The sequence below is a fragment of the Gemmatimonadota bacterium genome (assembly GCA_039715185.1).
Taxonomy (GTDB): Bacteria; Gemmatimonadota; Gemmatimonadetes; order Longimicrobiales; family RSA9; genus DATHRK01.
Genome location: JBDLIA010000011.1, coordinates 1 through 53182 on the forward strand (window position 1 = coordinate 1; position 53182 = coordinate 53182).

45 protein-coding genes, 1 tRNA gene and 2 rRNA genes are annotated in these 53182 nt (G+C 69.1%); 26 read left to right on the top strand and 22 right to left on the bottom strand.

The annotated features are described in order from the left end of the window. Positions 1 to 268: 268 nt before the first annotated feature. The 8 genes from yihA to ABFS34_03650 form a co-directional block, all read right to left on the bottom strand. Complete coding sequence (gene yihA, locus ABFS34_03615) at positions 269 to 898, bottom strand: ribosome biogenesis GTP-binding protein YihA/YsxC (GenBank protein ID MEN8374514.1); 630 nt, start codon at positions 896 to 898, stop codon at positions 269 to 271. Positions 899 to 944: 46 nt separating this feature from the next. Next, positions 945 to 2183 carry an ATP-dependent Clp protease ATP-binding subunit ClpX gene (gene clpX / locus ABFS34_03620; GenBank protein ID MEN8374515.1) on the bottom strand — a complete coding sequence of 413 codons (1239 nt, stop codon included), beginning with the start codon at positions 2181 to 2183 and terminating at the stop codon, positions 945 to 947. Between the two features lie 5 nt (positions 2184 to 2188). Continuing rightward, positions 2189 to 2815, bottom strand: coding sequence for an ATP-dependent Clp protease proteolytic subunit (locus tag ABFS34_03625; GenBank protein ID MEN8374516.1), 627 nt, complete (start codon positions 2813 to 2815; stop codon positions 2189 to 2191). Between the two features lie 65 nt (positions 2816 to 2880). After that, on the bottom strand, positions 2881 to 4167 hold the full coding sequence (gene tig / locus ABFS34_03630; protein ID MEN8374517.1) for a trigger factor: 1287 nt from the start codon (positions 4165 to 4167) through the stop codon (positions 2881 to 2883). Between the two features lie 82 nt (positions 4168 to 4249). Then, positions 4250 to 4331 (bottom strand) — tRNA-Leu (locus ABFS34_03635). 127 nt (positions 4332 to 4458) lie between these two features. After that, on the bottom strand, positions 4459 to 5994 hold the full coding sequence (locus tag ABFS34_03640) for a trypsin-like peptidase domain-containing protein (GenBank protein ID MEN8374518.1): 1536 nt from the start codon (positions 5992 to 5994) through the stop codon (positions 4459 to 4461). Between the two features lie 147 nt (positions 5995 to 6141). Continuing rightward, positions 6142 to 8073: a molecular chaperone DnaK gene (gene dnaK / locus ABFS34_03645; GenBank protein MEN8374519.1), complete on the bottom strand. Its 1932-nt coding sequence runs from the start codon at positions 8071 to 8073 to the stop codon at positions 6142 to 6144. 175 nt (positions 8074 to 8248) lie between these two features. Then, on the bottom strand, positions 8249 to 10096 hold the full coding sequence (locus ABFS34_03650; GenBank protein MEN8374520.1) for a tetratricopeptide repeat protein: 1848 nt from the start codon (positions 10094 to 10096) through the stop codon (positions 8249 to 8251). A gap of 88 nt (positions 10097 to 10184) precedes the next feature. Here ABFS34_03650 and ABFS34_03655 point away from each other — a divergent pair, with 88 nt between their 5' ends. From ABFS34_03655 to ABFS34_03685, 7 genes are all read left to right on the top strand, one after another. Next, entirely contained in the window at positions 10185 to 11312 is a 1128-nt protein-coding gene (locus tag ABFS34_03655) for a prephenate dehydrogenase/arogenate dehydrogenase family protein (GenBank protein ID MEN8374521.1), read from the top strand. A 24-nt stretch (positions 11313 to 11336) separates the two neighbouring features. After that, a complete protein-coding gene (locus ABFS34_03660) occupies positions 11337 to 12095 on the top strand; it encodes a rhomboid family intramembrane serine protease (protein MEN8374522.1) in 759 nt (252 codons plus the stop codon). A 29-nt stretch (positions 12096 to 12124) separates the two neighbouring features. Further along, on the top strand, positions 12125 to 13282 hold the full coding sequence (deoC, locus tag ABFS34_03665) for a deoxyribose-phosphate aldolase (protein ID MEN8374523.1): 1158 nt from the start codon (positions 12125 to 12127) through the stop codon (positions 13280 to 13282). Then, positions 13282 to 15720 (top strand): aldehyde dehydrogenase family protein, encoded by a 2439-nt coding sequence (locus tag ABFS34_03670; GenBank protein MEN8374524.1) that lies wholly within the window; start codon positions 13282 to 13284, stop codon positions 15718 to 15720. The genes deoC and ABFS34_03670 overlap by 1 nt, the downstream gene beginning before the upstream one ends. Positions 15721 to 16023: 303 nt before the next feature. Next, positions 16024 to 17382, top strand: a complete 1359-nt coding sequence (locus ABFS34_03675; GenBank protein ID MEN8374525.1) for a nucleoside transporter C-terminal domain-containing protein — start codon at positions 16024 to 16026, stop codon at positions 17380 to 17382. After that, on the top strand, positions 17379 to 18212 hold the full coding sequence (locus tag ABFS34_03680) for a purine-nucleoside phosphorylase (protein ID MEN8374526.1): 834 nt from the start codon (positions 17379 to 17381) through the stop codon (positions 18210 to 18212). Before ABFS34_03675 ends, ABFS34_03680 begins: the two co-directional genes overlap by 4 nt. Positions 18213 to 18225: 13 nt before the next feature. Next, positions 18226 to 19914 carry an ABC transporter substrate-binding protein gene (locus tag ABFS34_03685; GenBank protein ID MEN8374527.1) on the top strand — a complete coding sequence of 563 codons (1689 nt, stop codon included), beginning with the start codon at positions 18226 to 18228 and terminating at the stop codon, positions 19912 to 19914. On the opposite strand, the gene thiD is transcribed toward ABFS34_03685, so the two are convergent. Together thiD and ABFS34_03695 are read right to left on the bottom strand one after the other, a co-directional pair. Beyond that, entirely contained in the window at positions 19911 to 20777 is an 867-nt protein-coding gene (gene thiD / locus ABFS34_03690) for a bifunctional hydroxymethylpyrimidine kinase/phosphomethylpyrimidine kinase (GenBank protein MEN8374528.1), read from the bottom strand. The genes ABFS34_03685 and thiD overlap by 4 nt on opposite strands. Before the next feature lie 3 nt (positions 20778 to 20780). Next, positions 20781 to 21620, bottom strand: a complete 840-nt coding sequence (locus ABFS34_03695) for a M48 family metallopeptidase (protein MEN8374529.1) — start codon at positions 21618 to 21620, stop codon at positions 20781 to 20783. A 77-nt stretch (positions 21621 to 21697) separates the two neighbouring features. Here ABFS34_03695 and ABFS34_03700 point away from each other — a divergent pair, with 77 nt between their 5' ends. After that, entirely contained in the window at positions 21698 to 22483 is a 786-nt protein-coding gene (locus ABFS34_03700) for an RNA methyltransferase (protein MEN8374530.1), read from the top strand. Beyond that, the gene (locus ABFS34_03705) at positions 22480 to 23238 is read left to right on the top strand and encodes a prepilin peptidase (protein MEN8374531.1); all 759 of its coding nucleotides are present in this window, start codon (positions 22480 to 22482) and stop codon (positions 23236 to 23238) included. The genes ABFS34_03700 and ABFS34_03705 overlap by 4 nt, the downstream gene beginning before the upstream one ends. A 207-nt stretch (positions 23239 to 23445) precedes the next feature. Here the strand turns inward: ABFS34_03705 and thiO are convergent, their stop codons facing one another. From thiO to ABFS34_03735, 6 genes are all read right to left on the bottom strand, one after another. Further along, entirely contained in the window at positions 23446 to 24597 is a 1152-nt protein-coding gene (thiO, locus tag ABFS34_03710) for a glycine oxidase ThiO (protein ID MEN8374532.1), read from the bottom strand. Continuing rightward, positions 24594 to 25139: a gamma carbonic anhydrase family protein gene (locus ABFS34_03715; protein ID MEN8374533.1), complete on the bottom strand. Its 546-nt coding sequence runs from the start codon at positions 25137 to 25139 to the stop codon at positions 24594 to 24596. Before ABFS34_03715 ends, thiO begins: the two co-directional genes overlap by 4 nt. A gap of 2 nt (positions 25140 to 25141) precedes the next feature. Continuing rightward, on the bottom strand, positions 25142 to 26134 hold the full coding sequence (locus ABFS34_03720; GenBank protein MEN8374534.1) for a pyridoxal-phosphate dependent enzyme: 993 nt from the start codon (positions 26132 to 26134) through the stop codon (positions 25142 to 25144). Next, positions 26131 to 27435, bottom strand: a complete 1305-nt coding sequence (locus ABFS34_03725) for a hemolysin family protein (protein ID MEN8374535.1) — start codon at positions 27433 to 27435, stop codon at positions 26131 to 26133. The genes ABFS34_03720 and ABFS34_03725 overlap by 4 nt, the downstream gene beginning before the upstream one ends. Positions 27436 to 27511: 76 nt before the next feature. Beyond that, positions 27512 to 28534, bottom strand: coding sequence for a MoxR family ATPase (locus tag ABFS34_03730; protein ID MEN8374536.1), 1023 nt, complete (start codon positions 28532 to 28534; stop codon positions 27512 to 27514). A 155-nt stretch (positions 28535 to 28689) separates the two neighbouring features. Beyond that, positions 28690 to 29178 (bottom strand): BsuPI-related putative proteinase inhibitor, encoded by a 489-nt coding sequence (locus ABFS34_03735; GenBank protein ID MEN8374537.1) that lies wholly within the window; start codon positions 29176 to 29178, stop codon positions 28690 to 28692. A gap of 257 nt (positions 29179 to 29435) precedes the next feature. On the opposite strand from ABFS34_03735, the gene ABFS34_03740 reads away from it, so the two are divergent. From ABFS34_03740 to ABFS34_03810, 15 genes are all read left to right on the top strand, one after another. After that, the gene (locus ABFS34_03740; GenBank protein MEN8374538.1) at positions 29436 to 29675 is read left to right on the top strand and encodes an AtpZ/AtpI family protein; all 240 of its coding nucleotides are present in this window, start codon (positions 29436 to 29438) and stop codon (positions 29673 to 29675) included. After that, positions 29672 to 30046: a hypothetical protein gene (locus ABFS34_03745; GenBank protein ID MEN8374539.1), complete on the top strand. Its 375-nt coding sequence runs from the start codon at positions 29672 to 29674 to the stop codon at positions 30044 to 30046. The genes ABFS34_03740 and ABFS34_03745 overlap by 4 nt, the downstream gene beginning before the upstream one ends. Before the next feature lie 164 nt (positions 30047 to 30210). Then, the gene (gene atpB, locus ABFS34_03750; protein ID MEN8374540.1) at positions 30211 to 31092 is read left to right on the top strand and encodes a F0F1 ATP synthase subunit A; all 882 of its coding nucleotides are present in this window, start codon (positions 30211 to 30213) and stop codon (positions 31090 to 31092) included. A gap of 216 nt (positions 31093 to 31308) precedes the next feature. Next, positions 31309 to 31578: an ATP synthase F0 subunit C gene (gene atpE, locus ABFS34_03755; GenBank protein ID MEN8374541.1), complete on the top strand. Its 270-nt coding sequence runs from the start codon at positions 31309 to 31311 to the stop codon at positions 31576 to 31578. 83 nt (positions 31579 to 31661) lie between these two features. Then, the gene (gene atpF, locus ABFS34_03760) at positions 31662 to 32231 is read left to right on the top strand and encodes a F0F1 ATP synthase subunit B (protein MEN8374542.1); all 570 of its coding nucleotides are present in this window, start codon (positions 31662 to 31664) and stop codon (positions 32229 to 32231) included. Between the two features lie 6 nt (positions 32232 to 32237). Then, a complete protein-coding gene (atpH, locus tag ABFS34_03765) occupies positions 32238 to 32789 on the top strand; it encodes an ATP synthase F1 subunit delta (protein MEN8374543.1) in 552 nt (183 codons plus the stop codon). 48 nt (positions 32790 to 32837) lie between these two features. After that, complete coding sequence (atpA, locus tag ABFS34_03770; protein ID MEN8374544.1) at positions 32838 to 34400, top strand: F0F1 ATP synthase subunit alpha; 1563 nt, start codon at positions 32838 to 32840, stop codon at positions 34398 to 34400. A gap of 194 nt (positions 34401 to 34594) precedes the next feature. Beyond that, on the top strand, positions 34595 to 35476 hold the full coding sequence (gene atpG, locus ABFS34_03775) for an ATP synthase F1 subunit gamma (GenBank protein MEN8374545.1): 882 nt from the start codon (positions 34595 to 34597) through the stop codon (positions 35474 to 35476). Positions 35477 to 35574: 98 nt separating this feature from the next. Continuing rightward, positions 35575 to 37002 (top strand): F0F1 ATP synthase subunit beta, encoded by a 1428-nt coding sequence (atpD, locus tag ABFS34_03780; GenBank protein ID MEN8374546.1) that lies wholly within the window; start codon positions 35575 to 35577, stop codon positions 37000 to 37002. Beyond that, a complete protein-coding gene (atpC, locus tag ABFS34_03785) occupies positions 37002 to 37256 on the top strand; it encodes an ATP synthase F1 subunit epsilon (GenBank protein ID MEN8374547.1) in 255 nt (84 codons plus the stop codon). The genes atpD and atpC overlap by 1 nt, the downstream gene beginning before the upstream one ends. A gap of 117 nt (positions 37257 to 37373) precedes the next feature. Further along, positions 37374 to 38204: a PHP domain-containing protein gene (locus ABFS34_03790; protein ID MEN8374548.1), complete on the top strand. Its 831-nt coding sequence runs from the start codon at positions 37374 to 37376 to the stop codon at positions 38202 to 38204. Positions 38205 to 38359: 155 nt separating this feature from the next. Beyond that, positions 38360 to 40453, top strand: a complete 2094-nt coding sequence (locus tag ABFS34_03795; GenBank protein MEN8374549.1) for a hypothetical protein — start codon at positions 38360 to 38362, stop codon at positions 40451 to 40453. A 283-nt stretch (positions 40454 to 40736) separates the two neighbouring features. Continuing rightward, a 23S ribosomal RNA gene (locus ABFS34_03800) occupies positions 40737 to 43727 on the top strand. A 308-nt stretch (positions 43728 to 44035) separates the two neighbouring features. After that, positions 44036 to 44152, top strand: a 5S ribosomal RNA gene (gene rrf / locus ABFS34_03805). A 182-nt stretch (positions 44153 to 44334) separates the two neighbouring features. Next, positions 44335 to 45768: a sigma-54 dependent transcriptional regulator gene (locus tag ABFS34_03810; GenBank protein ID MEN8374550.1), complete on the top strand. Its 1434-nt coding sequence runs from the start codon at positions 44335 to 44337 to the stop codon at positions 45766 to 45768. Here the strand turns inward: ABFS34_03810 and thiE are convergent. The 6 genes from thiE to ABFS34_03840 are packed head-to-tail and all read right to left on the bottom strand — an operon-like array spanning position 45765 to position 51452. Continuing rightward, positions 45765 to 46382, bottom strand: coding sequence for a thiamine phosphate synthase (thiE, locus tag ABFS34_03815; protein ID MEN8374551.1), 618 nt, complete (start codon positions 46380 to 46382; stop codon positions 45765 to 45767). The two genes, ABFS34_03810 and thiE, sit on opposite strands and share 4 nt — an antisense overlap. Then, positions 46379 to 47401 carry an endolytic transglycosylase MltG gene (mltG, locus tag ABFS34_03820; GenBank protein MEN8374552.1) on the bottom strand — a complete coding sequence of 341 codons (1023 nt, stop codon included), beginning with the start codon at positions 47399 to 47401 and terminating at the stop codon, positions 46379 to 46381. Before mltG ends, thiE begins: the two co-directional genes overlap by 4 nt. Then, the gene (gene ruvX / locus ABFS34_03825; GenBank protein MEN8374553.1) at positions 47398 to 47814 is read right to left on the bottom strand and encodes a Holliday junction resolvase RuvX; all 417 of its coding nucleotides are present in this window, start codon (positions 47812 to 47814) and stop codon (positions 47398 to 47400) included. Before ruvX ends, mltG begins: the two co-directional genes overlap by 4 nt. A gap of 32 nt (positions 47815 to 47846) precedes the next feature. After that, on the bottom strand, positions 47847 to 48374 hold the full coding sequence (locus ABFS34_03830; protein MEN8374554.1) for a V4R domain-containing protein: 528 nt from the start codon (positions 48372 to 48374) through the stop codon (positions 47847 to 47849). Between the two features lie 7 nt (positions 48375 to 48381). Next, positions 48382 to 50478, bottom strand: a complete 2097-nt coding sequence (gene ligA, locus ABFS34_03835) for an NAD-dependent DNA ligase LigA (GenBank protein MEN8374555.1) — start codon at positions 50476 to 50478, stop codon at positions 48382 to 48384. After that, on the bottom strand, positions 50475 to 51452 hold the full coding sequence (locus ABFS34_03840; protein ID MEN8374556.1) for a diguanylate cyclase: 978 nt from the start codon (positions 51450 to 51452) through the stop codon (positions 50475 to 50477). Before ABFS34_03840 ends, ligA begins: the two co-directional genes overlap by 4 nt. Before the next feature lie 123 nt (positions 51453 to 51575). On the opposite strand from ABFS34_03840, the gene ABFS34_03845 reads away from it, so the two are divergent. Both ABFS34_03845 and ABFS34_03850 read left to right on the top strand, forming a co-directional pair. Further along, positions 51576 to 51737, top strand: coding sequence for a hypothetical protein (locus tag ABFS34_03845; GenBank protein ID MEN8374557.1), 162 nt, complete (start codon positions 51576 to 51578; stop codon positions 51735 to 51737). Next, complete coding sequence (locus ABFS34_03850) at positions 51734 to 53074, top strand: thymidine phosphorylase (GenBank protein MEN8374558.1); 1341 nt, start codon at positions 51734 to 51736, stop codon at positions 53072 to 53074. The genes ABFS34_03845 and ABFS34_03850 overlap by 4 nt, the downstream gene beginning before the upstream one ends. The last annotated feature ends 108 nt before the right edge of the window (positions 53075 to 53182 follow it).

A 53182-nucleotide genomic window follows, 5' to 3' on the forward strand; every position in this document is an offset into this window, starting at 1 on the left:
CTAGCAGGTCGCTGAAAAAGGGTAGCGAGCCGCGTTGGGAGCGCCACGGGGTCGGCTGCGAGGCGGCGCGACGACGCGATACCGTTGCGTATCGGGGAGGAGCGCTAACGACGTCGGACGACCCCGTGCCGCCCCAACCCGAAGGGAGCAGGGGGGTTGCGGGATCCAGCGTTCGTCTCTCCTCGTCGCCATAGCTTAGGCTATGCCTCCTCGTCGTTCCTGCCCTGGACGCCCGCAAGCCCCCTGCTCGCGGCCGCACTCCCCTTTTTCAGCGACCTGCTAGCAGGTGCGCGAGAGTCGCCAGCAGCTCCTCTCGACCCTCCCCGGTGACGGAAGAGAACCCCAGGACCTGCTCCTCGTCCACCCCGAGCACCCGTGCCGCCGCTTGCTCGGCGTCCTTGCGACTGGCGCGCGGGATCTTGTCCATTTTGGTCGCGACAACCAGCACTGGCACGCCGATCGCGCCCAGGAACTCGGTCATGCGCCGATCGTCCGCGGTGGGAGGCCGCCGGGCGTCGACCAACTGGATGACCCCGCGGAGCAGCCGCGACCCGCCCAGATACCGGTCGATCGCTTCGCCCCAGGCCTCCCGCACCGCGTCCGGGACCTTGGCGTAGCCGAATCCGGGCAGGTCGACGAGGTGAAAGGCGATGGCGCGCTCACCGTCCGGCTCGTCGTCCAGCGCACGCACGCGGTAGAAGTTTATCTCCCTGGTCTTACCCGGACGGGCCGACACGCGTGCCATCTGGGTACGGGTGCGCCCCAACAGGCGATTGATCAGGCTGGATTTGCCGACGTTCGAGCGGCCGGCGAAGGCGACCTGGGACAGCGGCTCGGAGGGTGCGGCTCCACCGGTGGCGGCGATGGCGCCATCGAACTCTACGGACAGGATGCGCATCGGGGGGTGGCCGCGCCGCTCGCGAAGTCGGCGCGGCGAGTCGGCTTCAGGCCTCGCGCTTGGTCTGTTCGGGGTGCAACACCAGCAGCGGCGGAATGGCGTCCGTTACGGCCTCCTGCGTGACGACAACCTCGCGTACGTCTTCGCGCGAAGGCAGGTCGAACATGACGTCGCGCATGAGCTCTTCGAGCACCGCCCGCAGGCCGCGGGCGCCGGTGCCGCGCACGATGGCCTTGCGGGCGATCGCGCGCAGGGCGTCGGCGTCGAAGGTGAGGCCAACGGTCTCCAGCTCGAACATCTTCTGGTACTGCTTCACCAGCGCGTTCTTGGGCTCCTGGAGGATGCGCACGAGGGCGTCCTCGTCGAGAGACTGCAGGTTCACCATCGCGGGCAGCCGCCCAACCAGCTCCGGAATCAGGCCGAAGCGCAGGAGATCCTCGGGCTCGACGCCCACGAACGGATCGTCAGTCTCCGCGCCTTGCTCCACGTCTTCGCCCACGAAGCCGATGCGGCGCTTGCCCACGCGGGAGCCGATGATCTTCTCCAGGCCGTCGAAGGCGCCCCCGCAGATGAACAGGATGTTGCGCGTGTTGATCTGGATGTATTCCTGCTGTGGGTGCTTGCGCCCTCCCTGCGGCGGGACCGAGGCGACCGTGCCCTCCAGGATCTTCAGCAGCGCCTGCTGCACTCCCTCGCCCGAAACGTCACGGGTGATGCTCGGGTTCTCCGACTTCCGCGCGATCTTGTCGATTTCGTCTATGTAGACGATGCCGCGCTCGCATTCGGCGATGTTGAAGTCTCCGGCCTGAAGCAGGCGGACGAGGATGTTCTCCACGTCTTCGCCCACGTAGCCGGCTTCGGTGAGCGTGGTGGCGTCGGCGATCGTGAACGGGACCTGCAGGATGCGAGCGAGCGTCTGCGCCAGCAGGGTCTTGCCGACGCCCGTGGAGCCCAGCAGAAGGATGTTCGACTTCTCGATCTCCACGTCGTCCAGCTGTCCGTGGTGATTGACCCGCTTGTAATGGTTGTAGACCGCAACGGACAACGACTTCTTGGCCTCTTCCTGGCCGATCACATACTCGTCCAGGACGTCCTTGATTTCCTGGGGCACGGGTAGCGTCGGGACGGCCTCGGCCGCCTCGCGCTCCTCTTCCTCCGCCAGGATCTCGTTACAGAGCGAAACGCACTCATTGCAGATGTAGACCGATGGACCGGAGATGAACTTCTTCACCGCGTCCTTGGACTTCCCGCAAAACGAACATCTCAGGTGCTTGTCGCTCGGCATGGCCTCTACTCGCTGTTGCGCTTGCCGTTCTCGATTCCCACCACGTCCGCGCGCTTCGATACGACGTTGTCGATGATCCCGTACTCGAGGGCCTCTTCCGGGCTCATGAAGCGGTCCCGATCCACGTCGTCGGCGATCTTCGCGACGTCCTGGCCGGTGTGCTTGGACAGGATCTGGTTCAGGCGCTCGCGCGCGTACAGGATCTCCTTCGCCTGGATCTCGATGTCCGCCGCCGTCCCCTGGGCGCCAGAAGAAGGCTGGTGGATCATGATGCGCGAGTTGGGCAGCGCGCTGCGCTTGCCCTCCTCTCCCGCCGCGAGCAGGACGGCGCCCATCGACGCCGCGATTCCCACGCACATGGTCGCTACCGGGGCGCTCAGGTACTGGATCGTGTCGTAGATGCCCAGGCCCGCGTAGACGCTACCACCCGGCGAGTTGACGTAAAGATAAATGTCACGCTCGGGATTGTCTGCCTGCAAGAAAAGAAGCTGCGCGATGACGATGTTGGCAACGTTGTCATCGATCGGAGTGCCGAGGAAGATGATCCGGTCCATCAGCAGGCGGCTGAAGATGTCGTAGCTCCGCTCGCCCCTGCTGGTGCGTTCGATCACGTACGGCGGGTAAATCGGCATCTAGCTCCTCGTCTCGTTTTCCGTCACGCGGTCCACTGCCGACGGCGGCATCCCCACCACCTCCGTCACTCCCCAGCGGGCTCGATCTCGACCTCGGACCGGGCCGCAAGCCAGCCGAACACCTTCTCCTCGGTCAGCGCGTCGCCGATGGCGTCGAGCCGTCCGGCCTTCTTCAACTCCCTTCGGACCTGCGCCGAGGTCCGATTGTTCCGCTCGGCGATCTCCGAGAGACGCGCATCGACCTCGACCTCGGACGCCCGCAGGCCCTCGGAATCCGCCAAGCGCTCCAGGATCAGCATGCGCTTGATGGCCCTCTCCGCGGCGGGCCTGGCGGCCTGTCGGATCTGCTCGAGTTGCTCCGGATCAGCGTCATCGGAAGCCGGCACGAGCCCCGCTACGTAGCGGTCGATCATCGTGTTCGGGACGTCGAAGGCGTTGGCCTCGATGATCCGCTCGATGAGCTGCTGATGGACCGCCCTGTCCGCCTCCCGGTCGGCCTCCACGACGAGGTCCTCGCGGACGCGGGCGCGCAGGTCCTCGATCGAGTCGAAGTCGCCCACCGCCTGGGCGAACGCGTCGTCGGCTTCGGGCACGTCCGGCCGGCGGGCCGCGACGAGCTCGAGCCGGATGCGTCGCTCCTCCTTAGCCTGGACGTCCGCCGTGCCCGCGGCGTCACCGGGATCCGCGCCGGCGGCGATGAGAAACTCCCCGCTGCCACCGATCTCCAACGAGCGGATGGCCTCCTCTACGTCCGGCAGCGCTTGCTGGCGCCCCAGGATAACCTCGTAACCCCGCGTTTCGCCTTCGACGCCCTCGTCGTCCAGCGGCGTGATGCGCACGAATGTGACGTCGCCGTCCGCGCCGGAGCCTTCCTCGATCGGTTCCCAAGTGGCCTGCTCGTCGCGCAGACGCTGCAGCACGCGTTCGACCTCTTCCTCGCCCACTCCCACGCTCGGGCGACGCACCGAGAATCCCCCCGATCGGGCGATCTCGATCTCGGGCCGCACGTCGAATTGCACGTCGAAGGTCAGATCGGCGCCCTCGTCGTAGCGCACGTTGCCCACCGCCGCTTCGCTGATCGGCTCCAGCCCATGCTCGGCGAGCGCTTCCCGGTACGCTTTCTCCATCATGCGTTCGACCACGCGCTCCCGAATGGTGGCGCCGTAGTGCCGCTCGACCACGTTGGCCGGTACGTGGCCCTTACGGAAGCCGGGCATCCTGACGGATGCCGTTATGGAACGCGCCACGGCCTTGCGCTCGCGAGAGACGCGCTCGGCGGGCACGGTGATGGTCAGCCGACGAGCCCACGAGCCCGGCTCCTCGACGGCGACCTTCAGTTCAGTCGTGGACACGCATCCTCGAAGCACCACTGCCGCGCGCCCACGCGGGTCGGTGCCTGGTCGATTGAGAGACGGCGCGACGCGCCGAGTGTCATGCGAAAGGGGGGACTCGAACCCCCACGGGCAAGCCCACGAGATCCTAAATCTCGCGCGTCTACCAGTTCCGCCACTTTCGCTCGGGGTCCCAAAATCTACGAGACCGGAAAATCGGGATCAACCGACGATCCCGGCTGGAACGTTGCCGACACGAGCGTCCGCTGCTCCTCGCCCGCTGAATGCCATCGACACTTCTGTTACGGTGCCCTAGGGCATCCGCAGATTGGCGATGCGCAGGATGCCGCCCGGGGCCTCGAGCTCCAACGAGGCGATGTCCCCGGAGGTGACCCGGCGCAGGTTGGCGGTCGCCTCCCGCGCGGTCGCAACCGCGGCGCCGTCGATCGACACGATGCGCATGCCCACGAACACCCCGCGGCGATCGGCTGGTCCGAAACCGATCACCTCCTCCACTATCGCGCTGCGCCGAGGGTAGCCGAACTGATCGGCCTCCTCCGCTGTCGCGTCGCCGATGCGCAAGCCGAGCGCCTCGGCTCCCCTGCGTCGCCCGAGCCCATTCCCGTTTGTGGTGGACGGCTCCGCGGCGACGCTCGGCGCTTCGGTGAGTTTCACGAAGACGGACAGCGGCTCGCCGTAGCGGATGAGGTCGATGCGCACCTCGTCGCCCGGCCGGTTCTGGGCGACCAGCCGCTGCAGCTCGCCGACCCGCTCCACGGGCCGCCCCTCGATGCCGATGATCACGTCGTGGGGCCTCACCCCCGCCGCATCGGCCGGGGAGTCTTCCGACAGTTGACTCACCACCACGCCGCGGATGTCCGGCAGACCGTAAACCTCCGCGTCTTCGGGCGTGACCTCCTGGACGTTGATCCCGAGCAGCGCGCGGCGCACGCGCCCGTGCTCGACCAGGTCGCGCATGACGCGGCGCGCCAGGTTGATCGGAATCGCGAAGCCGTAGCCCTCGTAGCGGCCGGTCGAGCTGGAGATGGCGGTATTGATGCCCACGACCTCTCCGCGGAGGTTGATGAGCGGCCCGCCGGAGTTGCCGGGGTTGATGACCGCGTCGGTCTGCAGGAAGTCCTCGATCGCGAAGCCCGCGTCGTCCTGGAGGCTGGCTCGCAGGATGGACAGCGGGCGGCCCTTCGCGCTGATGATACCGCTGGTAACGGTGAAGTCGAGGCTCGAGCTGCCTATTCCAGGGTTGCCGAACGCCAGCACCCACTCGCCCACGCGGGCCGCGTCGGAGTCTCCGAGCGGCGCCGCCGGGACGTCGTCGACGTCGATCTTCACCAAGGCGATGTCGGTCGTCGGGTCGGTGCCGACGATGACGCCATCGTACTCACGCTTGTTGCTCAGGATCACCAGCAACGCGTCGGCGCCCTGGACCACGTGGTTGTTGGTGAGAATGAAGCCGTCCGAGGAGACGATGAAGCCGGTGCCCCCCGCTACTTCGAGCCGCGGCTCTTCTTCATTCTGGGAGCGGAACAGCGTGCGCTGAGGGCGGCTTACCCCGCGCTCGGCGCGTATGCGGACCACGGCGGGGGTGATCCTGTCCGCGATCGACGGGAAGGCCGCTCCCAGCTCGCTGGCCCGGCGCACTGCGTCGGGATTCATCTCCTCGGGCGCGGGCGCCGTGAATGTCGTGTCCAGGGCTTCGGCCAACGACGCGCTGCGGCGCAGGTCCGGGATGTCTCGGGCGCGCCCGAGCAACCCGTTCGCGAACAGCAGGCCCAGCGCGAACGCGCCCACGAGGAGCGCCAGGGCCAGCCAGCGGTTACGTATCACCATGCTCCGAATCTAGCGGATAGGTCCTGCCTTCGGCACCGCCGAATACGGCAAGAGCCGGTCCGAAAACCTCCGGACCGGCTCGATCTCGCCGCGTCTGCACGGCCCGACGCTCCCGACCCTCCCAGACGGGCGGGCGGGCGGGCGGAATTAACTCTCCTCTTCGACGATTTCGTAGTCGGCTTCGACCACGTCTTCCTCCTCGCCGCCGGAGGGCTCCTCGGCGCCCTCTTCCACCGGCGCCTCGGCCTCGGCCTCCGCGGACTCCGCCTCCGCGGCCTGCGCCTGGTAGACCTGCTGGCCGGCCGCGCTGAAGGCCTGCATCAGCTCGTCGCGAGCCGCCGCGAGCTCGCCGGCCTCGTCCTGCTTGAGCGCCTTCTTGGCCCTCTCCACCGCGGCGTCCAGCTTCTCCTTGATGTCGCCGTCCAGCTTCTCGCCCCACTCGCCCAGGTCCTTTTCCACCTGATAGACCAACGAGTCGAGCTGGTTGCGCGTCTCCACGCGCTCCTTGAACTGCCGATCCTCATCGGCGTGCGATTCGGCCTCGGACACCATGCGGTCGATCTCGTTGTCGGAAAGGCCGCTCGACGCCTCGATGCGGATCTTCTGCTCCTTGCCCGTGGCGCGGTCCTTGGCGGTCACGTGCAGGATGCCGTTGGCGTCGATGTCGAAGGTCACCTCTACCTGGGGCATCCCCCTCGGTGCCGGCGGAATCCCGGTCAGCTGGAACTTGCCGATGGTCTTGTTCTGCATGGCCATCGGCCGCTCGCCCTGCAGCACGTGGATCTCCACGGTCGTCTGATTGTCCTCGGCCGTGGAGAACGTCTCCGCCTTCTTGGTCGGGATGGTGGTGTTGCGCGTGATCAGCGCCGTCATCACGCCGCCCAGCGTCTCGATCCCCAGAGACAGCGGCGTGACGTCCAGAAGCAGGACGTCCTTCACGTCGCCCGCCAGGACGCCGCCCTGGATCGCCGCGCCGACGCCCACCACCTCGTCGGGGTTGACGCCTTTGTGCGGCTCCTTGCCGAAGAACTCTTTCACCACCTCCTGGACCTTCGGCATGCGCGTGGATCCGCCCACCAGGATCACCTCGTCCACCTGGTCGGGCTTCAGACCCGCGTCCTCCAGCGCCTTCTTCATCGGCTCGATGGTGCGCTGCACCAGGTCTTCGACCAGCTGCTCGAACCTGGCGCGCGATAGAGACACGTTGAGGTGCTTGGGGCCCTCCTGGGTGGCCGTGATGAACGGCAGGTTGATATCCGTCGACATGGTGGTCGACAGCTCCATCTTGGCCTTCTCCGAGGCCTCCTTGAGGCGCTGCAGGGCCATGGGATCCTTGGACAGGTCTATGCCCTGGTCCTTCTTGAATTCCTCCACCAGCCAGTCGATCACGCGCTGGTCGAAGTCGTCCCCGCCCAGGTGGGTGTCTCCGTTGGTGGCCTTCACCTCGAAGACGCCGTCACCCAACTCCAGGATCGAGATGTCGTAGGTTCCGCCGCCCAGGTCGTAGACGGCGATCAACTCGTCCTTCTTCTTGTCGAGTCCGTACGCCAGCGCGGCCGCGGTGGGCTCGTTGATGATCCTGAGCACGTCCAGGCCCGCGATCTTGCCCGCGTCCTTTGTGGCCTGCCGCTGCGAATCATCGAAGTACGCCGGCACGGTGATGACCGCCTGCGTGACGTCGTGCCCCAGATAGTCTTCCGCCGTCTGCTTCATCTTCTGCAGAGTCATCGCAGAAATCTCCGGCGGCGAAAACGTCTTGTCGGCGTTGGGAACGTGCACCTCGACGCGCCCCTGGCTGTCGGTGCGCACGTCGTAGGGCACCTTGCCTATTTCGTCGCGCACCTCCGAGCCGCGCCGACCCATGAACCGCTTGATCGAGAAGATCGTGTTGGTGGGGTTGGTGATCGCCTGACGCCGGGCTACCTGGCCTACGAGGCGCTCTCCGTCCTTGGTGAACGCGACCACCGACGGAGTCGTACGGCCGCCCTCGGAGTTCGGGATCACCACCGGATCCCCGCCCTCCATGACCGCCACCACCGAGTTCGTGGTGCCCAGGTCTATGCCGATCACCTTCGCCATGTGCTTTCCCCTGTGTCAGTCGAAAACCGCCGCGACAAGCGACGGTCGTAAGCATCCGGAGCCGCCTTCGCGAAGTGCAACGCCCATGCCAGGGTTTGCCCCCCGTTTCGCGCCAATCCGGCGCATGCGACGGAACCTGCCCTGCCGGATTGGCGGGCTTGGCGGCGCGTCGGGCTCAGTCGAGGCCGCACGTAAAGCTTGCGTCTTGCGACGGACTACAGAGCTCGGGCCAGCCCCGCGCCCGCCACAGGTCTTCGAGGCCGGCGTCCCGGATGGTCCCAATGGTGCGTGGGTCGGAGAGCACGGCGGGGTCGCGCGTGGCCAGCAGGTCGAACGCGGCGTATGTCTTGATCGGCTGTCGACCCACCCATTGCATGAATTCTTCCAGGCCATGCGTCGCCAGCAGGATCTCCCCGCTGAAGGCCACGACCGACGGATCGGCAACGGGCGAAGGCGCGCCAGCAACCGCATCCTCCAGCAGTTCCGCCAACCCCCGGAAGGCGCTGCGCTGCTTGGCCGTCAGCTCCGCGAAGGCCGGCGCTCCTTGAACGTCTCGAAGGAATGTGCTTGCTCGCTCCGGGCCGCTCGCCGCCACCATGAACTGCGCAGCCCGGAAGATGGCGTAGGTGAATGTGGGGTCGGCCTCGTGTACGGCGAGCGCAACCCGGATGGCGTCCTCTAGATCCCCGCTCGCGGCAATGGCTTCGGCGGATTCGGTCCGGTAGAGGAGGTTGTCGGGCGCGATTTCCACGAGTCGCTCGAAAAGGCGTCTCGCCCGCTCTACGTAACCGGCCATCATAGTGAATTGGGCCAGATCCTCGAGCAGCACATCGTTGTTCGGGTCGGCGGCCGCGGCCTCCTCCATGAGGGCGAGGGCTCGAACGTAGTCCCCGGCGAACGCCCGTCGCTGTCCCTGGCGTAGCATCGCGTTGGGGCTGCGCGGCGACAAGTCGTACGCTCGATCCGCGGCGTATGCCGCCCTCCCGTGCGCCCCCGCGGCAGGGATGTCGTCGTTCCACTCGTCCAGGAACGCGGGTGCCACGATGTATGCCGCGGCGAGTGTAGACCAGGCCGGCTCGTAAGCGGGGTCGGCCTCGACCACGCCCTCCAGGAGGTGCAGCGCCTCCCGCAGGTTCTCTCCTCGGGCGCGGTAGAGTTCGACGGCCCTCAAGTAGGTTTCGTACAGGTCCGCGTCCGTACGGCTCTCGATCAGCGCCTCGTCCGCGCCTAGCTCCAGCGACAGTTGGAGCTCGGCGGCGATGGTCCGGGCGATCTCCTCCTGCACCGCGAAGATGTCCGCCAGGTCGCGGTCGTAGGTGTCCGACCAGAGGTGCCGGTCGCTCGCGCCATCGATGAGTTGGGCCGTGATGCGCACGCGGCCGCCCGCGTCGTCGCGCCTGACGCTGCCCTCCAGCAGGTAGCCCACGTCCAGCGCGCCCGCGATTTCGGGAGCGCTCAGCTCGGGGTTCTTGAAGGTGAAGGACGAAGTGCGGCTCGCCACGCTCAGGCCGGGCACCCGCACCAGCGCGTTCAGGATCTCCTCCGTGATGCCGTCTGAGAAGTACTCGTTGTCCCGAGAGCCGGACATGTTCTGGAACGGCAGGACGGCGATCGAACGCAGCGCGACGGCTTGGGCGGCGGCTCCCGGGCCCGGGGGAGAGTCAGCCCGATCGGGGCCACCCGCGAATCGGCTCTCCCATACGAAGTAGCCGAGGCCCAGGACTAGGCCGGTGATGGTGATGACGGTAAGAGGCGAACCGCGTCGGGGTGGCGTCGCCTGTTGCGCTCCCGCCGGCACGGCGCGCTTGACCCCTGCGGGCGTGAGGTCGAAGGCCCAGGCCAGTATAACCGCCAGCGGGAAGCCCACGCCCATCATGACGATAACCCCCGTCGGGAACCACCCCGGCAGCCCGAGGGGCTCCGCGATCTCGTTGACGACCTGGATGAGCAGCCACCCGACGACCGCGTAGGCGGCGGCGACTCTGAATACGCTTCGTCGCTTGAGTTCTTCGATGAGGTTCATGGCGATCGCCCAAGTTGCTCGGGCGCTCCGTGCCCGGCAACACCTTGTAGGGCTTGCTCCCGAAGCCGCCCGCTGTGACGATGCGCCGATGGACGATCCGACGCGCCCCCCCGAAGACGCGCTCGCCGAACTTCGAGCGAGGCTCGCCGATGTGGACAGGGAGCTAATCGACCTCATCGCCCGCCGGGCTCGGCTGTCCTCTCGGATGGCGGACGCGAAGCATCGTGCGGGTCTGACGACGCGCGACTTCAGGCAGGAGCGCGACGTGCTGGAGAGGGCCCGAGCCGAGGCACGCGCGCGCGGCGCCGACCCGGACCTGGCCGAGGCCGCCGTCCTGCTGCTCATCCGCGACTCGCTGACCGTGCAGGAGCGGGCCAGGGTCGCGGCCGCGGCGGAGGGCGATGGACGTACCGCGCTGGTGATCGGCGGGCACGGGCGCATGGGGCTGTGGTTCACGCGCTTCCTGGCCTCGCAGGGGTTCGCGGTCGAGGTCGCCGACCCCGCCGCGGCGCCGCCCGACGACGCCTGGCCCCACCGCGCCGGCTGGGCGGAGGGCTCGACGGACCACGACGTGGTGGTGGTCGCGGCGCCCCTCGCTCGCTCGGCCGAGGTGCTCTCCGGGCTCGCCGCCCGGCGGCCGCGTGGCCTGGTGTTCGACATCGGCTCGCTCAAGACCCCGCTGCGGGCGGCGCTCGCCGAGCTGCGCGACGCCGGCGCGCGGGTGGCGTCCGTGCACCCGATGTTCGGCCCCGACACGCGCCTGCTCTCCGGTCGGCACGTGATCTTCGTGGACGCGGGAGACCCCGAGGCGACGCGCGAGGCGCGCGGTCTCTTCGACGCGACGATGGTCCTGCAAGTGGAGATGGGCCTCGAGGAGCACGATCGCCTGGTCGCCTACGTGCTGGGCCTGTCGCACGCCCTCAACATCGCGTTCTTCACGGTGCTTCAGGAGAGCGGGGAGGCCGCGCCCCGTCTCGCCGCGCTGTCCAGCACGACCTTCGACGCGCAGCTGGACGTGGCGTCGCTCGTGGCCGGAGACAACCCGGCGATGTATTTCGAGATTCAGCGCCTGAACGACTACGGAGGGGAGCCGCTCGCAGCGCTGGCCGACGCCGTCGAGCGCATCCGCGCCGCGGTGCAGGCCGGGGACCAGGCGGGGTTCGGGTCGTTGATGGAACGGGGTAAGGCCTACCTGAGCAGCCGGCGGAGCCGCTGAGACCCACTCGCCCCGGAGGGCGCCATGTTCCCCCTGCGAGACGACAACCCGACCGAGCTGACGCCGTTCGTCACAATGGCGCTGATCGCGGCCAACTTCGTGATCTGGCTCGTGGTGCAGGGCGGCGGCGCGGACCCCCAGGCGCTGCAGGCGTCGGTGTGCGCCTTCGGCACGATCCCGGGCGAGCTGACGGGCTCTGCGGTGCCACCCGGGGCGGGGCAAGGGCTCCCGTGCGTGCCCGGAGGGCTCACCTGGTCCACCCTGGGGACCAGCATGTTCTTCCACGGCAGCTGGATGCACCTCATCGGCAACATGTGGTTCCTGTGGATCTTCGGGAACAACATCGAGGACTCGATGGGGCACCTCAGGTACCTCGGGTTCTACCTGCTGACGGGCGCCGCGGCGGCGCTGGCGCACATCTACAGCGGCCCCGGCTCCTGGATCCCCACGGTGGGCGCCTCGGGGGCCATCAGCGCGGTCATGGGGGCCTACCTGCTGCTCTACCCGCGGGTGCGCATACACACGCTGTTCATCTTTGTGATCATCGTGCGGGTGTTTCCCATTCCGGCGTGGATCATCCTCGGCCAGTGGATCGCCATCCAGGTTCTGGCCGGCGCGACCACCACCGCCGGCGGGGCGGGAGTGGCCTTCTGGGCGCACATCGGCGGCTTCGTCGCGGGTCTGCTGCTCGTGAGGCCGTTCCGCATGCGCCGGCTGGTCGAAGCCAAGCGCGCCCGAGTGAAGCTGCGTCCGGAGGAGATTCCGCATCGCGGATGGTGGTAATGGGTGCGCGCCTCAGGTAGATTCTCGGGATGAGCGACACTACGGAAACTCCGCGCGCTTCGGGCGCTTCCGTGCGCGGCGGTCCGGCCGAGAGCCGCACCACGACCGCGACGGGGACCACGGATCTGCGCGCCGCGGGTGTGTCCGCGCCGCCGGCGCGGGCCCAGACCCCTCCGCCAACGGCGCGGACGGCGGATGGCGGCGCGCCCGCGCCGGCCGCCGCCCCCGAGCCGATCGAATTCGAGCGCAACGCCGGCGTGCCGTTCGAATCGGAGTGGATCCGCGACGTGCGGGTCAACCGCAGCGCGGTCGAGCGGCGCACCGCGACGCTCACGCGTCGGCGCAGCATCAAGAAGGACTGGCAGGCGGCCTGGCTGCTGCGGGCGATCAGCCTGATGGACCTGACCACCCTTGCGGGCGACGACACGGAGGGACGCGTGCGTCGTCTGTGCGCGAAGGCGCGCAACCCCGTGCGCGAGGACATTCTGGACGCGCTCGGGGCGGGCGACCTGGGGCTGACCACCGCCGCCGTTTGCGTCTACCACGTGTTCGTGCCCGCCGCGGTGGACGCGCTGCGCGGGTCGGGCATCCCGGTCGCGGCGGTGTCCACCGGCTTTCCGGCGGGCCTATCCCCGCTGCCGCAGAGGCTGGCTGAGATCAGGGCGTCGGTGGAGGCGGGGGCGCGCGAGATCGACGTCGTCATCACACGCGCGCACGTCCTCACCGGCGCGTGGCAGGCACTGTACGACGAGGTGCGCGAATTCCGCGCGGCCTGCGGGGAGGCCCACCTGAAGACCATTCTCGCCACCGGCGAGCTGGGTACGCTGCGCAACGTCGCGCGCGCGAGCCACGTGTGCATGATGGCCGGCGCCGATTTCATCAAGACCTCCACCGGCAAGGAGTCCGAGAACGCGACGCTGCCCGTGGGCCTGGTCATGACCCGGGCCATCCGCGAGTACCGCGAGCGCAGCGGGCACATCGTCGGCTTCAAGCCGGCGGGGGGCATTCGCAAGGCCCGAGAGGCGCTCGACTGGCTGATCCTGATCAAGGAGGAGCTCGGCGACCGCTGGCTCAGGCCCGACCTGTTCCGCTTCGGCGCGAGCTCGCTGCTGGCCGACATCGAGCGGCAGCTGGAGCACCACGTCACGGGCCGCTATTCCGCCTCCTACCGCCACCCGGTGGCATGATGAGCACGCACATCGCCGAAGTGTTCGAGACCATGGAGTACGGGCCGGCGCCCGAGAGCAGAGCCTTCGTGGACGAGTGGCTGGAGGCGCGGGCCGGTGGCTTCCAGCACGTGGTCGATGGGGCGCTGAGGCCTCCCGCCGGGGGCGAGTACCTGGACGTCATGAACCCCGCCACCGGAACCTTGCTCGCGCGCGTGGCGCAGGGCGACGAGGCGGACGTGAACGCGGCGGTGGCCGCCGCCCGGCGCGCGCAGCCGGGCTGGGCCGCTCTGGGAGGGCACGTCAGGGCGCGGCACCTGTACGCCATCGCCCGGCGCATCCAGAAGATGTCGCGCTTCTTCGCGGTTCTGGAGACGCTGGACAACGGCAAGCCGATCCGCGAATCGCGCGACATCGACATCCCCCTGGTCGCCCGACACTTCTACCACCACGCGGGCTGGGCGCAGCTCATGGACAGCGAGCTGCCGGACGCGGAACCGGTCGGGGTCGTGGGTCAGATCATCCCGTGGAATTTCCCGCTGCTGATGCTGGCCTGGAAGATCGCGCCGGCCATCGCCATGGGGAACACGGTGGTGCTTAAGCCCGCCGAGTACACGCCGCTCACGGCGCTGTACTTCGGCGAGCTGTGTCTGGAGGCGGGGCTGCCCCCGGGCGTGGTGAACGTGCTCGCGGGCGACGGTCGCACGGGCGCGGCGCTGGTGGACCACGCCGACGTCGACAAGATCGCCTTCACCGGCTCCACCGAGGTCGGCCGGATCATCCGGCGGGCCACCGCCGGGACCGGCAAGAAGCTCTCGCTGGAGCTCGGCGGGAAGTCTCCTTTCATCGTCTTCGACGACGCCGACCTGGACAGCGTCGTGGAGGGCGTGGTGGACGCCATCTGGTTCAACCAGGGTCAGGTCTGCTGCGCCGGGAGCCGGATCCTGGCTCACGAAGGCATCGCCGACCGCCTCGTCGCCAGGCTGCGCGCGCGCATGGAGAAGCTGCGCGTGGGCGATCCGCTGGACAAAGGCGTCGACATCGGCGCGATCGTCGCGCCGGTGCAGCTCGAGCGGATCCGCACGCTCGTCGAGAAGGGCGAGCAAGAGGGCGCGACTCTGTGGCAGCCCTCGTGGAGTTGCCCGACCGAGGGCTGGTTCTACCCTCCCACCCTGCTTACCGACGTGGCGCCGGCGGCCACCGTTGCGCAGGTGGAGATTTTCGGCCCCGTGGTGGTGCTGATGACCTTCCGCACGCCCAAGGAGGCGGTGCAGTTGGCCAACAACACCCGCTACGGGCTCGCCGCCAGCGTGTGGACGGAAAACATCAATTTGGCGTTGGACATCGCCCCCAAGGTGAAGGCCGGGACCGTCTGGGTGAACTGCACCAACCTGTTCGACGCGGCGTCGGGGTTCGGCGGCTACCGCGAGAGCGGCTTCGGCCGCGAGGGCGGCAAGGAGGGGCTCTGGGAGTACGTCCGGTCGCGCCGTGAGCCCAAGGGCGCGCCGGCGCGCGGCGCCGGGTCGGCCGGCGGAGACGGTGCCGCTGGCAACGGCGCCGGTCCCGAGGCGGACGCAGACCGCGAGCCCCCCGCGGTCCCGGAGGCCGGCGTGCCCCCGATCGACCGCACCGCCAAGCTCTACATCGGCGGCAAGCAGGCGCGCCCCGACCAGGGCTACAGTCTGGACGTGTACGGGCCCGGCGACGCGCTCGTGGGCCAGGTCTCGCGCGGCAACCGCAAGGACATCCGCAACGCGGTAGAGGCGGCGCACCGGGCCGTGGACTGGGGCCGCGGCGTGGCCCACACGCGCGCACAGGTGCTCTACTACCTGGCCGAGAACCTGCAGGCTCGCGCCGCCGAATTCGCCGAGCGCCTGCGCGCGCTGGGCGCCACCGAGGCCGAGGCCTCGCGCGAGGTAGAGGCGTCGGTGCGGCGCGTGTTCACCTACGCCGCCTGGGCGGACAAGTGGGAGGGCGTCGTCCACCACACGCCCATGCGCAACGTGACTATCGCCATGCCCGAGCCGATTGGGGTGTTCGGGGTGCTGTGCCCGGACGAGGCGCCGCTGTTGGGGTTCCTGTCCACCGCGCTGCCGCCGCTCGCGGTGGGCAACGCCGTGGTCGCGGTGCCGTCCGCACGAGCGCCGCTCGCGGCGACGGATCTCTACCAGGTGCTGGAGACTTCGGATGTGCCGGCGGGCGCGCTGAACATCGTCACGGGCCTGCACGACGAGCTGGCTCCCACTTTGGCCGCCCACGACGACGTAGACGCGCTCTGGTATTTCGGCTCTCCGGCGGGCTCCGCCGACGTGGAGGAGCGGTCCGCGGACAACATGAAGCGCACGTGGGTGAGCCACGGAGCGCGCCGCGACTGGTACGACGACAACGTCGCCGAGGGGAGGGCGTTCCTGCGCCGCGCCACCGAGGTCAAGAATATCTGGATTCCATACGGCGAGTGAGTCTCGCCGCCGCGCGCGCGTCCGGGCCTACGCGGCCAGGGCGCGCGGCCGGCGACTGATCCTGTGACGGAGCGGGGGCGCGTGAGAGCAACCTTACGGGTGCTTCGAACGCTGTGTGTGGTGGGTTGGGCGACGGGATTGGCGCCGGCGGGCGCGGCGGCCGCCGACTCCGGCGCCGTTCTTCCGGTAGCCTACCAGGCGCAAGAAGTCGCGGCTGTGCCGGCGGCGACGGACGCGCAGGAACCGGGCGCCCAGGAGGCCGCTGGTGACATCGGCCAGGCCGCGCGAGAAGCCCGCGCGGAGCTGGCCACGACGCCGCTGCAGCGGCTGCAGTCGGTGCTGGGACTGGCCGTCCTGCTGCTCATCGCCTGGGGCCTCTCGAACAACCGCTCGCGCATCCCCTGGCGCGTGGTGGGCTGGGGCCTCGGACTACAACTCGTCTTCGCCCTCTTCATCCTGAAGACCCCGGCGGGCGAGGCGATCTTCGCCTTCCTCAACCGCGTTGTCGTCAAGCTGCTCGGTTTCACCGCGGACGGCGCGCGCTTCCTTTTCGGCAACCTGGTCTACAACAACATCCCGGTCGGCACCGGGGTGGTCGGCACCAACATTCCACCGAGCGCCGATCCCGGCATGGTGGCGAACGCGGGCGCGTTCTTCGCCTTCAACGTCCTGCCCACGATCATCTTCTTCTCCTCGCTGATGGCGGTGCTCTACCACCTGGGCGTCATGCAGCTGGTGGTGAGGGGCGTGGCGTGGGTGATGATGCGCACCATGCGCACGTCCGGGGCGGAGACGCTGTCGGCGGCCGGCAACATCTTCGTGGGACAGACGGAGGCGCCGCTGCTGATCAAGCCGTTCGTCGAGAAGATGACGATGTCGGAGCTGAACGCCGTCATGACGGCCGGCTTCGCCACCGTCGCGGGCGGGGTGCTCGCGGCCTACGTGGGCATGCTGGTCGGGTTCTTCCCCGACATCGCGGGCCACCTCATCGCCGCCAGCGTGATGTCGGCGCCCGCCGCGCTGGTGGTGGCCAAGATCATCGTGCCCGAGGACGGCACCCCGGAGACCCAGGACTCGCTGCTGGTCCACGCCGAGTCGGCGGACGCGAACGTCATCGACGCGGCGGCGCGAGGGGCCGGAGACGGTCTGCGCCTGGCGGCGAACGTGGGCGCGATGCTGCTCGCGTTCGTGGCGCTGGTGTTCATGCTGAACGAGCTCATGGCCTGGGCCGCGGGGGTGCTCGGGATCACGGGGTTGTTGCAGTCTTCGGGCGCCCTCGCGGCCGACGCGCCGCTCACGCTGCAGGTGCTGCTCGGCTGGATCTTCGCGCCGCTGGCGTGGGTCATGGGGGTGCCCTGGGGGGACGCCACGCAGATCGGCTCGCTCATGGGCATCAAGACCGTGCTGAACGAGTTCTTCGCGTTCCTGGACCTGTCCACGCTGCTGTCCACGGGCGCCGACCTGTCGCCGCGTTCGATAGTGATAGCCACGTACGCGCTCGCCGGGTTCGCGAACTTCAGCTCGATCGCCATCCAGATCGGCGGCATCGGCGGGATCGCGCCGTCGCGCAAGAGCGACCTGGCGGTGCTCGGCCTGCGCGCGATGATAGGCGGGACGATAGCCGCGTTCCTGACCGCCACGGTCGCCGGGATGGTGCTGTGACCGACGTCTCCCCCAAGGCGGCGGTGCGGGCCGCGGTGCAGATGCTCGAGGAGCACCTGCCGGAGCGTCCGCGGCTTCTCCTCATCCTCGGATCGGGACTGGGCGGGCTCGCCGACGCGGTCGACGTCACCGCGTCGTTCCCGTACGACGAGATCCCGGGCTTCGCCGCGTCGGCGGTGCAAGGCCACGCCGGCCGTCTCCTCCTCGGCGAGTTGGAGGGTGTTTCGGCGCTGGTGATGGCGGGTCGCTACCACCTCTACGAGGGACACGAGCCCTCGGTGATCGCCCACCCCGTACGCGTGGCGGCGGCGGTGGGAGCGGACACGCTGTTCGTCACCAACGCCGCCGGCGGCATCGCGCCCGGGCTCGATCCGGGCAGCCTCATGCTGATCGAGGATCACATCAACATGATGGCCGCCAATCCGCTGCGCGGTCCCGTGTTCGGTGACGAGGAGCGCTTCCAGGACATGACGCGGGCCTACGATCCCGACCTGCTGGAGCTATTCTCGGACTGCGCAGCGGAGGTCGGCGAGACGGTGGCACGGGGCGTGTATTGCGCTGTGCTCGGGCCCAGCTTCGAAACCCCCGCCGAGGTCCGCATGCTGGAGCGTCTGGGCGCGGACGCGGTCGGCATGAGCACGGTGCCGGAGGTCATCGCGGCGCGCTCGGCGGGGCTGCGCGTGGCAGGCATGTCGCTGATCACCAACCACGCCGCGGGGTTGACGGGCGCGGAGCTGGATCACACCGAGGTGCAGGAGGTCGGCCGCGCCGCGGCCGGCAGGCTGGAGAAGCTTGCGCGGGCTTTCGTCCGCGCGCTGGGTGAGCACTGACGACGAGGGTGAAATGGGGACGCGGACGGGGTTGGGCAGGGTGACGACGGGGCTTTTCGGGTGGCGTTGGCCGGTAGTTGTGATCGGCTTGGTCGTGACCTCCGGGTGCGCCGAGGTGGGCGACGCGGACGCGGGAGAGGATGAGGTGGCGATCGGCGGGACCGCGGTGATCGCGGGTCCGGTCGACCTGGGAAACCTGAACCCGCTGGTGGCGGTCGAGGCCACCACGCAGGAGTTCGTGCGCGACGCGCTCTTCTTGCCGCTCCTGCGCATGGGTCCGGACATGCGGCCCGAGCCCGGCCTGGCGGAGAGCTGGGAGTTGGCCGGCGATACGCTCGTCACGTTCACCTTGCGCGACGACGTCCTCTGGCACGACAGCACGCCCACCACGGCGGCGGACGTCGCGTTCACGTTCCGCGCTGTGAAGGATCCCGAGACGGGATTCCCGGACCCGGTGCGCTTCGCGGCCTGGGACAGCGTGGAGGTCGTCGACACGCGCACCGTGCGTTTCCACGTGCGTCCGGGCCCCGACCCGCTGTTCGGCTGGACGCTTACCGCCATCGCCCCGGTGCACCTGCTCGCCGACGTGCCGCCGGCCGACATGGCGCAGGCGGCATTCAACAGGGATCCCGTGGGCAACGGCCCGTTCCGCTTCGTGTCCTGGAGCGCGAACGACCGCGTCGTGCTGGAGGCGAACCAGGATTACCCCGTCGCGCTGGGAGGTCGCCCCAACGTGGACCGCCTGGTCTATCGCGTGATCCCGGAGTCCACCGCTCGGGTCGCCGAGCTGGTGTCGGGCGGCGTCGACCTGGCCTTCGGCTACCCTGTTTCGGACCTCGCCCAGCTCAGCGGCGGCCTGAGCGCGGTGGAGACCGACGCCCGGCAGGTGTCGTTCGTCGCCTGGAACGCGCGCCGACCCCCGCTGGACGACCAGCGCGTGCGGCGGGCGCTGTCCATGGCCATCGACCGGCGCGAGATCGTCACGCTGCTGCGCGCCGGACACGGCAGCGTGGCCGTATCCACGGTGCCGCCGAGCCACTGGGCGTTCAACGCCGACCTCCGGCCCGTGCCGTTCGACACCGCCGGCGCGCGCGCCCTCCTGGAGGAAGCCGGCCTGGCGGACAGCGATGGGGACGGCGTCCTCGAGCTAGCCGACGGCGAGCCGTTCAGCATCGAGATCAAGTTCCCCGGCCAGGACACCAACTTCCGGTCTTCTTCCGAGATGGTGCGCTCCGACTTGGCGGCGATCGGCGTGGACGCGCGCCCGCTGGGGCTGGAAGGGGGCACGCTGATCGGCGACGTCACCAGCCCCGAGCGACGCTTCGACGGGGTCATGCTGTCGCTCGAGATAGAGATGCGGCCCAACCTGAGGGACCTCTTCCACTCAGGCAGCATGGATGGCCCCCTTCAGCTGTCCGGGTACGCCGACCCGGACCTGGACGCGGCCATCGACGCCCTCGCGCAGGCTACGGACCGGGACGCGGAGCGCGGCCACTGGCTGCGCGCGCAGGAGCTCCTGGCCCGCGACCAGCCCTGGACTTTCCTGTACTACTTCCCGAATCTCGCGGGCGTCAGTCAGCGGCTCCGGGGGGTAGAGATGGACCTGCGCGGGCGGCTCGTCAGCGTCGCCGATTGGTGGCTGGAAGGTGGCGCCGCGGAATCGGCCGAAGTGGACGGGGCGGACGCGGATGCCGCCGGCTAGTCGCTCGGCGCCGAAGGCCCCGCAACGAGGTGGTTGAGCGGACCGTGTCCGGCGCCGAGCCCGGGCGCCGTTTCGATGGCTCGCGTAACGTAGTCGAGGGCGTCGCCGACGGCGTCCTCCGGCGCGCGCCCGTGCGCGAGCCCCGCGGCGATGGCGGCCGACAGAGTGCAGCCGGTGCCGTGCGTGCTGGAGGTTGCGATGCGGGGGCGCCGGAAGATCACCGGGCTGGGGCCGCCCGCGAGCACGTCGACCACTTCTTCGCCCCCGCCATGACCGCCCTTCACCAGCGCGGCGCCGGCGCCCATCTCCACCAAACGCTCGGCCGCCCGAATCATGCCTGCCTCACCGCGGACCTCGCGCCCGGTGAGGATCGCGGCTTCGGGGAGGTTGGGTGTGACCAGCGCGCACAGCGGCAGAAGGCGCGTCGCGAGTATCTGCTCCGCGTCCCGGTCCAGGAGGCGGTCGCCGCTGGTGGCGACCATGACCGGATCGAGCACGTAGTTCGGCAGCGGCAGCTGGACCATCCCTTCCGCCAGCGTGTCGACTATCTCGGCCGTGGCCAGCATGCCGCTCTTGGTCGCGGCCGGGGGCAGATCCTCGGCCACGGCCAGGAGCTGCTGGCGGATGTTGTCGATGGGGACGACGTGCACCGCGCGGACGCTGAGCGTGTTCTGCGCGGTCACCGCCGTCAGGACCGACGTGCCGAACACTCCGAACGCGTGGAAGGTCTTGAGGTCGGCCTGGATGCCGGCGCCTCCCCCGCTGTCGCTGCCCGCGATGGTGAGGGCTACGGGAGGGCGCGCCGGCGCGGCGGCGGGGGCCGGACCGGCGCTGTGTGGTGCGTCGATGGACTTTTCCCCCACGCCCTACTTCCGGTCTTCGCTCCGAAATTCCGGCGGCGGCTCGGGCATCGTGCGCAGCCGCTCCTGCATGCGCTGGAAATTGTCGGTTTGCATCAGCAGGCCTTCGAGCGAGGCCTGGGGGAGCTGCGCGATGCGCGCCTCCGCGGCGGCGATGCGATCCTCGGTCAACGGGTGCGTGGAGAACCATTGTTCCAGCGCGCCGGGCGTCCGCTCGCGCTCGGCGAGCAGCTCTCCGAAGAACGTGGTGAGTCCTTGCGGGTGAATGCCCGATTCGACCAACAGGGGCACGGCTATGGCGTCCGCCTCGTGCTCGGCCTGCCGGCTGTTCTTCGCGAAGTAGAGACCGGCTCCTACGTTGACCGCGGCGGCCGTGGCACCCTGCGGCGGACCGAGCAGGATGCTGCCCAGCGCGACCCCCAGCTGCGCCCGTTGCATGCGCTCCATCTGTTCGACGCCGTGGCGCAGCTCCACGTGACCGATCTCGTGGCCGATGACCCCGGCCAGCTCGGAGAGGTTGTCGGCTCGCTCGATCAGGCCCCTGTTCAGGTAGATGTATCCGCCCGGGATCGCGAAGGCGTTGATGACGTCCGCGTTCACCACGTAAAAGGTGTAGTCGAGATTACGTCCACCGGCCTGCGCGATGCGGTCGCCGAGGAGGTTGACGTACCGGACGATCTCGGCGTCTTCGATGAGCGGGAGCTGCTCGTTGATCTCGGTCGAGTACTGCTGGCCGAGCGCCAGCTCCTGCTGCGTGCTGATGGCGCAGGCGCTCGCCCCCGCGGAGGCGACGGCGAGCGAGCCGATCGCGGCGTATCGATTGATTCCCTTGGTAAGTCCGCGCATGGCGTCCTCGTCCCGTGTGCAGGTGCGTCAAGACTCGAAGACCCTGGGGAGCAAGACGTGTTCCATACCGGTGCCGTATGCTGACCCGCAAGCAGCGAAGCCTGCTGCACACGCTGCACAGGCGGCGCGTACGGGAGCGCGAGGGGCTGTTCCTGGCCGAAGGGCCTCGCGTGGTGCGCGACCTGGTGGCGTCCTCGCTGGAGTGCCTGTTCGTGGTGTCGTCGTCCTCTTTTGCGGACAGCGAGGGAGGGGTGGCTCTGTCCGAGGCCCTCGAGGGGCGCGCGCCGTTGGTGCGGGTCGAAGACGAAGCGTTCGCGGACGTGAGCCGGACGGAGACGCCCCAGGGAATTCTGGCGGTGGCCCGGATACCCGCTGTGGCTCTCGACGGCCTGGCTCTGGCGACCGGCGACGTGGCGTTGGCGCTGGACGGGGTCCAGGACCCGGGCAACGTCGGCACCCTGGCGCGCACCGCGGAGGCCCTGGGCGCCTCGGTGCTGATCGTGCTCGAGGGCACGGCGGACCCGTGGGGGCCCAAGGTGGTGCGCGCGGCGGCCGGGGCTCTGTTTCGACTGCCGACGCCGCGCGCGCCCTCGGCCGACTGCGTAGCCTGGTGTCGACGCGAGAACGCGCGGATACTGGTCGCGGACCGCTCGGGCGGGCCGATTCGGTCGCTGCGACGCGACGCTCTGCGGCCCACCTTGCTGGTGCTCGGCAACGAAGCCGCCGGCGGTGGCCCGACCATGGCCGCCGCCGCGGACGCCAAGGTCGCCGTGCCCCAGTGCTCGGTGGCCGATTCACTGAATGTAGCGGCCGCGGGGGCGATCCTGCTCTGGGAGCTGCTCGCGGGCGAGGAGCCGGAATGATCGGTTGGGCGTGGGTGGTGGCGGCGCCGCTCGGAGCGGCGCTCGGGTCGTTCCTGAACGTGTGCGTTCACCGGTGGCCGATCGACCAGTCGGTCGTGTCTCCGCGTTCAAGTTGCCCGGTCTGCGAGCGTTCCATCGCGTGGTACGACAACCTCCCCGTGCTGAGCTGGCTTCTGTTGCGGGGACGCTGCCGCGGGTGCGCCGAACCCATTTCCGTCCAGTACCCGTTGGTGGAGCTCGCGGTGGCCGGGATCTGGGGAGGCGTGGTCGCGTGGTCGGGGCCGTCCGTGGAAGCGGTCCGGATCGCGGTGTTCCTGACGATCCTGCTGGGCATCGCCCTGACCGACGCGCGCCACTACATCATCCCGGACGAGTTCTCCATGGGGGGCCTGGCCATCGGGCTGGGGTTCGCGGCGATCCCGGGCGACACCCCGCTGACCACCGCGCTGCTCGGAGCGGCCGTGGGCTTCGGTCTCCTGTGGGCGATGGCGGTGCTCGGGGAGAGGGCGTTCAAGAAGCCCGCGATGGGCGGCGGCGATATCAAGATGATGGCCATGGTGGGGGCGTTCCTGGGCACGCCGGGCGTCTTTCTGACGGTCTTCCTCGGCGCCCTGCTGGGCGCGCTGATCTTCGGCCCCATTTCCATGAAGACCGGCAAGCTGGTGCCGTTCGGGATCTTTCTGGCGCTGGGCGCGGCGGTGGCGGCGCTGTGGGGGCCGGCGGTTATCGAATGGTACGTAGGCGCGTTTCTGTAGCCGGAGCCCGGCGCCCGAGCGGGCGCGGTCAGGGATCCGAGCAGTCGCGCTGAAATCCGCAGTTGAGGCACAGTATCTTGCAGTGACGCTCCAGCACCGGGCCGCCGCACAGCTCGCACACGGACGTCGGGGCGGTCGCCGGATCCTCTTCGGGTCGCTGCGCCGGACGCGGGCGGGAGGGAACGTCGGCCGGGTCGGGGCTCCGAGTCACCTCGTCGGGCCTCCGGACACGGGCGGCGCGACCGCCTCGAGGGGGTGCTGCCGGGCGCCGAACCGGGCGGGCGAGAAAGCCACCGGCGCGGGCACGCCCGCCGCGATGCCGTCCGCGCACACGCGTCCCGTTTCGGGCGCGAGCAGGATGCCGCTGCGGTAGTGTCCCGTCGCGTACCAGAGCCCGGGCACGTCGGGATCCGGACCGAGCAGCGGGGCGCCGTCCGGCGACCCGGGCCGCAGCCCGGACCAGGTTTCCACCACCGCCGCCCCGCCCAGATCGGGGAACAGCCGAACCAGCCCTCCCAGGACCGCGGCGATCCCGGCCGCGGTCGTCTCGTCGCGATAGCCGGCGTCCTCCTCGGTGGCGCCCGCCAGGACCAGGCCCCCACGGGCCAGCGCGTATCCAGCCGAGCCGAACACCACGTGGCGCGGTCCCTCCGTCGCCCGGACCGCCGCCATCTGCCCTCGCACCGGGCGCACCGGAAGCGCGCGAGGAAGCCCGCCGAGCCGCCCCGACCAGGCCCCCGCGGCCACCACCACGAACGCCGCCCGCAGCGTGATTCCGTCCGCGAGCTCGACGCGCAGCGCTCCCTTCGATTCCGGGTTCACCGAGGTCGCGTCGATCCCCAGCCGGAAGCGCGCGCCGGCCCGCGCCGCGGCGAGCCACAGCGCGCGCGCCAGTCGACGGCTGTCGACCGAGCCCTCGTCCTCTGCCCAGGCGCCGCCGACGACCTCGCGGGACAGCCGTGGTTCCAGCCGACGCAGCGTTGACGGCTCCACCCACTCCAGCCCCGCCACGCTCCGCGCGCGCCCTCGGAGCGCGGCGGCCTCCCGCTCGGACAGCGCGACGTCCAGCTTGCCGTCGAGCGTGAGGCCTACATCGACGCCCGACTCCTCCAGCAAAGCCGCGGCGAGCTCCGGGTAGCTCGCCAGCGACCTGAGTCCCAGGTCCAGGGACGCCCCGGCCTCGGTCGCCTCGGAGCGGGGCGCGAGCATCCCGGCTGCCGCCCACGTCGCCTCGCGCCCCGGGATCGCTCGTTCCACCACCTGCACGCGCATGCCCCGCAGGGAGACGGCGCGGGCGACGGCGCAGCCGATGACGCCGCCGCCGACGACCACGACGTCGGGGCTCCGCGCCGCCTTCACGGCGCGACGTCCACCACGCCGATGCCCTGCGCCAGATAGGATCGCGACAGCGCCACGTAGTGGTCCGCGCTGCGCCCCACCCAGCCCGCCGACTCGCCTTCCAGCTCCTTGCGAACGCTGGCCGGCGCGCCCGCCACGAGGGTGCGCGGCGGGACGCGCATGCCTTCTGGCACCACGGCGAGCGCCGCCACCAGGGCCCCCTCGCCGATGTCGGCGCCGTGCAGGATCACGGCGTTCATGCCGACCAGCGCGCGTGCTCCTATCCGGCAGCTTTCGAAGGTGGCGCCGTGCCCGATGGTGGCGCCCTCCCCGACCACCGTGTCGCCGCGTTCACTGACGTGCAGGACGCAGTTGTCCTGCACGCTCGCCCGCGCGTGCACGCGAATACCGCAGTCCGGGTGGTCGCCGCGCAGCACGGCGCCGAACCAGATGCTCGCTTCGGGACCCACTTCCACGTCGCCGATCAGCACCGCGCTGGGCGCCACGAAGGCGCTCGGGTCGATCCGGGGAGTAATCCCGCCGTAGGGAAGTATCAACGCCATGATCAGTCGCCCGTGCCTGGAAGCGGAGGCCGCTCTCCCGCAAGAACCGCGGCGAGCGCTTCGTCGTCGATGTTGCCGCCGCTGACGATGACGACGACGGGATCGGCGGTCCGGACGGCGCCGGTAGCGAGCGCCGCGAGCGCGACCGCCCCAGACCCCTCGGCCCTGATTCCCAGCGCGTGCAGCCTGCGCATGGCCTCGGCCGTCGCCGCTTCGGGCACCAGCTCCACGCGCGCCTCGCGAGTCAGCAAGCGATCCAGGGCTCGCCGGGTCGTGCGTCCGGCCAGCCCGTCCAGCAGCGTCGGCACGACGGGGGTTTCCACCAGATCGCCGGCCCGCAGGGCGTCGTGCATCGCCCGCGTGCGGTCGCCCTGCGCGCCCACCACGTCGACCCCCCTGCCGTCGCACGCGGTGAGCAGCCCGGCGAGAAGGCCCCCCCCGCCCACCGGGGCGACGATGGCCCGGACCCCGGGGAGCTGCTCCAGGATCTCCAGGCCCAGCGTACCCTGTCCTGCCACCACGCGCGCGTCGTCGAAGGCGTGGATCAGGTCGGCGGCCGGCTCCGACGCGGCCCACCGCGTCGCCGCGTCCTCGGCGTCGTCGTAGCCGCCGTCTATCAGCCGTACCTCACCGCCCGCCTCGCGCACCCCCGCGATCTTGGCGGCGGGGGCGTCGGAGGGCACGAACAGCACGGCCTCGCGGCCGACCAGGCGCGCGGCGTGGGCGAGCGCGAAGGCGTGATTCCCAGCCGAGGCGGCGACCACCGGACCCGGCCCGCCGGCCTCCGGCAGCAGCGCGTTCAGCGCCCCGCGGATCTTGAAGGATCCGGTGGGCTGGCGGTTTTCCAGCTTGAGGTAGACGTCGGCGTCGAGCGACTCCGAGAGCGCCGGAAAGCGCCGTAGCGGGGTCGCCGCCAGGTGCGGCGCGAGCCGCCCGGCGGCTTCCCGAACCTGGCCCGCCGTGGGCCGGGCGGGATCACCAGCGCCCGGCCTCACCGCCCCGGCCGAGTCGCCTCCTGCAGGGAGCGCGTGTCGGCGGCCAGGTCGGGCATGGGCTGCTGCCGCCTCAGGCGGGCGCGGATCACGTGCGTCTCGCTCGCCTCCACGACCTCGATTTCGATGCCCTCCCGGACCAGGCGTTCGCCCACCGAGGGAACGTGTCCCAGCTCCTCCAGCACGTAGCCGTTGAGCGACCTGTGCTCGAGCAGCGGGAACCGCGCGTTGAAACGATGGTTCAACTCGCGCAGGTCCACGTCTCCGTCGGCCACTATCTCGGAGCGCGAAAGACGCAGGATCGGCTCCTCGGCAATGTCCGTCTCGTCCACTATCTCGCCGACCAGCTCCTCGAGGATGTCTTCGAGGGTGACGATCCCGTCCGTGCCTCCGTACTCGTCCATGACCACGGCCAGGTGGATGCGGCGGGCCTGGAACTCGCCCAGGAGACCCGTGAGTCGAATCGACCCCGGCACCACCAGCGGCTCGCGCGCCAGGTCCGACAGCGCCACATCCTTGCGGTCGCGGAGTAGGGCCTGATAGGCGTCGCGCACGTAGAGGACCCCGGTGACCTCGTCTATGCTCTCGCCGTAGACGGGGATGCGGGAAAAAGGCACGAGCGCCAACTCCGACGCGATGTCGCCGAGCGTCATGGATTCGCGCCACGCGAAAACGTCCACGCGCGGCGTCATCACCTCGTGCGCCTGCGTTTCGTCGAGCCGGAACGCACGCTCCAGGAGCAGCCGCTCGGTGTCGTCGATGACGCCCTCGTCGCTGCCCAGGGATGCCAACTGCCGGATCTCGTCTTCCGGTTCGACCTCCATGAGACCCGACGACGTCTCGGGCAGCCCCTCCACGAAGGCGCGAAACGGCGCCAGCGCCGGCCTGGCCACGCGCGCCGCCCGGTCCAGCCAGGGCGCGGCGGCCAGTGCCACGCGCACGTTCCTGCCGGCGGCGTAGCGCGCCGGCCACAGGCTGCCCAGGGTCAGGATCGCGAGCGCCGCCACCACGAAACCGGCGGCGGCGCCGAGCGGCCCGGCACCGGCGTAGCCGGCGACACCCAGACACGCCGCCGTCGCCGCGTCCGCCGACGCGGTGCCGAACCGCAGCAGTACGAGCGGGTAGACCGGCCGCTCGCGCAGGCCGATCAACCGCTCGTGGTCATGGAAACCCTCCTCTTCGAGGGTCCGTAGGCGCGCCGGGCCGAGCGAAAAGATGGCGGTCTCGACGAGCGTGAGTAGCGCGGACACGACGACGCCCGCGGCCGCGACTACGATCAGCGCGGCCAGCGCGGCGGGGTTCACGATTGGCGGAGGGCGCGCGCGCGCGGGGGATCCGTTCGGCGCGCTGGACCCGGTCTAGGAGGGTCGCTGCTTAGTTCTACGTCCATGAACGACTTCGTTCGATCAGTTCGTCGACGATGCTCTCGGCGTCGCGACCTTCCGCTTCCGCCTCGAAGTTCGGTACTACTCTGTGCCGAAGGACCGACGGCGCCACGGCGCGGACATCCTCCAGGTTCGGCACCCCGCGTCCGTCCATGGCCGCGCGGGCCTTGGCCCCCAACACAAGATACTGGGATGCGCGCGGTCCCGCCCCCCAGGATACCAGGCTCCGCGTCAGTTCGGGAGTGTCGGCCTCTTCCGGGCGGGTGGATCGGACCAGGCGCACCGCGTACTGCACCAGCGACGGAGGCGCGGGGACGCGCCGCACGAGGCCCTGGAGATCGCACAGCTCGGCGCCCGTCATAACGGGATGAATCGGCTCGGCCGGCGCGCCGGTGGTCTCCATGGCGATGCGTTCCTCTTCCTCGCGCGTGGGATAGCCGATACGCAACTCGAACATGAACCTGTCCAGTTGGGCCTCGGGCAGCGGGTAGGTGCCCTCCTGCTCGATGGGGTTCTGCGTCGCCAGCACGAAGAACGGTGGGGACAGCCGAAACGTCTCGTTGCCGGCGGTGACCGATCGCTCCTGCATGGCCTGCAGAAGCGCCGCCTGCGTCTTCGGTGGTGCCCGGTTGATCTCGTCCGCCAGCACGATGTTGCCGAAGATCGGTCCCTGCATGAAGCGAAACACCCGCTTGCCGGTGGAGCGGTCCTCCTCCAGCACTTCCGTGCCCGTGATATCGGCGGGCATCAGGTCGGGGGTGAACTGGATGCGGCTGAACTTCAGGTCGAGCGCCTGCGCCAGGGTCGACACCAGCAACGTCTTCGCCAGCCCCGGCACCCCGACGAGCAGCGCGTGCCCATCGGCCAGGATGGCGGTCAGGAGCCCTTCCACGATGTCCGCCTGACCGACGACTCGCCGCCCGATCTCGTGCTCCAGGGAGCGCCGAGACTCGCCCAGCTTGCCGAGCAGGTCGACGTCCTTGTCGTCTTCTATGCGGGGTGCTGCGCTGGCTTCCATGGGCAACCTTGGGCGGCAACGGGGGGGACGCGCGAAGGCGTCGTACCCGCCTCCCGTCTGCGAGTCTCGTAGTGTCCGCGTTGAACGCTCGGGCGGCGTCGGTCTACTCGGCTCCGGCACGGAGACCACCGCCCCCCACACCCCGAATAGTGCGCCTACGGTCCCTGGGGTCCCTCTCCGTCCAGCGGCACCCGCACGTCTACTTCCTGCCGGATGTCCCTATTGCTGGCCGTAACCCAACCCGCCACTCGGTAGTTTCCAGCGGCAGGTTCGGGCCAGCTCGTTTCATAGCTCAGGGTCGCTCCCGGAGCCAGCGTCTCGGAACCGAGAGCCTGGATGAAGGAGCGGCCCTCCGACCAGCGCCACACTTCCTCGCCCTCGACATCGGAAACTGAGACATCGAAACGCTGCCCGGAGTTGAAATCGAGTCGCACGGCCTCGCCGCCGGCATTCGTGATGCTGAGGACGACGGCCACGTCGCGCTCGGCTACGCGCGCGATCAGTGACGTCGCGAGGTCGGCGGGTGCCTCGGCCGCCGCCGCGCCATCATCGGTCGCCGGCGAACCGTTCTGCGTGCCGCCGTCGGTGCCACCCGCGCACGAAAGCGTCAGCGCGCCCACGCCCGCGATGAAAAAACGATGCATTCGTCGACCACCGTTGGAGCCATTGACAAGTGCAAGAAGGTGCTCGATGTGAGGCCCGCCCGTCAAGCCGCGGAGGCCGACCGCCGTTTCCATTGCCAATCATTGAAGTCAGTACACAGCAATGAGTTAGCTGGTGCGCGCCGGGCCCCGTGAAAGGGCCGTCCAGAGGGTCCTCCGGACGCTTGCGAAAAATTTCACAAGCGGGTAGCTTAGGGCGCTGCAAACGAGCCGGTCACCGTTCGGGGAGTCGACTCGGCATGACGAGTCCGGATCCGCAGGGAAGGCGCGGGGTGTCTGGCGCCGAGGCGCTTGGATTCGCCATGACGATCGCCGCGAGCACGACGCTCTTCTTCTTCGGAGGAGGGGCGTTGGATCGCTGGGCCGGAACGGAGCCGCTTTTTAGTGTCCTGGGCGCGCTCCTTGGAGCAGGCGCGGGGATCTATTATATGATCCGTCGACTGATGCCGGGCGAGGGGCCAGGGGACGGCGCCGGGTGAGGCGCTGGCTGCATTACGCGGCCGCGAGCGCTGTCATCGTCGCGGCGGGCGTGGGCTTGGGGAGCGCGTTGGCGCGTGAGCACTGGGAAGCGTTCCTGCTGGCCGGGGCGCTAGCGCTCGCGGTGCAGTTGGCCGCGTTCGGAGCGCTGGTGTGGGCCGCCGGTCGGCCGACGGAGTTTCTGGCGGCGTGGGCGGGCGGCATGGTGCTGCGGCTCGGGGTGGTGATAGGGCTGGGCGTCTGGCTGACGAGGGGTGGACCGTTTGCGCCCCTCCCGACCCTACTGGCGGCCATAGCGCTGCTGTTCGCGCTGGCCTTGCTGGAACCGTGGGCGCTGCGTCGAAAAAACGAACCGACGGGAAGAGTCACCTAGTGTACCGTAACGGAAGTTGGGTGTGCACCGAAGCGCGCGCAGCGCCCGCGAAGCAAGGCGCCGCGACGAAGCGTAGCCGTAGCTACGGTAAGAAGCGGCAACGATGCGCTCGCGGGATGCAGCGTGCGCTGAATGCCATCGAAACTTCGGTTACGGTACACTAGATGCGATCGTTCTTGCCGCTGCTCAAATCCGCCCAGGAGGGCGAGTTCGACATCGGGGAGATGATTCTCCATCACCTGGCCGACTCGCACGAGCTCGAGATCGGCTCCTGGGTGATCCCGCTGCCGCGGTTCGACCCCGTCCACATCGGCCCGCTAACGCTGGACTTCTCCATCACCAAGCACGTGGTCTTCCTGATCCTGGCGGCCGCGCTTGTCATGCTCATGCTGATCCCGGCCGCCCGGCACGCCCAGCGCGCGCGCGCCGCCGGGTCGGAGCGCGGACCGAAGGGCGCGGCGAACGTGGTCGAGGCGTTCGTCCTCTTCGTCCGCGACGAGATAGCCATGAAGGGGGTCGGCCCGGGCGGTGAGCGCTACGCGCCGTACGTGGTCGGCGTCTTCTTCTTCATCCTGATGGGCAATCTGCTGGGCCTCGTGCCCTGGGGGGCTAGCCCCACGGGAAACATTTCCGTCACGGCCGCGCTGGCCGCGCTGACGTTCATCGTCGTCGAAGTCGGCGGTATGCGCGAGCTGGGTCCGGTGGGCTACTCCAAAACGATCTTCTTTGCGCCCTCCGGCCTGCCGCTGATCGGCACGGCGATCCTGATGATGGTCATGGCCCCCGTGGAGGCTCTGGGCAAGCTGACCAAGCCCTTCGCTCTCGCGATCCGGCTTTACGCGAACATGACCGCCGGCCACGCGGTAGTCCTCGCGTTCACGGGGATGGCGGTGACGGCGGGCCTCGCGCTGAACCTGATCTGGGTCGCGCCGATCTCGATGGCGGTCGGCATCATGCTCTTGGAGATCCTGGTCGCGTTCCTCCAGGCCTACATCTTCGCGATGCTCAGCGCCGTGTTCATAGGGCTGATTCGGCATCCCCACTAGCGGGGGAGGCCGGGCGAGCGGGGGCGCCCTCGTGGCCTCCGCCTTCGGGTGCCAGCGTCCCGGCGCGCCCGTCGAACGAGTACCCGGCCGCGTGGCCGGGGAGAGCCGTGGGCCGCGTGCGGCCGGTAGCGGCGACGCCTACGTGGGAGCAAGCGGGCGCTCCCGTCGAGGCGAGGGACGGCGAAAATGGGGCCCGCTCACAAATACGGAGGAGCAATGCTCTCCATTCTTGGAGTGATTCAGGACGCCGCTGCGGTCGACGGGGGCCAGGGCCTGGCGATGCTGGGTCGGGCCGTGGGCGCTGGTGTCGCCGTCATCGGGGCGGGACTCGGAATCGGCCGCATCGGCGGCAGCATGGCCGAGGCCATGGCGCGGCAGCCGGAGATGGCCGGTCAGATCCAGACGGCCGCGCTGATCCTGGCGGTGTTGATCGAAGGTGCGGCGATGTTCGCGCTCGTGATCGCGCTGCTGATCCCGATTTCCTGAGGACCGATACGACATCTCCCGGTGGTCCGGCCGGCGGGCCTGAGCGCCGCTGGCCGGATCGGCGGGAGTGACCCTGAGAGACGATGAACGCCATTTTCTTGCTGCTGCAGGAAGCGCATGACGCCGTGGAGGGAGCCGCGGAGCAAACGCCGAACATCTTCAACCTGGAGATCGGCGTGTCCTTCTGGACGTGGGTGATCTTCCTCGGTCTGTTGTTCGTCCTCTCCAAGTGGGCGTTCCCGCCCATCCTGGGCTACGCCGCGGCGCGCGAGGAGCGCATCCAGAACAGCCTGGACGACGCGAAGCAGGCGCGCGATGACGCGGCGGCCCTGCTCGAGCGGCAGCGCGCGGAGTTGGCCGAGGCGAAGGACGAGGCGCAGCGCATCATCGCCGAGGGCAAGCAGGACGCCGAAAAGCTCAGGGCCGAGCTGCTGGAGCGCGCGCGCGCCGAGCAGCAGGAGTTGGTAGACGGCGCCCGCGCCGACATCCAGCGTGAGCGCGAACGGGCGGTGGAAAGCGTGCGCCGCGAGGCCGTCGATCTGGCTCTTGCCGCCGCGTCCAAGCTCGTGTCGGAGCGCATGGATGCGGACAACGACCGAAGGCTGGTCGAGGAGTTCCTGGCCGAGGCCGGTGCCGGCCTCGAGCGCGCGTAGCACGCCGTGGAAGGCACGATCGTCGCGCGCAGCTACGCCTCCGCGCTCCACGACATCGGCGAGCGCAACGGCGTCGCGGATCGCTTCGGCGAGGAGCTGCAGCGACTCGCCGAGCTGATCCGGCAGGAGCCGCGCGTGCGTCAGTTCATCGAGGCGCCCACGGTGGAGGTCGCGGATAAGAAGTCCGTGCTGCGGTCCGCGCTCGGCGCCGAGTTCCACCCGCTGCTCGTGAACTTCGTGCTCGTGGTGGTGAACAAGCGCCGGCAGCGCCTGCTGGGCGAGATCGCGCGCGAGTATCAGACCATTCGCGACGACACGAAGGGGCACCTGCGAGCCGAGATCACGCTCGCGCGTGAGCCGGACGAGCGGCTGGAGGAGGAAATCTCCAGCACCCTGTCGCGCAGGCTGGGACGCTTGCTGATCCCGCACTTCCGGGTGGACCCGAAGATCCTGGGCGGCATCCGGGTGCGATACGAGGACCGCGTGATAGACGGGACCCTGCGGCGGCGCCTGATTGCCATGCGGCGGGCGATGCTGTCGGCGGAATTGATGCGATAATCGCTTCCCGCTGAGGAAGCGCCGGAACGACCGAGACGGAGCCAGACGATGGCGAGCACCGAAGCCCAGCTTCGCGCCGGAGAAATCAAGGAAGTCCTGTTGCGCGAGATCGAGCGCTACGAGGACGACATTCAGGTCGACGAGGTCGGCGAGGTCCTGGAGGTCAAGGACGGCGTCGCCCGTATATACGGGCTCTCGAAGGCCATGGCGAGCGAAATCCTGGAGATCACGTCGTCCGAGTCGGGCGAGGTGATCAGCGCGCTCGCGCTGAACCTCGAAGAGGACAACATCGGCGCCGTGATCATGGGCGACTGGACGGCCCTGCAGGAAGGGGACGCCGCGCGTCGCACGGGGCGGGTGTTCGACATCCCGGTTGGCGACGGCTACCTGGGCAGGGTCGTGAACCCGCTCGGCGAGGCGCTCGACGGCAAGGGTCCCATCGACCCCGTGGCCGGCAGCCGGCAGATCGACGTGGTGGCTCCGGGAATCGTGAAGCGCCAGCCGGTCGCCGAGCCGCTCCAGACCGGCCTCAAGGCGATCGACTCCATGATCCCCATCGGTCGCGGTCAGCGCGAGCTGATCATCGGCGACCGCGGCACCGGGAAGTCGGCGATCGCGCTGGACGCGATCATCAACCAGCGCGACACGGGCGTCGTGTGCGTCTACTGCGCCATCGGCCAGCGCGCGGGGAAGGTCGCGAGCGTGGTGGAGACGCTGAGGGAACGCGGCGCGATGGACTACACCATCGTGGTCGCGGCCAACGCGAGCGATCCGGCACCTCTGCAGTACATCGCCCCGTACGCTGCCTGCGCCCTCGCCGAGCACTTCATGTGGCAGGGCAAGCACACGCTGGTCATCTACGACGATCTGACGAAGCAGGCGCAGGCGTACCGCCAGCTGTCGCTGGTGCTGCGCCGTCCGCCGGGGCGCGAGGCGTTCCCCGGCGATGTCTTCTATCTGCACTCGCGTCTGCTCGAGAGGGCGGCCAAGCTGGCCGACGAGCAGGGCGGCGGGTCGCTGACCGCGCTGCCGATCGTGGAGACGCAGGCCGGCGACGTGTCGGCCTACATCCCCACCAACGTGATCTCCATCACCGACGGCCAGATCTTCCTCGAGTCAGACCTGTTCTACTCGAACGTGCGACCCGCGGTGAACGTCGGCCTGAGCGTTTCGAGGGTCGGGGGCGCGGCCCAGGTGAAGGCCATGAAGCAGGTCGCCGGTCGCCTGCGGCTGGACCTCGCGCAGTACCGCGCGCTGGAGGCCTTCGCGCAGTTCGGGTCCGAGCTGGATGCCACCACGCAGCGTCAGCTCGAGCGCGGCAAGCGGATCGTCGAGGTGCTCAAGCAGCCGCAGTACGCGCCGATGGCCGTGGAGGATCAGATCATGGTCATCTACGCGGTGACCAACGGGCACCTGGACAAGGTGGACGTGGACAAGGTGCGCGCGTGGGAGCGCGGCTTCCTGGAGTTCGTCCGAACCCAGCGCGGTGAACTCGCCGAGCGGGTGCGCGAGGAGAAGAAACTCGGCGACGAGCTGGAGGAGGACCTGAAGGCGGCCATCACCACCTTCCACGACCGCTTCGAGTCGGGCGGGGAAGCCGAGGCGGCCTGAGCGATGCGAACCACGGAGAACGGTCGCTAGTGTACCGGAACAGAAGTGTCGGTGGCGTTCAGCGCGCGCTGCATCCCGCGAGCGCATCGTTGCCGCTCCTCACCGTAGCTATGGCTACGCTTCGTCGCGGCGCCTTGCTTCGCCGGTGCTGCGCGCGCTTCGGCGCACACCCAACTTCCGTTACGGTACACTAGATGGCCAAGGGCCAGGAACTCAAACGGCGCATCCGGTCGGTCGGCAAGACCCGCCAGATCACGCGCACGATGGAGCTGGTCGCCACATCCAAGCTGAAGCGGGCGAGCGACCGGGTCAAAGCGGCCAAGCCCTACGCGGAAGGCCTGCGGGGCGTCATCGGGCGGCTCCTGGACCCGGAGCTGCGCGAGCGCTACCCGCTCCTGCGCGAGCCCGATTCGGTCCGCCGCGCGGCGGTCGTGTTGCTCACCTCCAACCGCGGTCTCGCGGGGGCGTTCAACGTCAACCTGATCCGGGAGGCGCGTGAGCTGGTGGAGCGTCTGCGCGGAGACGGGGTCGAGGTCGACCTGCACGTGGTGGGCAAGAAGGGCATCAGCTTCTTCCGCTTCCGCGGCTGGGAGATGGCCTCCCAGCGGACGGACATCAGCGACAGGCCCTCCCTGGAGGACGCGGCCGGCCTGGTGGACGACCTGATGGGGGCATACGAGGGCGGCGAGCTGGACGCGGTGTGGGTCATCTACGCGCAGTTCCGTTCCGCGATGTCCACGCCGCCGTTCGCCAAGCGCATCCTGCCCGTCCAGACCGAAGCAGCGTCGGAGACCGCGGAAGAACGCGGCCGCTGGGTGGCGAACTTCAGCCTGTCGCCGTCGGCGGACCGGATCCTGAACGAGGTGCTGCCGCTCTACGTGCGCAGCTCGGTGTACGGCGCGCTGGTGGAGACGGCCGCCGCCGAGCAGGGCGCGCGCCGCACCGCCATGAAGAGCGCCACCGACAACGCCGGCGACATTCTGGAGGCGCTGCAGCGCAAGTACAACCGGGAGCGGCAGGCGCAGATTACGCAGGAGCTGGCCGAAATCGTGGGCGGCTCGGCAGCGCTGGAATAGAAGCGCAGTGCCCGCGCGTGGGCGAAGCGCGCCGGCCAACGGGTGGTGTTTTTTGCGGTGGGGCAACGGGCCCGGCCGCGTGACACAGGGATAAAGAGATGGCCGACAAGACCGGGAGGGTCGTGCAGGTGATCGGGCCCGTCCTCGACGTCGAGTTCGACACCGAGGAGCTGCCCGACATCTACAACGCGTTGGAGTTGAAGCAGGCGGGCGGAGACGGCGAGCCCGGCATCGACCTCGTCGCCGAGGTGCAGCAGCACATCGGCCGGCGCCAGGTTCGCGCGGTGTCGATGTCGTCCACGGACGGCGTCGTCCGGGGCATGGATGTGCACGACACGGGACGCGCCATCGCGGTTCCGGTCGGCGAGTCGGCGCTGGGCCGGATCCTGAACGTCCTGGGCGAGCCGGTCGACGAGCAGGGCGACATCGACCCCTCGGTCGACAGATGGCCGATCCACCGCGCTGCGCCGAAGTTCACCCAGCTCGAGCCCAAGACGGAAATCTTCGAAACCGGCATCAAGGTCATCGACCTGATCGCCCCCTACGTGAAGGGCGGCAAGACCGGTCTGTTCGGCGGCGCCGGCGTGGGCAAGACCGTCGTGATCATGGAGCTGATCAACAACATCGCCCAGGAGCACGGCGGACGATCGGTGTTCTGTGGGGTCGGGGAGCGCACGCGTGAAGGCAACGACCTCTGGCTCGAGATGAAGGAGTCGGGCGTGCTCGATTCGACGGCCCTCGTGTACGGGCAGATGAACGAGCCTCCGGGCGCACGCCTGAGGGTCGGTCTGTCCGGGCTCACGATCGCCGAGTACTTCCGCGACGTCGAGAAGCAGGACGTGCTCCTGTTCATCGACAACATCTTCCGCTTCACGCAGGCCGGCTCGGAGGTGTCCGCGCTGTTGGGCCGCATGCCGTCCGCGGTGGGCTACCAGCCCACGCTCGGCACCGAGATGGGCGAGCTGCAGGAGCGCATCACCTCTACCCGCGATGGCTCGATCACCTCGGTGCAGGCGATCTACGTGCCCGCCGACGACCTGACGGACCCCGCGCCCGCGGCCGCGTTCGCCCACCTGGATGCCACGACGGTGCTTTCGCGCGGGATCTCCGAGTTGGGCATCTACCCAGCGGTGGACCCCCTCGACTCCACCTCGCGCATCATGGACGCGCAGTTCATCGGCGAGCGCCACTACGCCGTGGCCACCGAGGTTCAGCGGATCCTGCAGCGCTACAAGGAACTCCAGGACATCATCGCCATCCTCGGCATGGACGAGTTGTCGGAGGAAGACAAGGTCGTCGTGAACCGCGCGCGCCGGATCCAGCAGTTCCTGAGCCAGCCTTTCAACGTGGCCAAGGAGTTCACCGGACGCCCCGGCAAGTACGTGAAGCTGGAGGATACGATCGAGTCGTTCGAGCGCGTCGTCGCGGGCGAGTTCGATCACCTGCCGGAGCAGGCGTTCTACATGCAGGGCGGCATCGAGGACGTGATCGAGGAGGCCAAGCGCCTGGAGCAGGAGGGCGCCTGATGGCCCTGCGCGTGTCGGTGATAACACCTCAGAGCACGGCGTTCGAAGGCGAGGCGACGCAGGTCGTCGCGCCCGCCTGGGATGGCGAGATCGGGATCCTCGCCGGGCACGCGCCGCTCATGGCATTGCTCGGCGAGGGGCAGCTCAGGATCGACTCGGCCGAGGAGACGCATACGCTGACGATCGCGCGCGGCTTCCTGCAGGTGGCCGACGACGTGGTTTCGATCCTGACGGAGGAAGCGAGCTCCGCGTGAGTGCGGCCGGCGGCCGCGGGTAGGAAGTCCGCGGGGCCGCACGGGATTTGCAGAGGGGAAGGCCATGGCGCCTTCCCCTTCGTCGTTCAGCAGCCGCGCGTGCGCGCGCACGGGCCCGTGCGCATAGACCTACACATCCACAGCACGGCCTCGGACGGTGCGTTGTCCCCGGAGGCCGTGGCGGCCGCCGCGTTCCAGGGCGACCTGAACGTCATAGCCCTCGCGGACCACGACACGGTGGCGGGCGTGCCGCCGCTCGTGGCATCGGCTCCGCCGGGTCTGCGCGTGGTCCCGGCCATCGAGATCTCCGCCAGCGGGACCGGCGGCGAGCGGCATATCCTGGGTTACGGGATCGACGTCGATAGCCCCGTCATGGAGCGGCACGCCGCCGAGGCCCGCGTGATGCGCGCCGACCGCATGCGGGAGATGATCGCCGCCCTGGGGCGGCTCGGCGTGGAGGTCGAGCCTGCCCGCGTAGAAGGCGAAGCCGCCGGCGCTCCCCTCGCCAGGCCCCACCTGGCGAGGGTGCTCGTGGCGCTCGGCTACGTGCAGTCCCACGGTGAGGCGTTCGCGCGGTATCTGGGCGATGACGCCCCGGCGTACGTGCCAGCGGACGCCGTGTCCGTCGCGGACGCCATCCAACGGATCGACGACGCGGGGGGTCTGAGCATATGGGCACACCCACCCCCGGCGGCGTCGCCCGAAGAACTGGACGGGTACGTGTCGGTCGGCCTGGACGGAATCGAAACGTATCGGCCTCGACAGACCCGAGAAGCCACCAGGCGTGTGGTCCGGTTGGCGCGCAGCAGAGGGCTGCTGACGTCGGGGGGCTCCGACTGGCACGGCCCGTGGGATGTCCCGCTCGGTACGTTCTCCGTGGACGCCGATGAGGTCGGGGAGTTGCTCGCACGACTGGCCGTCCCGCGGGCCGGAACAAGCCCCACATAGGCGGTTAGAAGCACGCGCCGCCACGCCACGGCTGGAGGAACACCCATATGTCGCTCATGCGCGGCAGTGGGCCGACTTGCGCGTCGGCCCAATCGCTGGAAAAACGACCACTGCATTCGCATAGACTCGCCCTGGTGGGCGTTGCGTGCGCCCTCGTGGGTGCGGCTCTCGCCGTGTCGGGCGCGGACGCAGTCGCCCAGGAGACGGACCCCGACTCGGCGCTCGCCTACTACCAGCACGGCAGATCGCTGCTGGACGACGGGGATCAGAAGATTCCATCGCCGCTGGGCATCCTCGATGCGGTAACCGTGTGGGAGGACTTCCTGGGCCTGTTCGGGCGCGACCACGTCTCGAAGGCAGAGAAGGCGTTTCGACGATCCCTGGAGTTCGACCCCGGTTTTCCACCCGCGGCGATAGCGCTCGCTGAACTCGCCGTAGCCTCGCGAGAGGACGACCTGCTGGGGGAGGCGGCCGGTGGTCTGGCGGCGGCCACGGAGCACGCGGACGCCGACGCCGACGTCTGGGTATGGCGTGCGCGAGTCGCGGCGCTGCGCGAGGACCCCGAGGCGGCTTCCTTCGCCCAGCGCGCCGCGGAGCTGGGCGCCGATCGGTCGCTCGCCTTCCTGGCCGAAGCCCGCTCCCACTTCGCGCTGAGCAGGGACAGCCTGGGAGCCATCGCGTACTACTCGGGACTGGAAGACGCGAGCTCGGAGGGCGCCGACCTCTACTACGCCGAACTGGGCCCCATCGTGCGACCCAGCGAACGCGCCAATTGGGGCGGCTCGGAGGCGGAGCGGGCGGAGTGGGTGAGGAATTTCTGGCGCAAGCGGGCTTCGGAGACGGGGGCGAACCCCGAAGAACGCGTCGCCGAGCACTATCGACGCATCGCCTTCGCCAGCGAAATGTACAGGCGGGCGGGCAAGCGTCGGATCCAGATGATAGGTAACGACGGGCTATCCGGCGACACGGTCCTGGTCGAAGGGCGGGATCTGGGGCTGGACGACCGTGGCACGGTCTACCTGCTGCACGGCGAGCCCGACGACGTGATCCGCACGTCCAGCTGCGCGAACCCCAACGAGAGTTGGCTCTATCGCAGGCCGAGGGGAAGGCTGGTCTTCCACTTCGCAGCGCTCGGGAGCGGGCAGCAGTTCTCCATGGTGAGTGGCCCCATCAGCGCATGTCTCGGGCGCGCGACCCAGGTGAACGCGGGCAACGTGGACCTCGTCATCGAGGCGCTCGAGGACAGGCGCGATTTCGACCCCCGGCTGGGCATCCAGGCCACACGTCTTCGGTCGACGAGCAACGAGCTCGCCAACGCGCAGAGCTCAGCCGATGTCCAGCGCGTCTCGCTCGCCCTGACCTCGGATCTGATACGCTTCGAGAGCGACGCCAGGCGCGACGCGCTCAAGGGGTTGGAGCGGGACAGCTATGCCACCGACCTGGGCGAACCGATCCCGTTCTTCTACGACACCTACGCGTTCAAGGGCCGGGGCGCTGATACGGATCTCGTCGTGGCCTTCGCGGTGCCAGGAGACCAGCTTCCGAGCGAGGAGCGAGCGGGCAGCTTCCTGTATCCGGTGCAGGTCGTGCTCGCGGTCGCGGACACGGTGCGGGAGGAATTCTTCCGCGCGGACACGGCGCGCACGTTCTCTTCCGGGGCAGCCCTGGGGGAGGGCGAGCACCTGCGGACCGCGTTGGAGATAGCGGTGCCGCCCGGGGAGTCCTATACGCATACGGTGACCCTTCGCACCACCGGACAGGGCAAGGTGGGCGGGGCTTACGGCGGGCCGATCGAGATCCCCGATTTCAGCGGTCCCGACCTGGCGATCAGTGACATCGTGTTGGGGCAGGCGGGCGATTCCTGGACGCGGGGCGAGGTGAGCCTGGGACTGGTTCCTCCGCGCCGCTATCCACAGGGCAGCACGGTCACGCTGTTCTACGAATTGTACGGGCTGGACGCTACGGGCGACCCGATCCGTACCTCCATCTCGGTAAGGCCGCTCGAGGGCGGAGTCGGAGGCTTTTTCAAGAGGCTCTTCGGGGGCGGCTCGGGCGAAATCAAGTTGGAGTTCGAAGACCTTGTGCGGCCCGATGAGAGTGGCGCCGTACAGGTGCTTCGGACCGTGGACGGACGCGGACTCGACCCCGGCGCCTACCGGCTCGCGGTGGAGATCGAATCCGACGGCGAGAAGGTCCGCAGAGAGCGAGAGTTCATCATTCTGGATCTGGACGAGGCGAGCGGCCCCTGACCCTGTTTCGGGGGTCGGGACGCAGCGGCGCTCCCGACCCCCGATAGCTCGGTTCGCACCGTTGACCAACGCTTCCGGGACCGTTATCCTACCCTGCTCCGCTAGAGATCCGAGAGGGTTTTGTGCGGCGGCAAAGCTGATTGACAATAGGGGTGAGTGGAGTAGGGGAAGAGGTATGAGGTAAGCGGTTAGGCGAAACGGTGTGAGGGTCTGCACGGTTGAGTCTCGGCGCGAGCGTACGTTGGGTCTAATCGTGCGCGAGTTGCCGGGCGAGACGGAGGCAGGCCAAGCGAGGTAAGAGCACACGGGGGATGCCTAGGCGCGGACAGGCGATGAAGGACGTGGCAAGCTGCGAAAAGCTGTGGGGAGCCGCACGCAGGCGTTGAACCACAGATGTCCGAATGGGGAAACCCGGCGGGGGTTATACCTCGTCACCCTCTTAGGAGGGAGCCAACCCGGGGAACTGAAACATCTAAGTACCCGGAGGAAGAGAAATCAACAGAGATTCCCTGAGTAGCGGCGAGCGAAAGGGGAAGAGCCCAAACCGGGTCTTACGGGATCCGGGGTTGAGGGACCTTGTTGGGGCGTAGCCCGCTGTAGGAGACGCGTGAGTCGAAGCGGCCTGGAAAGGCCCGCCGAAGGAGGTGAGAGCCCTGTAGGCGAAGCGCGAAACCGCAGTGAACAAGGCACCCGAGTAGGTCGGGATCCGGGAAGTCCTGACTGAATCTGGGGGGACCACCCTCCAAGGCTAAATACTAGTCCGCGACCGATAGTGCACAAGTACCGTGAGGGAAAGGTGAAAAGAACGCCGGGAGGCGAGTGAAATAGAACCTGAAACCGTGTGCTTACAAGCGGTAGGAGCGTGCGTGGCTGCTTCGGCGGTCACGTGTGTGACTGCGTGCCTTTTGCATTATGATCCGGCGAGTTACTCCTTGCGGGCAAGGCTAAGGGCTTACGGTCCGGAGCCGTAGCGAAAGCGAGTCTGAATAGGGCGACATAGTCCGTAGGGGTAGACCCGAAACCGCAGCGATCTATCCATGGCCAGGCTGAAGCTGGGGTAAAGCCCAGTGGAGGGCCGAACCGTTGTAGGTTGAAAACTGCTCGGATGAGTTGTGGATAGGGGTGAAAGGCCAATCAAGCGCGGAGATAGCTGGTTCTCCCCGAAACGTATTGAGGTACGGCCTCGGGTGTGGTCTGAGGGAGGTAGAGCACTGCATGGGTGAGGGCCCCTTGGGGGGTACCGAGTCCAAGCAAACTCCGAATGCCCTTTAGACGTTCGCCCGGGAGACAGGGGCTGTGCGATAATGTTCAGTCGCGAGAGGGTAAGAACCCAGACCGTCGGCTAAGGTCCCGGAGTACGAGCTGAGTGGGAAAGGATGTGGGATTGCTCAGACAGCTGGGAGGTTGGCTTAGAAGCAGCCATTCCTTTAAAGAGTGCGTAATAGCTCACCAGTCGAGTGGTCCTGCGCCGAAAATGGTCGGGACTTTTAAGCTCGTCACCGAAGCCACGGATGGAAACTACGTTTTCATGGTAGGGGAGCGTTCCCAGGGCATAGAAGCCGTTCTGTGAGGAGCGGTGGAGCGCTGGGAAGTGAAGATGCCGGAATGAGTACGCGAGAAACGGGGTGAGAATCCCCGTCACCGAAAGCCTAAGGGTTCCGGAGGCAGGTTCGTCCGCTCCGGGTTAGCCGGCCCCTAAGCCGAGGCCGAAAGGCGTAGGCGATGGGAAACGGGTCAAGATTCCCGTGCCGGGACGTGTGTGTTTGACACTGAGGGGGGACGCGGAAGCGAGGAGACCGTCGGGCGATGGAAGTCCCGATGCAACGGTGTAGCGTGGCAGGGTAGGCAAATCCGCCCTGCTATACGTGAGGCCGGACGCCAAGAGGATGCCTTCGGGCTGAACCAAGGGTTTCTGTAGCATGCCGCCAAGAAAAGCCTCGCAGTGGAATGCGCGGCCCGACCGTACCGCAAACCGACACAGGTAGGCGAGGCGAGAAGCCTCAGGTGCGCGAGTGATCCATGGAGAAGGAACTCGGCAAAATGACCCCGTAACTTCGGGAGAAGGGGTGCCTCCGTTAGGTGATTGTTCCAAGCGGACGAGAGCCGAAGGAGGCCGCAGAGAATCGGCCCAAGCGACTGTTTAGTAAAAACACAGGTGCCTGCGAAGTCGGTCAAGACGCCGTATAGGCACTGACGCCTGCCCGGTGCCGGAAGGTTAAGGGGAGGGGTTAGCTCCTTCGGGAGCGAAGCTCTGAACCGAAGCCCCGGTAAACGGCGGCCGTAACTATAACGGTCCTAAGGTAGCGAAATTCCTTGTCGGGTAAGTTCCGACCTGCACGAATGGCGTAACGACTTGGGCGCTGTCTCCTCCATGGGCTCGGCGAAATTGGAGTATCGGTGAGGATACCGATTCCCCGCGACAGGACAAAAAGACCCCGTGCACCTTTACTGCAACCTGCCGTTGGATTTCGGCGTTACGTGCGTAGGATAGGTGGGAGGCTGTGAACCGTGCCCTCTGGGGTGCGGGGAGCCATTGGTGAAATACCACCCTCGTTGCGTAGGAATTCTAACCGAGGGGAGTGAATCCTCCCCCGGGACCCCGGCAGGTGGGCAGTTTGACTGGGGCGGTCGCCTCCGAAAGAGTAACGGAGGCGCGCGAAGGTTCCCTCAGCGCGGTCGGCAATCGCGCGTAGAGTGCAAAGGCAGAAGGGAGCCTGACTGCGAGACGGACACGTCGAGCAGGAGCGAAAGCTGGTCTTAGTGATCCGGTGGTTCCGAGTGGAAGGGCCATCGCTCAACGGATAAAAGGTACGCCGGGGATAACAGGCTTATCGCCCCCGAGAGTTCATATCGACGGGGCGGTTTGGCACCTCGATGTCGGCTCATCGCATCCCGGGGCCGGAGAAGGTCCCAAGGGTCGGGCTGTTCGCCCGTTAAAGCGGTACGCGAGCTGGGTTTAGAACGTCGTGAGACAGTTCGGTCTGTATCCGTCGCGGGCGCAGGAGTGTTGAGAGGAGCCGTCCCTAGTACGAGAGGACCGGGATGGACGGACCTCTGGTGTACCGGCTGTTCCGCCAGGGGCAGTGCCGGGTAGCCACGTTCGGACGGGAGAACCGCTGAAAGCATCTAAGCAGGAAACCCCCCTCGAGACTAGCACTCCCAGGGCGCAAGCCCTCTGAAGGGACGTTCGAGACTAGGACGTTGATAGGCGGCAGGTGTAAGGCGTGCGAGCGCCTCAGCCGAGCCGTACTAATCGCCCGAGAGGCTTGGCCGCCCCCCCGAATTTGGGGCGGACCACGCACCGCACGTAGCACAACAACGCCACACGGCCGCTTGCCGCGGCCCCCCTCCACTCACCCTTGTTTTTTCTTGCGCACGCGGCCCCATCGCGCGCGGACCTCTTGGCGAGTAAGCGGACAGTTCGCTCGTTCTTGTCAAGAATCCGCAGCGAAATGGCGCCGTGTAGAATCGTCGAGGTCAAGGCGCGCGAGTGGGCGACGAGTGAGGCGTAGTCAAAGCTACGCCGCAGCGAGCGCCCACGAGCAGCAACGCAGAGATCGGCGATTCGACCAAGCCATTTTTGTCGGCGGTTATTGCGCGGGGGTCACACCCGTTCCCATACCGAACACGGTCGTTAAGCCCCGCTGCGCGGATGGTACTGCCCGGGCCACCGGGTGGGAGAGTACGTCGTCGCCGGCGCCCTTTGGCGGGCCGCGTTTTTCGGGCCCGCTTCGAGCCCGCTCCCCTCTCCGGGGACGCGGGCTCGCTTCGTGTCCCCTCCTTTCTGGGCTCCCCTCTCGCTTGGCGCACCACCGGACACGATCTAGATTGGCGAAGCAGGTTCTTCCTGCCACCCCGCGGCGCCACGATCGAGAGCGCGCATGACCCGACTTTCCGACCAGAAGTCCGATGCGTTGAAGATCCTGGTCATCGACGACGAGGAGGGTCTGGCGCGGAGTTGTGCCCAGATCGCGCGCGCGGAAGGTCACGAAGTCCACATCGCGCACCGAGCCGACGAAGGCAGGCGCATGGCGCGAGCGTTCCGGCCGGAGATCGTGCTGTGCGATGTCGTCCTCCCGGACGCCAATGGACTCGACATCCTCAAAGACCTTCGCGCCGAGGCTCCGGACGCGCTGGTGATCATGATCACCGGGTTCGCCACCGTCGACGCCAGCGTGGAGGCGCTCGACCTGGGCGCCTACGACTACATCCCGAAGCCATTCACGGCGATGCAGCTGCGCATCCTGTTGGGGCGGGCTTCCATCCAGGCGCGCCTCGCCCGCGACAACAGGCGGCTGCGAGCCCAGCTGTTGGATGGAGGGGTCGGGTCGGACCGCGCCGTGGGGAGCTCGCCTGCCATGCTGGAGCTCATGGAGCGGGTGCGTCGGGTCGCGGCGACCGAGGCGAGCGTGCTGATCAGCGGTGAGAGCGGGACCGGCAAGGAGCTCGTCGCGCGGGCGCTGCACGCGAACAGCGCGCGGGCCGAGCACCCGTTCGTTGCCGTGAATTGCGCCGCCGTTCCCTCGGACCTGCTCGAATCGGAGCTGTTCGGACACGTCGAGGGCGCGTTCACCGGCGCCCGCGAGGCGCGCGTGGGCCTCATGGAATCGGCGGCCGGCGGCACGTTCTTCCTGGATGAGATCTGTGAGATGGGGAACGACCTCCAGGCCAAGATGTTACGCGCATTGCAGGAACGACGCGTGCGCCCGGTGGGCGGTCGCGACGAGGTGGAGCTGGACATTCGAGTGCTGGCCGCCACGAACCGCGACCCCGAACAGGCGGTGCGGGACGGGCTCCTCAGGGACGACCTGTACTTTCGCCTGAACGTGGTGCCCATTCGGGTGCCGGCGCTGCGCGACCGGCGGGATGACGTAGAGCTTCTCGCGGCACACTTTCTGGAGCGATTCTGCGCCCGGTACGGCCGTCGGCTGACGCTGACGGGCGATGCCATCGAGGCCCTGCGGGCTTACCGCTGGCCGGGCAACGTGCGCGAACTCCAGAACGCCATCGAGCGAGTGGTGTCTCTGGCGGTGGACGACGCCTCGATCGATGCCCTGGCGCTACCGCCGGAGATCAGGGCGGAGCGCAGCGGGCCGGCCGAGGGCGCGGAGGCGCCCAGCGGCCCGCTCGCACCCTACCACGTCGCCAAGGAGGGAGTGGTAGATCGCTTCGAGAGGCTGTACCTGCGCAGGCTCCTCGACGAGCACGGTGGCAACGTCTCCGCAGCGGCCCGAACGGCTGGGCTGTCACGCCGCACCGTCCATCGACTGCTGGCCAAGCACGAGCTGGACATCGGCGTGTCCGGATCGGCCTAGTGGGTCAGCAGCGCACGCACGACGGCGCCCGGGTCCGGGGCTGACATGAGCGCGCTCACCGCCGCGACGCCCACCACCCCCGCGGCGAGCGCCAGCCCCGCGTTGGCCGGCGTGATCCCTCCTATCGCCACGACTGGCACCGTGCTCGCGGCCACGACGCGGGCCAGCCCGTCCGGACCGATCCGCTCCCCGGCCGCCTCTACTTTGCTACTCGTCCCGAACACCGCTCCGCAGCCGATGTAGTCGACTCCCAGCCGCGCGGCACCCGCCGCGGCGCGCGCGGAATCCGTCGACCAGCCTATGAGGAACCCGTCCGGCACCACGCGGCGAACCGCGTCAGGAGGCACGTCGTCGGGGCCCAGGTGCACGCCGTCCGCGCCGCACGCCAGCGCGATGTCGGCTCGGTCGTTCACGAAGAAGAGTGCGCCGTGCCTGGCGCAAAGCGCCCGCAGTCCGCGGGCCCGCCCGAGCAAGGCGCCATCGTCGGATCGCTTGTCCCTGAGTTGCACCGCGGGCGCCCCGGCCTCGAGACACGCCGCCACCACTTGTTCGGTCGATCGGGGGGCGGCGAGCTCGTCGTCGGTGACGACGATCAGGCGGAGGTCCGCCGTCACGGGGCCGGCGGTCCCCCGGCCCTGCGGTCGCGTCGAATCTGCCTGATCGCCCGATTGTGCTCGGCGAGGGTGCGCGTGAAGACGTGCGATCCGTCGGGGCGGGCGACGAAGTAGAGGAACGGGACGTCGGCTGGGTTGAGCGAGGCGTCGATCGCCTCCTCGCTGGGCGATCCGATCGGGCCCGGGGGCAGGCCCGGGTGCGCGTAGGTGTTGTAGGGGCTGTCCGCGACCGAGTCGATGTGCGCGTTCAGAAGCCGCTCGCGCCAGGGGCCGCCCAGTGCGTACTGCACGGTGGGGTCCGCCTGCAGGGCCATGCCGATGCGCAGACGATTCCGGTAAACCGCGGCGATCGTCCCGAGCTCGCTCCGCCGCCTGGCTTCTCGCTCGACGATCGACGCGAGCGTGGTCACCTCCCGCCGGTCAAACCCGGCGGCCAGCGCCGCGGTGTCTCGCGCCGGCGTCCAGACTCGACGGTAGCGGTCGATGGCCACCGCGAGCGCGTCCTCGGGGCCCGACTCCACCGGGACGAGATAGGTCGCGGGGTAGACGTACCCCTCCAGCGTGGGGCCCGGCACGGCCCACCGTTCGGCCGCTCCCGCCTCCGTCAGGAGCGCGAGCACGGAATCGACCGGCGTGGGTCCGAAGTTGGACAGGATCTCGGCGATTCGGGCGAGGTCCCAGCCCTCCGGAATGACGAAGCTGGTCAGCACGATGTCGCCGGTGGTGAGCTTGGCGAACACCGAGTCCCACCCCGTCCCGGTCCGGAACTCGTAGGTGCCCGGACGGACGCGCGCCGCGGCGTCGCCGAAGCGGGCGTAGACGCGCAGCAGCCTCGGCGAGCGGACCAGCCCGTGGGCCTCCAGCGAGTCGACGACCGCGGCGAACGGCGAGCCGGGCGGAATGTAGACTCTTTGCGGCTCTCCGGTGCCTGCGCCCGAGCAGCCCGCCAGCGTCGCGGTGAACACGGCGGTCGCCAGCAAGGCGCGCCAACCGACGCTCGCGAAGCGGCGTGAAGTCATGCCCGTCCGCGCCGGTCGAGGTGGCGCTGAAGGATGAGCGTGGCGGCCGCGGCGTCGACGCGTCCCTTTTCCTCACGGCGCGACTTGGGCAGCCCCACCGATCTCACCGCTCGTTCGGCCTCCACCGAGGTAAGACGCTCGTCGATCCAGAACACGGGGAGGCCCGTACGCTCCGCGAGGCGCTCGCCGAAGCGCCGCACCTCCAGCGTCCAGGGGCTCTCCGAGCCGTCGAGCGCGAGGGGCAGCCCCACGACGATCTCGACGGCCTCGCGCTCCTCGGCCAGCCGGGACAGGGCCTCGACGGGGGGGCGCTTGCCCCTGCGTCTCTTCACGGTGGGCAGCGGCGAGGCGATGGTCGCCGTGGGGTCGCTGAGCGCGAGCCCGATCCGCCTCTCGCCGTAGTCCACCCCCATGATCCGCCCCGTGCGCGCAGGTGCTGTCTCGATCAGCCCAGCGCCCCCAACGCGCTCTCCGCGGCGCGCCCCTGGAGGAGCGCCGCGTGGACCGCCGCGATGGCCTCCTGGCCGCCGAACAGGAAGCGGCACTCGCCGTCGCCCTGAGACCGGCACGCCACCTCGAGAACCGCCACCGGTCCGGCGTCGACGCCGGCCAGCAGGCCCGCGATCACCCCGGCGGAAAGAAAGCAATCGGGCCGGCTTCCCCCCTCGTCGATCTCGGCGCTGTCCGCGGTGACGAGCTCGCCGGCCCCCGCGTGCACCGTCCGGTGCGTGAAGTCTCCCCAGCCTCGTCCCCGCAGCTCACCCAGCACGCGCCCCCAGAACGCCGACGGCGCCAGGTCCGCGGGATCGCCGTCGAGCGCCATGTCCGCGTAGATGGCGCGCCCCAGAGCCACTCCGGCCCGCTGTAAGGCCCGCGCCCCGGCGTCCGCGTCGCACGAAGAGCGCACCGCGGCCCTGAGCGCCGACAGACCCTCGACGGGAAGGCGCACCTCCCGGGCGGTCTGACCTCTCATTCGTTCCTCATCCGTTCTCGTCTGGCGTCGTCGCGGCGTCGCCTTCGCGGCGCAGCCGTTCCTCCGACCACTCCGAGACCCCGAGAGAGCGCGCGCGTTCCAGCTTGGAGCCGGCGTTCTCGCCCGCCACCAGGACATCGGTTCTGCCGGACACGCTGCCGCTCACGCGGCCGCCGCGAGCCTCGACGAATTGTTTCGCCTCGGCACGGCTCAGCGACGGCAGCGTACCCGTGATCACGAACGTCATGCCTTCGAAGGGTCGGTGAGCGGAGCGGTCGACGGGCTCGGTCAGGTTCACCCCGAAGGCGCGCAGCCGCTCGATCCGCGCTCGATTGTCGGGCCGCTCGAAGTAGTCCACGATGGCTTCGGCCATGACGTCTCCGATCCCGAAGATGCCTGCCAGCGTCTCGCGGTCCGCGTCCATGAGCGCGTCGACGGTCTCGAACCGCTTCGCGAGGATCCGGGCGGCGCTGGTGCCCACGTGGCGGATTCCGAGCGCGACCAGTTGCCGGCTGAGCGGCAGCTCCCTGCTGGCCGCGATGGCGTCCACCAGGTTGCGAGCCGAAACATCGGCGAACCCCTCCAGCCCGGCGAGCTGCGCGGCGCTCAACGCGTACAGGTCGGCCGGATCGGAAACGAGCCGCTCCGCCAGCAATTGGCGCACGGTCCTCTCCCCCAGGCCGCGGATGTCCAGCGCGCCGCGCGACCCGTAGTGCACGAGGGTCCAGAAGATGCGCTCGGGGCAGGCGACGTTGGGGCAGTACACGGCCACCTCGTCTTCGGGGGCCTCGACCGGCGTGTCGCAGAACGGACACCTGTCCGGGATTACGAACGGCTCTTCCTTGCCCGAGCGGCGGTCGACGAGCGCCTCGACCACCTGCGGGATGACCTCCCCGGCCCGCTTGATCACGACGAAGTCCCCTGCGCGGAAGTCCTTGCGGGCTATCTCGTCGAAATTGTGCAGCGTGGCGAGCTTGACCGTCACTCCACCCACCTGCACCGGGGCCAGACGGGCAAAGGGGTTGAGCGTGCCCGTGCGGCCGACGTTTATGTCGATCTTCTCCAGCCGGGTGACCGCCGTCTCCGGCGCGAACTTGTAGGCAATGGCCCAGCGCGGCTCGCGCTCGCCACGGACGCCCACTTCCTCCCACAGGGCGCGCTCGTCCAGCTTGATGACGACGCCGTCCACGCCGTAGCCGAGCTCGCCTCGGCGCTCCTCGACGTCGCGCGCGAACGACAGCGCCGCCGCCAGCGTCTTGCAGCGCCGACGATCCGGATTGACCGGGAACCCCAGGGACACGAGCAGCTCCAGCGTCTCCCACTGGCTCGCGCGCGGCGGAGCCTCCGTTTCGGCCGGGTCCGGCGCCAGCTGAAAGCTGTAGAAACGGAGCGGTCGCCCGGCGGTGAGGCGCGGGTCCAACTGGCGCAGGCTTCCCGCGGCCGCGTTGCGGGGGTTCGCCAGCACCGGCTCCCCGCGCTCTTCCCGGTAGGCGTTCAGCGCGTCGAACTCGGCCGTCGGAATGTAGACCTCGCCGCGCACCTCGAAGCGCCTGGGCAGCGAAGAGGGAAGGTTGGCCAGCTCGAGCGGCACGTCGCGGACGGTGCGCAGGTTGTGGGTCACGTCCTCGCCGGTGCGTCCGTTGCCGCGGGTCGCCCCGCGCACCAACTCGCCGTCCTCGTAGAGCAGCGCCACGGCGGCGCCGTCGATCTTCATCTCGGCGACGTAGGGGCCGGTCCCGGCCTCCGCCGCTATCCGTTCGTTGCTCTCCTGCCAGGCGAGCAGATCCGCTTCGTCGAACGCGTTGGCCAGCGACAGCATGGGGTTCAGGTGGCGCACCTTGGTCAGCCCCGAGACCGGCTCGGCGCCGACGCGGACGGTGGGCGAGTCGGACGTGCGAATCTCGGGGTGCCGTTCCTCGATGTCCGCCAGCTCGCGATACAGGAGATCGTACTCGGCGTCGGTCAGGGTGGGGGCGTCGGCGAGGTAGTACTCGCGCGAGGCCTGGTTCAGGACCTTCCGGAGGGCCGCGGCGCGCGCCCCGGGATCGGCTGGGTCGGCCCGCCCAACCAGGGCCGCGATACGCGCGGCCGATGCCTCCGTCACGCGCCGAGCGGGGCTGGTCCGACCACCTCGGACGCGCGCACGATCCGGTCGCGCCCTCCTTCCTTGGCCGCGTAGAGCGCGCGGTCCGCGGCCTCGATCAGGGTGCGGGCGTCGGTCACGTTGCGCGCCGGCCAGGACGCGATGCCTCCCGAGATGGTCATGCTGATCGAAGGCTGGCCGTCGAGGGGGAACGTCGCCCCGGCGACGGCCGCTCGTACGCGCTCGGCGAACACCGCCGCGTCGTGCAACTCGGTGCCGGGAAGCACCGCGATGAACTCCTCGCCCCCGTATCGACCCAGCACGTCGACCTCGCGCGCCGTTTCGCGGAGAATGTCGGACACGGCCCGGAGGACGGAATCTCCGGCCTGGTGGCCGTACCTGTCGTTCACCGACTTGAACCGATCCAGGTCGAACATCGCGACCGATATCGGCTCGTGCGTGCGCATGCTGCGATCGAACTCGCGCACGAGCACCTCGTGGATGTGACGGTGATTGTAGAGCCCCGTCAGCCCGTCGCTGATGCTCAGGTGCTCCAGCTTCCGGTTGGACGCCTCCAGCTGATCCTGCAGCTTCTTGATCCGCAGCATCGAGCGGACCCTCGCCTCGAGCTCCGGGAAGTTGATCGGCTTGGTCAGGTAGTCATCCGCCCCCGCGTCGAGGCCCGTCACTTTGTCCCGCGTGGAGTCGCGTGCGGTGACGAGGATGATGGGCACGTAGGGGACCTGTTCGTCGGCGCGGATGCGGCGGGCCACCTCGTAGCCGTCTATCCCCGGCAGCATCACGTCCAGCAGCACCAGGTCGGGCGTGTCCTTCCTGAACTGGGCGAGCGCGCCGTCGCCCGTGGCGACGGTGTCGACCCGGTAGCCCAGGAACTCCAGCCGCGTCGAGACGATGTCCAGGTTGTCCAGATTATCGTCCACGAGCAGGATGTGCCCCTGGAGTGCTTCATCCATGCCGCTGGACCGCTCGGTCATTCGAATCTCGGGTTCGGGCCCTGGTGGCGGTCACGCCGTTGACGGTGCAGAATGGCAGACGCTCGCGAGCCGTGGCAAGGAGGTCGGCTCGCCGAGTCCGTGGCCCCCACAACCTGTGCGGCTATGCGGTACGAAGAAGAGCCTCGAGCGTTCAATCTGCTGGCCGGGCTGGCCCTCGGGCTGGCCTTCGGCGCCAGCGTGGCGCTGCTGCTGTCGCTGGACCTGACCCATCCTCGCGGTGGAACTCGGCGCGGCGCCTCCCCGGCGGTTCGCCGACCTCTGTGACCCTGACGCCCTACGAGCTCATCCGTCGCAAGCGCGACGGAGAACACCTGGCGTCCGCGGAGCTGGCGGAGTTCCTGGACCGATACGCCCAGGACCGCGTGCCCGACTACCAGATGGCGGCGTTCCTCATGGCCGTCTACGTGCACGGGCTGAGCGGCATAGAGCTGGACGCCATGGTCCAGGCCACCCTCGACTCCGGCACCGTTCTCGATCTGTCGGACATCCCCGGGCCCAAGGTGGACAAGCACTCGACCGGTGGCGTCGGCGACAAGGTATCGCTCGTCCTCGCGCCGCTCGCCGCCAGCCTCGGCCTGCGGGTGCCGATGATGAGCGGCCGGGGGCTCGGCCACACCGGCGGCACGTTGGACAAGCTGGAGAGCATCCCGGGCTTCCGCACCGACCTGTCGATCGAGCGCATGCGCTCCCAGCTCGCCACCATCGGCTGCGCGCTGATAGGCCCCAGCCAGGATCTCGCGCCGCTGGACGGACGCCTCTACGCGCTGCGCAACGCCACCGCCACGGTGGCGTCGATCCCGCTGATCGCCGCGAGCATCATGAGCAAGAAGATCGCGGAGGGGGCCGAGGGGCTCGTCCTGAACCTGACGCGCGGGGAAGGGGGCTTCATCCCCGATCTGGCGCGGCTCGAAGAGCTGGGCCGGACCATGATCGCCATCGGCGCCGAGCACGGGTGCGCGGTAACCGCGTTCGTGACCGCGATGGACCGGCCGCTGGGGCGCGCCGTCGGCAATGCCCTGGAGGTGGAAGAGGCGATGGCCGCGCTGCGCGGCGACGGACCCGACGACCTGCGCGAGGTGACGCTGGCGCTGGCCGCCGAAATGCTGGTCGTGGGGGGATTGCGACAGGACTCCGCGCTGGCTGGCGCGGACGTCGCGGAAGCGCTCGACTCCGGCCGCGCCGCCCGCACCATGGAGCGCATAGTGGAGGCGCAGGATGGCGACCCGCGCGTGGTGACGACCCCTGGCCTGCTCGCCACCGCGCCGGTGCGGCGGCCCGTTCTCGCGGTTGACGCGGGCTGGGTCCACGCCGTGCGGGCCCTGACCATCGGCCGGGCGGCCGTGGCGTTGGGAGCCGGCGCGCGGTCGCTGGAGGAGAGCATCGATCCGGCGGTCGGCTTCGAGGTGTTGGTGAGCCCCGGGGACCGGGTGGAGGCGGGCGCCGAACTAGGGATCGTGCACGCGGCCGACGACGGCGCAGCGCGGGAAGCGGAGCGGGCGCTGCTGGCGTCGATCCCCATCGCCCGGGAGCCGGGGCCGGAGCCGCTCCCCCTGATCTCCCACCGCGTCGACGCGGACGGCGCCCACGCGATCGAGGCCTAGCGGCCGGCGCCTAGTGTACCGTTGCAGAAGTCCCGTAGGCATTCGGCCCGCGCTGCATCCCGCGGATGCGGCGTTGGAACTCCTTGCCGTAGCGACGGCTACGGCGCG

Bases quoted from the DNA above. Each gene is read 5' to 3' on its own strand.
- atpA (MEN8374544.1), top strand. From the start codon at position 32,838: ATGGCGAGCACCGAAGCCCAGCTTCGCGCCGGAGAAATCAAGGAAGTC.
- atpE (MEN8374541.1), top strand. From the start codon at position 31,309: ATGCTCTCCATTCTTGGAGTGATTCAGGACGCCGCTGCGGTCGACGGG.
- ABFS34_03640 (MEN8374518.1), bottom strand. From the start codon at position 5,994: ATGGTGATACGTAACCGCTGGCTGGCCCTGGCGCTCCTCGTGGGCGCG.
- ABFS34_03735 (MEN8374537.1), bottom strand. From the start codon at position 29,178: ATGCATCGTTTTTTCATCGCGGGCGTGGGCGCGCTGACGCTTTCGTGC.
- ABFS34_03830 (MEN8374554.1), bottom strand. From the start codon at position 48,374: ATGAGAGGTCAGACCGCCCGGGAGGTGCGCCTTCCCGTCGAGGGTCTG.
- ABFS34_03740 (MEN8374538.1), top strand. From the start codon at position 29,436: ATGACGAGTCCGGATCCGCAGGGAAGGCGCGGGGTGTCTGGCGCCGAG.
- ABFS34_03685 (MEN8374527.1), top strand. From the start codon at position 18,226: ATGGGGACGCGGACGGGGTTGGGCAGGGTGACGACGGGGCTTTTCGGG.
- ABFS34_03655 (MEN8374521.1), top strand. From the start codon at position 10,185: ATGGACGATCCGACGCGCCCCCCCGAAGACGCGCTCGCCGAACTTCGA.
- mltG (MEN8374552.1), bottom strand. From the start codon at position 47,401: ATGACTTCACGCCGCTTCGCGAGCGTCGGTTGGCGCGCCTTGCTGGCG.
- ABFS34_03625 (MEN8374516.1), bottom strand. From the start codon at position 2,815: ATGCCGATTTACCCGCCGTACGTGATCGAACGCACCAGCAGGGGCGAG.
- ABFS34_03810 (MEN8374550.1), top strand. From the start codon at position 44,335: ATGACCCGACTTTCCGACCAGAAGTCCGATGCGTTGAAGATCCTGGTC.
- ABFS34_03695 (MEN8374529.1), bottom strand. From the start codon at position 21,620: ATGCGCGGACTTACCAAGGGAATCAATCGATACGCCGCGATCGGCTCG.
- atpC (MEN8374547.1), top strand. From the start codon at position 37,002: ATGGCCCTGCGCGTGTCGGTGATAACACCTCAGAGCACGGCGTTCGAA.
- ruvX (MEN8374553.1), bottom strand. From the start codon at position 47,814: ATGGGGGTGGACTACGGCGAGAGGCGGATCGGGCTCGCGCTCAGCGAC.
- ABFS34_03670 (MEN8374524.1), top strand. From the start codon at position 13,282: ATGAGCACGCACATCGCCGAAGTGTTCGAGACCATGGAGTACGGGCCG.
- ABFS34_03705 (MEN8374531.1), top strand. From the start codon at position 22,480: ATGATCGGTTGGGCGTGGGTGGTGGCGGCGCCGCTCGGAGCGGCGCTC.
- ABFS34_03715 (MEN8374533.1), bottom strand. From the start codon at position 25,139: ATGGCGTTGATACTTCCCTACGGCGGGATTACTCCCCGGATCGACCCG.
- atpD (MEN8374546.1), top strand. From the start codon at position 35,575: ATGGCCGACAAGACCGGGAGGGTCGTGCAGGTGATCGGGCCCGTCCTC.
- dnaK (MEN8374519.1), bottom strand. From the start codon at position 8,073: ATGGCGAAGGTGATCGGCATAGACCTGGGCACCACGAACTCGGTGGTG.
- deoC (MEN8374523.1), top strand. From the start codon at position 12,125: ATGAGCGACACTACGGAAACTCCGCGCGCTTCGGGCGCTTCCGTGCGC.
- ABFS34_03650 (MEN8374520.1), bottom strand. From the start codon at position 10,096: ATGAACCTCATCGAAGAACTCAAGCGACGAAGCGTATTCAGAGTCGCC.
- ABFS34_03660 (MEN8374522.1), top strand. From the start codon at position 11,337: ATGTTCCCCCTGCGAGACGACAACCCGACCGAGCTGACGCCGTTCGTC.
- atpF (MEN8374542.1), top strand. From the start codon at position 31,662: ATGAACGCCATTTTCTTGCTGCTGCAGGAAGCGCATGACGCCGTGGAG.
- yihA (MEN8374514.1), bottom strand. From the start codon at position 898: ATGCGCATCCTGTCCGTAGAGTTCGATGGCGCCATCGCCGCCACCGGT.
- atpB (MEN8374540.1), top strand. From the start codon at position 30,211: ATGCGATCGTTCTTGCCGCTGCTCAAATCCGCCCAGGAGGGCGAGTTC.
- ABFS34_03700 (MEN8374530.1), top strand. From the start codon at position 21,698: ATGCTGACCCGCAAGCAGCGAAGCCTGCTGCACACGCTGCACAGGCGG.
- clpX (MEN8374515.1), bottom strand. From the start codon at position 2,183: ATGCCGAGCGACAAGCACCTGAGATGTTCGTTTTGCGGGAAGTCCAAG.
- ABFS34_03845 (MEN8374557.1), top strand. From the start codon at position 51,576: ATGCGGTACGAAGAAGAGCCTCGAGCGTTCAATCTGCTGGCCGGGCTG.
- atpG (MEN8374545.1), top strand. From the start codon at position 34,595: ATGGCCAAGGGCCAGGAACTCAAACGGCGCATCCGGTCGGTCGGCAAG.
- ABFS34_03840 (MEN8374556.1), bottom strand. From the start codon at position 51,452: ATGACCGAGCGGTCCAGCGGCATGGATGAAGCACTCCAGGGGCACATC.
- ABFS34_03730 (MEN8374536.1), bottom strand. From the start codon at position 28,534: ATGGAAGCCAGCGCAGCACCCCGCATAGAAGACGACAAGGACGTCGAC.